The organism is Saccharothrix sp. ST-888 (genome assembly GCF_000955975.1).
In the GTDB taxonomy this organism is placed as follows: domain Bacteria; phylum Actinomycetota; class Actinomycetes; order Streptomycetales; family Streptomycetaceae; genus Kitasatospora.
Genome location: NZ_JYJF01000058.1, coordinates 1 through 42,534 on the forward strand (window position 1 = coordinate 1; position 42,534 = coordinate 42,534).

A 42,534-nucleotide genomic window follows, 5' to 3' on the forward strand; every position below is an offset into this window, starting at 1 on the left:
CGGGGATCGTCGCCGAGGCGATGGTCGCGCTGGTGCTGGCCGACGCGGTGAGTGAGAAGTTCGGCGGCGACAACGTCTCCGAGACCCGCCGCAACGTGCAGAACTACCTCGACCACCTGATCGTCCGATGACCGCGCCGCTGGTCGTGCTGGTGGGCCCGCCCGGGTCCGGCAAGAGCACGGTCGGCCGCCTGCTCGCCGAGCGGCTCGGGGTCGCCTTCCGCGACACCGACACCGACATCGAGCAGCTGGCGGGCAAGCCGATCCCGGAGATCTTCGTCGACGAGGGCGAGCCGCACTTCCGCGAGCTGGAGGTGCGGGCCGTCCGCGCGGCCGCCGAGACCCACGACGGCGTACTGGCGCTCGGCGGCGGCGCGGTGATGGCCCAGGCCACCCGCACGCTGCTGGCGCCGCTGCCGGTGGTCTTCCTGGAGGTCGCCCTGGGCGACGCCGTCAAGCGGGTCGGCCTGGATGCGCCGCGCCCGCTGCTCGCCGTCAACCCGCGCGCCCGCTGGCGCGAGCTGATGGAGGCCCGCCGCCCGCTGTACCTGGAGGTGGCCACCGCCGTGGTGGACACCGAGGGGCGCACCCCGGAGCAGGTCGCCGACGCCGTACTCGAAGCACTGGAGCTGAAGAAGCCATGACGGACACCGTCACCATCCACGTCGGTGGCAGCGCCGGCCACGACCCGTATGACGTGCTGATCGGGCACCAACTCCTCGGTGAGCTGGGCAAGTTGATCGGCAACCGGGCGAAGCGGGTGGCGATCATCCACCCGGAGGCGCTGGCCGCGACCGCCGACGTGATCCGTGAGGACCTGGCCGGCGAGGGCTACGAGGCGATCGCCCTCCAGGTGCCCAACGCCGAGGACGCCAAGAGCGCCGAGGTCGCCGCGTACTGCTGGTCGGTGCTCGGCCAGACCGGGTTCACCCGCAGCGATGTGGTCGTCGGCCTCGGCGGCGGTGCCACCACCGACCTGGCGGGCTTCGTCGCGGCCACCTGGCTGCGCGGGGTGCGCTGGATCTCGATGCCCACCACGCTGCTCGGCATGGTGGACGCGGCGGTCGGCGGCAAGACCGGCATCAACATCGCCGAGGGCAAGAACATGGTCGGCGCCTTCCACCCGCCGGTCGGCGTGCTGGCGGACCTGGCGACCCTGGAGACCGTCCCGAAGCACGACTACGTCAGCGGCCTGGCCGAGGTGATCAAGGCCGGGTTCATCGCCGACCCGGCGATCCTGGACCTGATCGAGTCCGACCCGCAGGGCGCCACCAGCCCCGCGGGCCCGCACACCCTGGAGCTGATCCGGCGGGCGATCCAGGTCAAGGCGGACGTGGTCTCCGGCGACCTCAAGGAGGCCGGCCGCCGGGAGATCCTCAACTACGGCCACACCCTCGGCCACGCCATCGAGCGCAACGAGCGCTACAAGTGGCGGCACGGCGCGGCGATCTCCATCGGTATGGTCTTCGCCGCCGAACTCGGCCGCCTGGCCGGGCGGTTGGACGACGAGACGGCCGACCGCCACCGTACGGTGCTGGCCTCGGTCGGCCTGCCGCTGACCTACCGGGCGGACGCCTGGCCGAAGCTGCTGGACGCCATGAAGATCGACAAGAAGTCGCGCGGCGACCTGCTGCGCTTCGTCGTCCTGGACGGCCTCGGCAAGACCTCCGTGCTGGAGGGCCCGGACCCGTCCCTGCTGGTCGCTGCCTATGCGGAGGTCTCGGGATGACCCGCGTGATCGTGCTCAACGGTCCCAACCTGGGACGTCTGGGCAGCCGGGAACCGGACGTCTACGGCGCGACCTCGTACTCCGGGCTGGTCGAGCGCTGCACGGCGCTCGGCAAGGAGTTCGGCTTCGAGATCGAGGTCCGCGAGACCAACTCCGAGCAGGTGATGGTCGAATGGCTGCACCAGGCGGCGGACGAGGGCACGCCGGTGGTGATCAACCCCGGTGCGTTCACGCACTACTCGTACGCGATGCGCGACGCCGCCGCCCAGCGGACCGCACCACTGATCGAGGTGCACATCTCCAACCCGTACGCGCGCGAGGAGTTCCGGCACACCTCGGTGATCGCCGCGGTCGCCTCCGGCACCATCGCGGGCTTCGGCCTCGGCTCGTACGAGCTGGCGCTGCGCGCCATCGCCGAGCAGCTCACCACCCGCTGACGCCCGATCAACGGCAGCTCGCGGACTGCTGATCCGCAGCTGACCTGCGGCTGACCGGCAGCTCACCGGCCCGGCGGCGGACTGTGCCCGCCGCCGGGCCGACGTGTAGTGTCGCCGCTTGGGAGGTGTCAGTGACGCAGTACGCAGGGGGAGGACAGGTGCCGCCACGGCCGCCGGCGCCGCCGAACGTCCACCCGAACCAGCCGGCGGGCGGGCAGCCGCCGTACCCTCCCCAGACCTCCGGACGAGGGGCCCCGCTCCAGCCTGCCGCGCACTCCCAGCAGCAGCCCCATGCCCAGTCCCACCCCCAGCCGTACACCTCGCAAGCGACGGTGCCGCTGGCCGTCGTGCCGCCGGGTGGGGCGACCGGCCACTTCATGCTGCCGCTGGGCGCGCCCGTGCAACTGCCGCCACCCCCGCCGCTGCACGCCGCCACCGGGCCGATCGCCGTGCTGCTGATCGGTCCGGCCGGGGCGGGCAAGACCACCGTGGCCAGGCACTGGGCGGAGCGCCGTCCGACACCGACCGCGCACATCAGCCTGGACGACGTCCGTGAGTGGGTGCAGTCCGGCTTCGCCAACCCGCAGTCCGGCTGGAACAACGCCTCCGAGGCCCAGTACCGGCTGGCCCGCCGCACCTGCGGCTTCGCCTGCCGCAACTACCTGGCCAACGGCATCTCCTGCATCATCGACGACGCCGTCTTCCCGGACCGGCCGGCCATCGGCCTGGGCGGCTGGCGGCGGCACATCGGGCCCGGCATGATCCCGGTCGTCCTGCTGCCCGGCCTCGACTCCGTGCTCGGGCGCAACGCCCGGCGCAGCGGCAACCGGCGGCTGAGCGACGACGAGGTGGCCCGGATCCACGGACGGATGGCCGGCTGGTACAACTCCGGCCTGCCGATCATCGACAACTCGCAGCTCGACGTCACCGCGACGGCAGCCGCCCTGGACCAGGTGATCGTCGCTCAGCTCTCCGGCCGCCCGGCCTGAGCACCACCGCCCCGGGCAACGGCCTCCAGGGGCGCGGGGAACCGCGCGAACGGCCACCCACGGCCCGGAGCGCCGGGGGGCTGCGCGAAGGGGCCGCGCTGCTCCCGGACGGTTGCGTGCGCATGCTCCCCGCGCCCCCTCCCGGGCGCTCCGCCGACCCGCTACCGAACGGCTGCCGCCGGGCGCCGCCAGGTCGCGACGGCCGCCGCGCCGATCCGGGCTGTCGGTGCGGGCTGCGATGATTGTCGGGTTGCAACGGATCGATCGGGGGAGCTGCCGCCCGTGCCAGAAGGCCACATCATCCACCGCCTCGCCATCGAGAACGCCAGGACCTTCGGTCTCCGCCCGGCCAGGGTCTCCAGCCCGCAGGGCCGCTTCGCCGACGGTGCGAAGCTGATCGACGGGCAGATCCTGGCGGAGGCGGAGGCACACGGCAAGCACCTGTTCCTCGGTTTCGAGGAGGGGGCCTGGCTCCACATCCACCTGGGCCTCTACGGCGGCTTCACCTTCGGCACGGGGCCGGCCCCCGACCCGGTCGGCCTGATCCGGCTGCGGCTGGAGAACGACGGCGCGTACGCGGACCTGCGCGGCCCCAACACCTGTGCGCTGCGCACATCCGCCGAGAAGGCCGCCGTGCACCAGCGGCTCGGCCCCGATCCGCTGCGCCAGGACGCCGACCCGGACGCCGCCTGGCGGCGGATCTCCCGCAGCGGTACGACGATAGCCGCGCTGCTGATGGACCAGAAGGTGCTGGCGGGCGTGGGCAACGTCTACCGCGCCGAGGTGCTGTTCCGGCTCGGTATCGCCCCGCACCGGCCCGGCCGCGAGCTCTCCCGCGCGGAGTGGGACGCCGTCTGGGCCGACCTGGTCGCACTGATGCGGGACGGCGTCGGGGCGGGCCGGATCGACACCGTACGGCCGGAGCACACGCCCGAGGCGATGGGGCGCCCGCCCCGGGTGGACGGCCACGGCGGTGAGGTCTACGTCTACCGCCGGGCCGCGATGTCCTGCCTGGTCTGCGGCACCGAGGTCCGCACCGAGACGCACGCAGCCCGCAACCTCTTCTGGTGCCCCACCTGCCAGCAGCGCTAGCGCCCCGGCTTCCCGCGCCCACAGGCCGCCCAGCGGCCGCCCGGCGTCCTAGCGGTCGACGATGACCCGCCTGAGCAGCTCGTTGAGCTGTTCGCGTTCGGCGGGGCTGAGCGGGGCGACGAGTTCGGCGTTGGCCTGTTCGCCGAGGGCCTCCGTGCGGTGCAGCAGTTCGCATCCGGCGGGGGAGAGGGTGATCAGGTTCCGCCGGGCGTCCTTGGGGTCGCGGGTCCGGGTGACGAGGTCGCGGGCCTGCAGGTCGTTGAGGACCGTGACCATGTCCTTGGGGTCGATCTTCACGGTGCGGGCCAGCTCGGCCTGGGCCACCGGCTGGTACTCGGCGACCGCGCACAGCACGGCGTGGTGCGGCAGGCGCAGCTCGGCCTCGGCGAGGTGATCCGCGACCAGGCGGTGGCCGAGGGCGGCGGCGCGGCCGAGCAGCCAGCTCGGCAGGGTCTGGAGGCGTCTGAGCGCGGGGTCGGTCATGACCGGAATCCTATCGCCAAAACGTTGGACATCCCCATGGAATTACACCTATCGTTGGGATCGCCAACGAAACGTTGGTGACTCCAACGAAAGGTGCCCCCATGCGCAAGGTCAGGATGCACGGCTACGACGGCCCCTCGGCGCTCCGCCTGGACGAGGTCCCCGCGCCGGTGGCCGGCCCCGGCGAACTGCTGATCCGTGTCGAGGCGGCCGGTCTCACCCTCCCGGTTCTCAAGGTGCTGAACGGCTTCGGCGAGGTCCCGCTGCCGCACACCCCGGGCGGTGACCTGGTCGGCCGGGTGGCGGCCGTCGGCGAAGGGGTGGACGGCTGCCGGGTCGGCGACCGGGTCGGCGGGGTGGTCTTCCAGGACCTGTACGCCGACCTGGTCCCGGTCCAGGCCGCGCTGGTCACGCCGGTGCCCGAGGAGGTCGCCGCGGCCGATGCCCTGGCGGTCGTCCGCAGCGGACTGGTCGCGCTCGCCGCGCTGCGCGCCGGACGGCTGGAGCGGGGCGACTCGGTCCTGATCACCGCCGCCGCGGGCGGGGTCGGCCACCTCGCCGTCCAGCTGGCCCGCGCGCTCGGTGCGAGCCGGGTGGTCGCGGCAGTCGGCTCGGCGGCCAAGGCGGAGTTCGTCCGCGGGCTCGGTGCGGACGAGGTGGTCCGCTACCAGGACGCCGACTGGGGTGCGCCGGTCGACCTGGTCGTCGACAGCGTCGGTGGAGCGGTGCTCCAGCGGGCGGCCGAGGCTCTCGTCCCGTTCGGCCGACTGGTCGTCAACAGCGGTGCGGGCGGAACGCTGGACGCGGGCGTACTGCTGCGCGGCATGCACACCGTCACCGGGCTGTCGATGGCCCGGCTCTCCCGGCTGCGGCCCGGCCTGATCGAAAGCCACCGCGCCGAGCTCTGGGCGCTGCTGGCGGACGGGGCGCTGCGCCCGGTCTCCGCGCGGTTCCCGCTGGAGCGGGCGGCGGAGGCCGCGGAGGTGCTGGCGGCGCGGGCCAACCTCGGCAAGGTGCTGCTCGACCTCTCCCTGAAGCCGACCGCCTGAAGCCGACGGCCTGATGTCGACCGATTGAAGCCGACCATCCACCCCGGCGGCGGCCGCACGCCGCACCCTTGACAGGTCCAGCTCACGGCCTGAAGGATGCCCGATGGCCCGCTCGCGACGACGGGCCGTCAGCATCCGTCGGCGGCCCCGGCGGTGAGAAACGAGGTCGAGGGCTTTGTCAGCGCACCCCGCACTCCGCCGGACGGTCCGGCTGCTGCTCGCCGCCCTGCTCGCCCTGGTCGCCACCCTGACGGCCGGAGCCCCGGCGCACGCCGACTTCGGCACCGACTACCACGACCCGTTCACCGTCACCCAGCCCCTGAAGCGGCCCACCACCGCGTCCTGCGCGGTCGAGGTGATGCACGAGCGGCAGTTCCGGAACGGGTACGGCAACCCGCCGGACACCCCGTACGTCGGACAGCTCACCCCGCCCACCGCCTGTGCGGGCCCGTGGTCGAAGGCGGTGCTCGACCTGCACGGGCAGGTGGCAGGGCGTCAGTTCGACCGGCTCTTCACCGTCCGGGTCGGCGGCGTCGAGGTGATGATGTCCTCCACCCCCGAGCCCTCCCAGGACGGCATCGAGTGGCGGGTCGAGCACGATCTCACCCGCTACGCGCCGCTGCTGAACACCCCTCAGCCCTTCGAGTTCGACCTGGCCAACGTCACCGACTCCACCTACACCGGCGTCTTCACCGTCTCGGCCACCGTCACCTACTACACCGCCGACGCCGCCTGGCCCGCGCCCGAACAGGCCGACCGGCTGCTCACCACCGGCGCGTTCAGCCTCACCCAGGCCGCGCCCTCGGCCGCCAGGGACCTGGTCTTCCCGGCCAATCTGGAGCGCCTCACCGCCGAGGTGTACGCCAGGGGCGGCGGCGCCTGTGAGGAGTTCGCCTACGCCTCCGCGCCGGACGACTTCGTCTCCCGGAACCCCGGGCTCGGCTACTGCGGCAAGGGCCCGTTCCGCGAGCTGCGGCTCGCCGTGGACGGCCGGGTCGCCGGGACGGTCTGGCCGTACCCGGTGATCTACACCGGCGGCTGGGAGCCGCTGCTGTGGCGACCGGTCCCCGGCATCTTCGCCTTCGACCTGCCCGCCTACCAGGTGGACCTCACCCCGTACGTCGGTCTGCTGCTCGACGGCCGTCCGCACTCCGTGTCGATCACGGTCAACCAGGCCGAGAAGCAGGGCAACGACGCCTGGACCGGCCAGGTCAACCTGTTCGCCGGGGTGGACCACGGCAGCGCCAGGACCACCGGTGCGCTGACCGACTACCGGGTCGCCCCCGAGGCCGCCGTCTCCACCACGCTGGACGACCAGGGCGGCGGGAGCGGCGCCTGGCAGGTCACGGCGGTCCGCCACGACCTCGCCCGGGGCTGGGTGCAGACCTCGCACGGCCGGGTCGCCACCGAGGTCCGCAGCGAGCTGAGCTTCCGCTCGGGGCAGCAGCTGCGGGACAAGGGCAACGACCTGGTGCTGCACAACGACGCCGACCTGACCCGGACCACCTCCAGCTGGGGCGGGGGTCCGCACCGGGTCCACACCGTGCACGAGGGCGAGCCGCTGGACGTGACCTACCGCAGCACCTCGGACTCCGCCGGGAACTCCGACCAGCGCACCGCCATGCGGCTCGGCTACCACCGCAGCGACACCACGGCCGCCGGTGCCAGGATCACCGCCCGCTCGACCGTCGACCACACCCTGAGTCCGAGCGCCCACCGCCAGAGCGGAGCCACCACCGTCCGCACCGCCGACTCCACCGAGAGCTACCGCGCCACCGGCCCCGACGGACCGTACGCACGCACCGTCACCACCCACGACGGCTGGCCGGTGAACGGCGGCTGAGGGGGCGTCCGACGGCGTGATCCGGCGGCCCCGGACGACCCCTGGCGGCCGTCCGGGGCCGCCGGCTGCTACTTCAGCGCCGCCAGGCAGAACTGCACCAGCCCGGCGTCGACATCCTTGATGATCCTCGCCATCTCGGCCCAGGGCGGCTGGAACTCGGTGCCCCACTCGACGGTGTAGCCGAAGATCTTGCCCTTCGCCGGATCGGCGAGGTGCCGGGAGAAGGCGTAGTCGTCGCTGGTTCCGCTGGTCGGGTAGAGGTCGTAGCCGGCCTTCGGCGTGTAGGCGGTGCCACGGACGCTCTGCAGCCCCTGGCAGAACTGCTGGGCGAGCAGGGTCGAGGTGTCGAAGTCGTCCTTGGCGATGAACTCGCCGTAGGCGTCGTGGGCGATGCCGCGCCTCCCGTCGAAGGCGGGGTTCAGGAAGGTCATGGTCTCGTCGGTGGACTGGTCGTCGTCGTCGCCCCAGACGTAGAGCATGTCCTCGGAGTAGCTGTGCACGTCGACGAACCACCGGGTGCGGGGGTAGGAGTCCAGCAGCGCGCGGACGTTGCGCGTCTCGGGTTCGGAGAACGCGCCGGGTCCGTGGAACACCTGGTAGTCGCAGGGGTCGGCGGAGACCTGGACCCCGGAGGCCGGGGCGAACGCGGTGGCGAAGTCGAACAGGAAGTCGTAGTTGCGGTTGATGTCCACCCCGACACAGGCGGCGCGGCCGCCCGAGTGCGCCGGGTTGCGGTTCTTGCGCCACATCGGGTCGACGGTCTGGCTGTAGTGGCGGCCGTCCGGGTTGACCAGCGGGAAGAGCACGAGGTCCATGCCCTCCACCACGGCGCGCACCTGCGCCGAGCTGAAGCTCGCGGCGCCGTAGCGCAGGCCGGTGCCGACGTGGTACGCCTCCAGCAGGTCGGCGGCGAGGTGGACGAGGATCTCGCAGCTGCCCCATTCGCGGGCGTGCACGCCACCGATCAGCACGGCGCAGTCCCGGGTGCCGGTCGGGGCGGTGCCGATCCGCAGGGCATGGCAGGTCGTGCCCTCGATCGAGGTCTCGGGCAGGGTGACGAGTTCACAGAGCGCCGGGTACGCGGTCGACAGCTTGGCCACCGCGGAGGCGACCTCGGCGGTGTTCAGGTACGACATCTCGACCTCCTGAGGTCAGTCCTGCACCTTGAGGCCCAGGCCGCGCGGAACCTGTTCCCCGGCGGCGTACCGGTTGCCCTGCCCGACCTCCGCCTGGCGGGCGCGTCCGGTGGCGGAGGCGTCCTCGATCACCTGGACCGTCACGCCCTCGCGCTGGAGCGCCTCGGCTTCGTCCGGGGAGACGTACGCCTCGACACTGATGCTCCCGCCCTCGCCGCGGCTGGGGCGTCCGCCGACGTCCGGCCGCTTCTCGCGGAGGAGAGCGTGCAGTGTGGCAGGGTCCGTGGCCGTGACGCGGACCCGGAGAATCGTGTCGCGAGTGGACATGGCGACCTCTTCCGGGCGCCGTCGGAGCGCTCATCGCAGAAGTCGACGACGGCGCGGCCTGTGTAGGGATATGTAGGGATATGGCCTATATGTACCTCGTATCCTCAGCCTGCTCTTCCGTCGTAGAACGCGTCAAGGGGGGCGTCGGGCACCCGGCTCAGCAGGCTGTCGAGCCCGTCCAGCAGTTCCTGCTGGTCGTCGTAGTCGGCGAGCAGCGGGACGAGTGCCCGCAGCCTCGGGTACTGGTCGGCGGCCAGCCGGTGCAGGCCCAGCCGCAGCATCGGGTCCGGTTCGTCGGGGTTGTCGATCACCTGGCGCTTGTCGACCAGCAGGCAGCCGAGGTTCCAGGCCACGAACATCCGGTAGACCATGAGCGAGGCGGCGTGGTCGAACCCGGCGCGGCCGAGCACGGCGAAGATGTGCTCGGTGAGCTGGAGCATCGGGGCGGGGCGGCGGGCGATCGGGACGCTCAGCGGGCGGGTGGCCACCAGCGGCAGGATCTCGGGGTGGGCGTGCGCCACCACGGCGAACGTCCGGGCGATGCGGCGCAGCTCCGCGCGCCAGGCCTGGCCGCCCTCGGCCGGTTCGGTGGCCTCGGCCGAGGTCCGCAGCACGGCGTTCACCTCGGCGAAGAAGGCTTCGACCAGGCCGTCCACCAGGGCTTCCTTGCCCGGGGTGTAGCGGTAGATGGCCATCGACTCCACCCCCAGCTCGGCGGCCAGGCGGCGCATGGTGAGCGCGGCCAGCCCCTCCCGGTCGACCAGTGCGACGGCTGCGGAGAGCACCAGGGGCCGGCTCAGGCGCCCTCGCTTCTCCGGAGTGCTCCGGTCGGGCTCCGCTGCCATGTCGGCCTCCCTCGCCTGCCTGCGGGGACGCACCCGGGCTGTTGTCGGGTGACACCAAAAGGATACAAGGTATGTATCAGGCATAAAGCGACATGAACCGAGATGCCTCGGACGGCTTGCGCGGCCGGGGTCAGTCCTGGCGGCCCAGCACCCCGTGGGCCAGGACTTCGGCGACGGCGGTGTCGACCAGCCGGTAGCGGATGATCCGCCCGTCGCGCTCGCCGCTGACCAGCCCGCCGGCGCGCAGCAGCCGCAGCGCCTGGGAGACGGCGGGGTCGCGCATTCCGGTGGCGACGGCGAGGTCGGTGACGGCGAGCGGTCCCGTCTCGTACAGGGCCAGCAGCAGCGAGAGCCGTCCGGGGTCGGCGAGCAGCGCGAAGCGCTCGGCCCAGGCCCGGACGTGCTCGGCGTCGCCGATCGCGGCGATGGCCTCGCAGACCCGGTGCCCGTCGATGGTCCTACGGTCGGCGCGGTCGGCGGGGACGAGATGCATGGCTCGCATTCTCGCAGCAGACCCTGTGATACCGGACACCTGCACAGCTGTGCAGGCTTGCAGTAGTAGCGCGCGGACCCCTACGGTTGTGCCGCCGTGGTGCTCGGGAAGACCGGTGACAGACCTTCAGGGGTCTCAGACCGGAGCGGCCCTCGCCACTGTGATCGGGAAGTACCGGCACCATCCCCGTCCCCGCCTGGGCCGGGCGGCCACTGGACGCAGCTGCGTCCGGGAAGGCCGGGCGCCGGTGTGTTCGACCCGTCAGCCAGGAGACCGGCCACGGCATCTCACGAAGTGATCCACGAGGTGCTGGAGCGTGACCCGCAGATGACCCTGCCCGGAATCGAGGCCGCCCCCGCGGCGGCCCCCGCCCTGCCGGCCTTCCGCTGGAAGCGCGAGGACACGGTGCGGACCGCCGGCCTGATGGCCGTGATCCTGGCCATGCACGTGCTGGCCTTCGGAACCCTGATCTTCCTGGTGGTGCCGGAGAAGTACGAGGTGGGCACCCAGGTCTACGGGGTCGGCCTCGGCATCACCGCCTACACCCTCGGTATGCGGCACGCCTTCGACGCCGACCACATCGCCGTCATCGACAACACCACCCGCAAGCTGATGGCCGACGGCAAGCGCCCGGTCTCGGTGGGCTTCTGGTTCGCGCTCGGGCACTCCTCGATGGTGGTGGTGATGGCCGCGCTGGTGGCCGGGGGCGCGGCGCTGGCCGGGACGCTGATGGACGATCAGTCGACCACCCACCAGGTGCTCGGCATGGTCGGCACCACCGCTTCCGGGGTCTTCCTCTACCTGATCGCGGCGCTCAACCTGGCCGCGCTGGTGGGCATAGCGAAGGTGTTCCGGGCGATGCGCGCGGGCCGGTACGACGAGAGCGAGCTGGAGGCGCACCTCAACTCGCGGGGCCTGATGAACCGCATCCTCTCCCGTGCCACCCGTTCGATCACCCGCCCCGGCCAGATGTTCCCGGTCGGCATGGTGCTCGGTCTCGGCTTCGACACCGCGACCGAGGTCACCCTGATGGTGATGGCGGGTTCGGGTGCGGCGGCCGGTCTGCCCTGGTACGCCATCGTCTGCCTGCCGCTGCTGTTCGCGGCGGGGATGAGCCTGTTCGACACCCTCGACGGCACCTTCATGAACTTCGCGTACCAGTGGGCGTTCTCCAACCCGGTCCGCAAGGTGTACTACAACCTGACCATCACCGGCCTGTCGATCGCGGTCGCCTTCATCATCGGCACCATCGAACTGGTCGGCGTGCTGCACGAGAAGCTCGACCTCACCGACCCGGTGACGGGCTGGATCGCCGGACTGAGCCTGGACAACGTCGGTTTCGTGATCGTCGGCCTGTTCTTCGTGGTCTGGGTGGCGGCGATCGGCTACTGGCGCTTCGCCAAGGTCGAGCAGCGCTGGACGACGGAGTAGACCGCAATCTCCGGGGCGAACTGCGGTCGGGGGCACCGGAAGCGGCCGTCCGCTGCGCGCGGTTCCGGTGCCGCTGACCGCAGTTCGCCTCCGGGGGTACGGCGGCCGTCGGGGCGGCGAAGCCGGCGCACAGTGGCCAGAGCAGGCCGGGCGCGGACTGGTAGAGCGCTCCGCCGAGCGGCGGCGCGAGCACGGTGCCGCTGGTCGAGGCCCCCGTGTAGAGGCTCTGGAAGCGGCCCTGGAACTCCTGCGGCGCGCTGTCCGCGACATAGGCGGTCGCCGGGGTCTTGTAGAGGATCTCGCCCGCCGTGACCAGCAGTATCAACACCACCGCGGTGCCCACCGAGGCCCCTGCGGCGAGCGCGGCGAAGCCCGCGCCGACCAGCAGCAGGCCGGTCCCGATGATCCGCAGCGGCGCCCGGTTGCGCAGCGCGACGCTGGCCGGCAGCTCCAGCAGCAGGATCGCCCCGCCGTTGACCGCCAGCACCAGGCCGTACACGCCGGTGCCGATCCCGTGGTCGGCCAGGAACACGGGCAGGGTCGAGTACTGCTGCCGGTAGACGGTGTCGACCACGACGATCGCGGGGAGCAGCACCAGCAGCGCGGGCCTGGCCCGCAGGGCCGCCCACAGTCCGCCCCGGACGGTGGCCCGCCGGCTTCCGGGCCGCCGGCCCGGATCCCCGAACTGCTGCTCCCGGGGGCCGACGGCGAACCGCGCGACCCGGTCGCGGCCGGCTGCGCCACCGTCCTGTACTGCTTCCCGGGGGTACCCGCCCGGCTGGTCGGCGGTGCCCGGCGCGCCCGGCTGCACCCTGGAGTCCCTGAGCTACCGTGACCGGCTCGCCGAGTTCACCGCCGCCGGTGCCGCCGTGCACGGCGTCTCCACCCAGCGGCCGGACGAGCAGCGCGCCTTCGCCGAGGCCGAACGCCTCGGCTTCCCGCTCCTCTCCGACCTCGGGCTCGACCTCACCGGCGCGCTCCGGCTGCCCACCCTGCGAGCCGCCGGGACCACCCGGCTGAAGCGGCTGACCCTGGTGGTCGACCGGGACCGGACGATCCGCGAGGTGCTCTACCCGCTCACCGACATCACCGCGAGCGTGGCGGCCGCGCTGCGGGCGGTCCGGGGCGTCCAGGCAGATCGGGCCGCCACCCGATCCGGTCATGCTGTCCGCCCGTCGGCCCGCTGAACGGGCGGTAGCCGGTCGGGCTCCGTAGGCTCGGGGCCATGTCTGATGCGTACGCGGCCCGGCGGGAGCGGCTGAGGGAGCACTGCAGTGCTTCGGGGGCCGACGCGGCGCTGATCACCCGCTCCGCGAACGTCCGCTACCTCACCGGCTGCCCGCCCTGCGGGGCGAGTCTGCTGCTGACCCGGGACCGGGTCCTGCTCGCCGTGCCCGACGACCTGCCGCCGGACGACGTCGGCGAGCACCCGATCGGCGAGGACATCCCCCGGCTCGCCGTCCCGGGGGAGAGCGACACCGCGCTGGCCGCCGCCGAGGCGGCGGGCCGGCTGCGGGTCCGGGACCTCGGGGTGGAGGAGCACGATCTCACCGTCAGCCGCCACCGCGGCGTGACCGAACAGCTGACAGGTGCACGGCTGACGGACCTCGGCCGGGCGGTCGAGCGCCTGCGGGTGGTCAAGGACGAGCACGAGATCGCCGACCTGCGGATCGCCGCCGAGATCGCCGACCAGGCGCTCGGCGAGCTGCTGGAGTCCATCCTGGTCGGCCGCACCGAGCGGCACCTGGCGATGGAGCTGGAGCGCCGCATGATCGACCACGGCGCCGACCGGTCCGCCTTCCCGGTCTCCGTCGGCACCGGCACCCACTCCGGCCAGGAGTCCCACCAGCCCACCGACCGCCGGGTGGAGGAGGGCGACTTCCTCACCGTCGTGCTCGGCGCGCAGTACCGGGGGTACGGGGTCTCCACCGCGCGCACCTTCGTGATCGGCGCGGCCCCCGCGCCCTGGCAGGTGGAGCTCCACCGGCTGGTCTTCCGGGCCCAGCGGGCCGGACGGGAGGCGCTCGGGCCCGGCGTCCCGCAGCATGTCCCGGACCAGGCGGCCCGGGAGATCCTGCAGGCGGCCGGCCACACCGAGCGCTCCGCGCGCCCGGTCGGACACGGAATCGGTCTGGAGATCAGGGAGGCGCCGCGCCTCGGTCCCGCCGACATGGGTAAACTGGACAACCGCGTGCCGGTCACCGTCGGCCCTGGGGTGCACATCCCGGGCAAGGGCGGGGTCCGGATCGAGGACACGCTCGTCGTACGCCCCCTCGAAGAGGGCGGGCCCGAGCTGCTCACCATCACAACCAAGGAGCTCCTCGCCCTGTAGGCCACGGCTTCGCCGTCGCGGCCCGGGACGCCACCCCCCTTGGTTCCTTGACAGCTATATCAGGAGTAAGTGCGCCCGTGGCTTCCACGAACGATCTCAAGAACGGCATGGTCCTCAAGCTGGAGGGCGGCAAGCTCTGGTCCGTCGTCGAGTTCCAGCACGTCAAGCCCGGCAAGGGCCCGGCCTTCGTGCGCACCAAGCTCAAGGAGGTCCTGACCGGCAAGGTCGTCGACAAGACCTTCAACGCCGGCACCAAGGTCGAGACCGCCAACGTCGACAAGCGCGGCATGCAGTTCTCCTACAAGGACGGCGAGCAGTTCGTGTTCATGGACACGGACACCTACGACCAGGTCCACATCGACCCCGCCGTCGTCGGTGACGCCGCCAAGTACCTGCTGGAGGGCTTCGACGCCCTGGTCGCCATGTACGAGGGCTCGCCGCTCTACATCGAGCTCCCGGCCTCCGTCGAGCTGGTCATCTCGCACACCGAGCCGGGCGTCCAGGGCGACCGCTCCACCGGTGGCTCCAAGCCGGCCACGCTGGAGACCGGCGCCGAGATCGCCGTCCCGCTCTTCATCGTCACCGGCGAGAAGATCAAGGTCGACACCCGTGACGGCAGCTACCTCGGTCGGGTCAAGTAACCGTGACAGCTGCACGCAGCAAGGCCCGCACCCGGGCCTTCCAGATCCTCTTCGAGGCCGACCACCGTGGTGTCGACCCGCAGCGGGTGCTCGCCGACTGGGTCGCCCGCGCGCGCGAGCCCAAGCCGGACGAGGGCACCCCGCAGGTCGGCGAGTACACCATGGAACTCGTCGAGGGGTACGTCCAGCACGCCCGCCGGATCGACGAGCTGATCTCGCAGTACGCCGTGGGCTGGACCCTCGACCGGATGCCGATCGTGGACCGCAACGTCCTGCGGCTCGGCGCGTACGAGCTGATCTGGGAGGACAGCGTCCCGGATGCGGTCGTCCTGGACGAGGCGGTCGAGATCGCCAAGGAGTACTCCACGGATGACTCCCCGGCGTTCGTCAACGGCCTGCTCGCGCGGTTCATGGAGCTCAAGCCGACGATCCGCCGCAGCTGACCGCTTCGGATCATCGCTCTGCGAAGGCCCGCCGGATCTTGTGTCCGGCGGGCCTTCGCATGCCCCGGGATGGTGGCGTATGTTGGCTACCGACCGGTAACTTTGCAGCAGCGAAGGGCGAGCCACCCATGACCACCGCGATCCGAAGCGAGTTCGACCGGGGCATCGCCCTGACCCCGCGCCCGGGGGAGCCGGGCCACTACGACGGTGAGTTCGACGCGGGCTGGCAGATCGGCGGCGGCATCAACGGCGGCCTGCAGCTCGCGGTGGCCGGACACGCACTCTCGCTCCTGCACGGTGACCCGGCTCCGAACGGGGAAGGGGGTGTACACGCCGACCCGATCTCGATCAGCGGCTACTACCTCTCCGCCGCCACCCCGGGACCGGTCGAGGTCCGGACCGAGACGGTCCGCCGCGGGCGCAGCCTCTCCACCCGTACCGCCTCGCTCAGCCAGGGCGGCAAGGAGCGGCTGAGAGTCTTGGCCAGCTACGGCGACCTGGCCACCGCCGAGGGCGAGGTGCACACCACCGCCACCCCGCCGCAGCTCCCGCCGCCCGAGCGATGCATCAGCGTCGCCGAGGCGCCCAAGGCGATGATCTCGCAGGCCGCGCTGCTGGAGCGGTTCGACCTGCGGCTGGACCCGGCGACCGTCGGCTGGGCCGTCGGGCAGCCCTCCAAGGCCGGTCGCATCCAGGGCTGGTTCAAGCTGGCCGACGGCCGCGAACCCGACCCGCTGATGCTCCTGCTGGTCGCCGACGCCCTGCCGCCGGTCACCTTCGACCTCGGCATGCCCGGCTGGGCGCCGACCGTCGAACTGACGGTCCACCTGCGGGCCAGGCCGGTCCCTGGCTGGTTGCGGGTCGTGCACTCCACCCGCAACCTGGCCGGCGGCTACTTCGAGGAGGACGCCGAGGTCTGGGACGAGTCCGGCCGCCTGGTCGCCCAGTCCCGCCAGCTCGCCCGGGCCCCGCGCCCGCAGTAGCGGCGCTCGGGGGAACCGCCCGACGGGCCCGCAGGGTCCGGCGCGCGGTTCCCCGCCGCCCATCGCGGTTCCGGGCGGCCCCTCGCGGCGTGGAAGGCTCACGGCTGGTTACTGAGCTGTGACACGCCGTACGTGTGCGACTCGCGGGGATGGGGAGGAAGAGGACCAAGCGGCATCCCGCCGCCACCCCGGTCACAGGAGCACCAGATGTCGCGGAACAGTCACACCCCCCGGACCTTCCGCTGCACCGTCGGTACGTCCGGCCGGGACCGGATCCAGGCCCAGTCCCGCCACCGCAGCGAGCAGACCTTCGTCACCGGCATCCTCACCTGCCACGCCGACTTCGAGCGCGCCCGCCCCTGGGGGCTGACCGACGCCGCCGACTTCGACAGCTACCTGCTGGACACCGCCGTGCTGCTGGCCGAGGCGCAGCAGGCGTACGGCAGCGTCCAGGCCAGGATGTTCCACCCCGGCGACTTCGCCGACTTCTGTCTGCTCCAGCACCTCGACCCGGCCGAGACCGCCGCCCGCGACCGCTACCTGCTCAACCCCGCGCTCCGCACGCAGTTGCTGCCCTACCAGGGCGAGGAGCTCTCCGGTGACTTCATTCCCCGACTGGTCCGCGCCAGGGAGAACGGCCTGACGCTGCGCCATATCGACCTGTTGCTGGACGGGAGCCTGTACAGCAGTCCCAAGGGCGCGCAGGAGGCGCCGGACCCGAGGGTGCGGTCGGCCTTCGAGCAGGGCGGCGAGCTGTTCCGGCGGATGCTGGTCGGCGCGGGCTGCGGTGCGTACCAGTTCCGCTGCGCGGTGGAGGCACCCGGCGGACGGCTCACGGCGGATGCCCGGATCCTGCACTGGGAGGACGGCGTGGTCAGGCTCAACGACGAGGATCTCGACCTGGTCCGCGCGGTGTTCTGCGCCGGCCTCGCGCTCGAACTGCCGGGCGTGGCGGCGCTGTACGGCTCACAGGGCGGGGCGGGCAGCTGCGGCGAGTACCGGCAGGTGGCATGGGCCTGGCAGAGCACCGGCTTCGGCTGGGCCCCGGCGCGGCTGAACCTGGGGGAGGTCGTGGCGGAGCCGGGCTTCACGCTCGGCTCGGTCTGCTAGGCGGGCCTCCGGGCGCCCGGGCGGTCGGGGACCGTCCGGGAGCGGGGGCGGCTGAAAGACGTCACGGCGAGGTCCACCGACCCCGCCGTGACGTTTCTGCACAACCGACCGCAGATCAGACGGTGTCGTCCTCGCGGACCGCGCGCCGCGCGTCCGGGTTGAGCACGCCCCAGCTGATCAGCTGCTCGGTGAGGATCGACGGCGACTGGTCGTAGATCACGGCCAGGGTGCGCAGGTCGTCCTGGCGGATCGAGAGCACCTTGCCGTTGTAGTCACCGCGCTGGCTCTGGATGGTGGCGGCGTAGCGCTGCAGCGGGCCGGCCTTCTCGGACGGCACCTGGGTCAGTCTCTCCAGGTCGAGCACCAGGCGCGGCGGCGGCTCGGCCGCACCGCCCGGGGTGCCGCCGGGCAGCAGCTCCTGCACCGGGACGCCGTAGAACTCGGCCAGCTCGGCGAGGCGCTGTACCGTCACCGCACGGTCGCCGCGCTCGTACGAGCCGACCACGACCGCCTTCCAGCGCCCCTGGGACTTCTCCTCGACGCCGTGCAGGGAGAGCCCCTGCTGAGTGCGGATCGCTCGGAGCTTGGCCCCGAGTTGCTTCGCGTAGTCGCTGGACATTGGTCTCCCCGGACGAGATTGCTTCGCGTTGAGTGGTGAGCCACGAGGATCGCGGGTGGGTGACCGCTCACCCGACCACTCCACCGGTGGGTGCGTCGGTCGTCTCGTAACTCACTGTGAGGTTACGTAGAGTGAGGTAGTTGCGTCAAGCCGAATGGGGCAGTCGTGCGAATAGCGCGGGCGGCTGCTGTCAACCGCATGCGTCCGACCGGGTTGACCTGGGGGTGGTGGGCGGGCGACCGTGCGTCGGGCGCGAGTGAACCGGACTGTTAGGATGGCTGGAAGCTCTGGGTGCGCCCCGGGCCACCCCCCAGACATCCTTTAAAGCCCGTCCTGTGAGGCGGGGAAGGAGGTCGGCTTCGGCATGACCACACGCATTGACTCCACGCGTCCGCCGCACCAGGTGCTGGACGCCACCGACATCGCCCGGGTAATCACCCGGATCGCCCACGAGATCGTGGAGCGCGCCAAGGGCGCCGAGGATGTCGTGCTGCTCGGCATCCACACCCGAGGGGTCCACCTGGCCCGGCGGCTCGGCGCCAAGCTGACCCAGATCACCGGCCGCGAGATCCCGCTCGGCACCCTGGACATCACCATGTACCGGGACGACCTCCAGCTGAAGCCGGCCCGCGCCGCCGAGCACACCGAGGTCCCGGCCGACGGCGTCGAGGGCAAGCTGGTCGTCCTGGTCGACGACGTGCTCTTCTCCGGTCGCACCATCCGCGCCGCGCTCGACGCGCTCAGCGACATCGGCCGCCCGCGCGCCGTCCAGCTCGCCGTCCTGGTCGACCGGGGCCACCGCGAGCTGCCGATCCGGGCCGACTACGTGGGCAAGAACCTGCCGACCTCACTGCGCGAAGCCGTCCAGGTCCGGCTCTCGGAGGTCGACGGCCGGGACGCCGTCCTGGTCGGCGACCGCGACTACACCGCGCGCTCCACCCAGGCCATCGCCGGGGAGTGACGGGTGAAGCGCCCCACCCGCACCCGCCCCACCCGCAGCAACCCCGCCGTCGCCGAACCACCCCGCACCAACTTCCCGGAGGCCGCTCTGTGAGCAGCTATCTCATTCGCAACGCCAAGATCCTCGGCGGCCCCCCGCAGGACGTCCTCGTCGCGGACGGAGTCATCCAGCAGATCGGCACCGGTCTGTCGGCCGAGGCCGACATCGACATCGACGCGCACGGGCTGATCCTGCTGCCCGGCCTGGTGGACCTGCACACCCACCTGCGCCAGCCCGGCAAGGAGGAGGCCGAGACCGTCCTCACCGGGAGCCAGGCCGCCGCGATGGGCGGCTACACCGCCGTGCACGCGATGGCCAACACCAGCCCGGTCGCCGACACCGCCGCCGTGGTCGAGCAGGTCTGGCAGCTCGGCAAGGAGTCCGGCTACTGCGACGTGCAGCCGGTCGGCGCCGTCACCGTCGGCCTGGACGGCAAGGAGCTGGCCGAGCTCGCGGGCATGCACGACTCCGCGGCCGGGGTCCGGGTCTTCTCCGACGACGGCAAGTGCGTGGACGACGCCGCGCTGATGCGCCGGGCGCTGGAGTACGTCAAGACCATCGACGGCGTGGTCGCCCAGCACGCCCAGGAGCCCCGGCTCACCGAGGGCGCCCAGATGAACGAGGGCGCCGTCTCCGCCGAGCTCGGACTGCCCGGCTGGCCGGCCGTCGCCGAGGAGGCGATCATCGCCCGCGACGTGCTGCTCGCCGCGCACACCGGCGCCCGGCTGCACGTCTGCCACCTGTCCACCGCGGGGTCGGTGGAGATCGTCCGCTGGGCCAAGGACCAGGGCTGGGACGTCACCGCCGAGGTGACGCCGCACCACCTGCTGCTCACCGACGAGCTGGTCCGCTCCGGCGACCCGGTGTACAAGGTGAACCCGCCGCTGCGGACCGCCGCCGACGTGCACGCGCTGCGCGCCGCGCTCGCGGACGGCACCATCGACGCGGTCGCCACCGACCACGCGCCGCACCCGTCGGCCGACAAGGACTGCGCCTGGGCCCACGCCGCGATGGGCATGGTCGGCCTGGAGACCGCGCTGTCGGTGGTCCAGCAGACCATGGTCGAGACCGGCATGCTGAACTGGGAGGGCGTCGCCGACCGGATGTCGCACCGCCCGGCCCGGATCGGCCGGCTGAGCGGCCACGGCCGCCCCGTCTCGGTCGGCGAGCCTGCCAACCTGGTGCTCTTCGATCCCGCGTACCGTGGGACCGTGAACGCCGAGACCTTCGCCACCCGCAGCCGCAACACCCCCTACCGCGGGCTCGAGCTGCCGGGACGGGTGCACGCGACCTTCCTGCGCGGCGTCGCCACGGTGCTGGCCGGCGAGCTGGCCGAGCAGGGTGACCTGGCATGATCACCCTCGCCGAGCAGCAGGCCAAGGTGACCAACTGGCCCGGTTACATCGGCTGGGCGGTCGGTCTGCTGATCCTGATCGCGCTGGTGTACTGGCTGATGCGGCAGGGCTGGAACTGGCGCCGCACCCTGCAGTCCGATCTGCCGCCGCTGCCCGCCGTACCGGAGGACCCCGGACCGGCGATCCGCCAGGCGGCCGGCCGCTACCACGGCAGCACCACCGCCGGGAACTGGCTGGACCGGGTGGTCGCGCACGGTCTCGGCACCCGCAGCCTGGCCGAACTCACCCTGACCGAACGCGGTCTGCTGGTCCGCCGCCCGGGCGACGCCGATCTGTGGATCCCGGCCGAGCAGCTGACCGGAGCCCGGACCGACTCCGGTATCGCGGGCAAGGTCGTCCCGGCCGGCCTGCTGGTCGTCACCTGGTCGCTCCAGGGCACCGCGCTGGACTCCGGTTTCCGGGCCGACCACCCCGATGAGCACGCCGCCTGGATCGAGGCGGTCGAAGCTCTTGTGACACGTACGAAGACGAAGAAGACGGAAGAGGCCGCCTCATGACCGCACCTGCCCCCACCACTCAGCGCCAAAGGCGGGAGCGAGTGCCTGCCGTGCTCGTCCTGGAGGACGGCCGGACCTTCCGCGGCCAGGCCTACGGCGCGGTCGGCGAGACCTTCGGCGAGGCGGTCTTCAACACCGGCATGTCCGGTTACCAGGAGACCCTCACCGACCCCTCGTACCACCGCCAGGTGGTCGTGATGACGGCCCCGCAGATCGGCAACACCGGCGTCAACGACGAGGACCCGGAGTCGGCACGGATCTGGGTCGCCGGGTACGTGGTCCGCGACCCCGCCCGGATCCCGTCGAACTGGCGCTCGCGCCGCTCGCTGGACGAGGAGCTCACCACCCAGGGCGTCGTCGGCATCAGCGGGATCGACACCCGTGCGCTCACCCGCCACCTGCGCGAGCGCGGTGCGATGCGGGTCGGCATCTTCTCCGGCGAGGCGCTGGCCGACCAGGCGGTCCTGCTGGCCAAGGTGCAGGCGTCGCCCGAGATGAAGGGCGCCGACCTGTGCGCCGAGGTCGCCACCACCGAGAAGTACGTCGTCCCGGCGGTCGGTACGAAGAAGTTCACGGTCGCCGCCCTCGACCTCGGCATCAAGGCGATGACCCCGCAGCGGATGGCCGAGCGCGGCATCGAGGTGCACGTCTTCCCGGCCAACTCCACGCTGGAGGAGCTCTACTCGGTCGAGCCCGACGGTGTCTTCTTCTCCAACGGTCCGGGTGACCCGGCCACCGCCGACCACCAGGTCGCCGTGGCGCGGGGCGTGCTGGAGCGCCGGACCCCGTTCTTCGGGATCTGCTTCGGCAACCAGATCCTCGGCCGCGCGCTCGGCTTCGGCACCTACAAGCTGAAGTACGGCCACCGGGGTATCAACCAGCCCGTGCAGGACCGCACCACCGGCAAGGTCGAGGTCACCGCGCACAACCACGGCTTCGCCGTGCAGGCGCCGCTGGACAAGGTGAGCGACACCCCGTACGGCCGGGCCGAGGTCTCCCACGTCTGCCTGAACGACGACGTGGTCGAGGGCCTGCACTGCCTGGACACTCCCGCATTCAGCGTGCAGTACCACCCCGAAGCGGCGGCCGGCCCCCACGACGCGGCCTACCTCTTCGATCGCTTCGTAAGCCTGATGGCCGGTGCCCCGGCCCGCACCACCGCAGGGAGCTGACCGTGCCGAAGCGCACTGACATCAAGTCCGTCCTGGTCATCGGGTCCGGCCCGATCGTGATCGGCCAGGCGGCGGAGTTCGACTACTCGGGCACCCAGGCCTGTCGCGTGCTGCGCGCCGAGGGCCTGCGGGTCGTCCTGGTGAACTCCAACCCGGCCACGATCATGACCGACCCGGAGATCGCCGACGCCACCTACGTCGAGCCGATCACGCCGGAGTTCGTCGAGAAGATCATCGCCAAGGAGCGCCCCGACGTGCTCCTGCCGACCCTCGGCGGGCAGACCGCGCTCAACACCGCGATCTCGCTGCACGAGAACGGCACCCTCGCCAAGTACGGCGTCGAGCTGATCGGCGCCAACGTCGAGGCCATCCACAAGGGCGAGGACCGCCAGCTCTTCAAGGGCGTGGTCGAGGCCGTCAACGCCAGGATCGGCCACGGCGAGTCCGCCCGCTCGGTGATCTGCCACTCCATGGACGACGTCCTCAAGGGCGTCGAGACGCTCGGCGGCTACCCCGTCGTGGTCCGCCCCTCCTTCACCATGGGCGGCGCCGGCTCCGGTTTCGCCCACGACGAGGAGGACCTGCGCCGCATCGCCGGGCAGGGCCTGGCCCTCTCGCCGACCACCGAGGTGCTCCTGGAGGAGTCCATCCTCGGCTGGAAGGAGTACGAGCTGGAGCTGATGCGCGACAAGAACGACAACGTCGTGGTCGTCTGCTCGATCGAGAACTTCGACCCGATGGGCGTGCACACCGGCGACTCCATCACCGTCGCCCCGGCGATGACGCTGACGGACCGCGAGTACCAGACGCTCCGCGACATCGGCATCGCGATCATCCGCGAGGTCGGCGTCGACACCGGGGGCTGCAACATCCAGTTCGCGATCAACCCGGTCGACGGCCGGGTCATCGTGATCGAGATGAACCCGCGCGTCTCGCGCTCCTCCGCGCTGGCCTCCAAGGCCACCGGCTTCCCGATCGCCAAGATCGCCGCCAAGCTGGCCGTCGGCTACACGCTGGACGAGATCCCGAACGACATCACCGAGCAGACCCCGGCGTCGTTCGAGCCCACCCTCGACTACGTCGTGGTGAAGGTCCCGCGCTTCGCGTTCGAGAAGTTCCCGAGCGCCGACGCCACGCTGACCACCACCATGAAGTCGGTCGGCGAGGCCATGGCCATGGGCCGCAACTTCCCCGAGGCGCTCAACAAGGCGCTGCGCTCGCTGGAGAAGAAGGGCAGCCAGTTCTCCTGGGTCGGTGAGCCCGGTGACAAGGCCGAGCTGCTGACGAAGGCCCAGGTCCCCACCGACGGCCGGATCAACACCGTCATGCAGGCCATCCGGGCCGGTGCCACCCAGGAGGAGGTGTTCGAGGCCACCAGGATCGACCCGTGGTTCGTCGACCAGCTCTTCCTGCTCGACGAGATCGCCACCGAACTGGCCGAGGCCGAGAAGCTCGACCCCGAGCTGCTCCGGTACGCCAAGCGGCACGGCTTCTCCGACCAGCAGATCGGCGAGATCCGCGGCCTGAAGCCGGACGTGGTCCGCGAGGTGCGGCATGCGCTCGGCATCCGCCCGGTCTTCAAGACCGTGGACACCTGCGCCGCCGAGTTCGCCGCCAGGACCCCGTACTTCTACTCGTCCTACGACGAGGAGACCGAGGTCGCGCCGCGCACCAAGCCCGCGGTGATCATCCTCGGCTCGGGCCCGAACCGCATCGGCCAGGGCATCGAGTTCGACTACTCCTGCGTGCACGCCTCCTTCGCGCTCGCCGACGCCGGGTACGAGACCGTCATGGTCAACTGCAACCCGGAGACCGTCTCCACCGACTACGACACCTCCGACCGGCTCTACTTCGAGCCGCTCACCCTGGAGGACGTGCTGGAGATCGTCCACGCCGAGCAGCAGGCCGGCCCGCTGGCCGGTGTGATCGTCCAGCTCGGCGGCCAGACCCCGCTGGGCCTGGCCCAGGCGCTCAAGGACAACGGCGTGCCGATCGTCGGCACCCAGCCCGAGGCCATCGACCTGGCCGAGGAGCGCGGCGCCTTCGGCCGGGTGCTGCGCGACGCGGGCCTGCCCGCGCCCAAGCACGGCACCGCCTTCTCCTTCGAGGAGGCCAAGGCGATCGCCGACGAGATCGGCTACCCGGTCCTGGCCCGCCCGTCCTACGTGCTCGGCGGCCGCGGCATGGAGATCGTCTACGACGAGGCGTCGCTGGCCTCCTACCTGGAGCGGCACGCCGGTCTGATCTCCGAGCACCCGGTGCTGATCGACCGCTTCCTGGACGACGCGGTCGAGATCGACGTCGACGCGCTCTACGACGGCACCGAGCTCTACCTCGGCGGCGTCATGGAGCACATCGAGGAGGCCGGCATCCACTCCGGCGACTCGGCCTGCGCCCTGCCCCCGATCACCCTCGGCGGCTACGACATCAAGCGGCTGCGCACCTCCACCGAGGCGATCGCGCGCGGTGTGGGCGTCCGCGGCCTGATCAACATCCAGTTCGCGCTGGCCGGGGACATCCTGTACGTCCTGGAGGCCAACCCGCGCGCCTCGCGGACCGTGCCGTTCACCTCCAAGGCCACCGCCGTCCCGCTGGCCAAGGCCGCCGCCCGGATCTCGCTGGGCGCGACCATCGCCGAGCTGCGCACCGAGGGCCTGCTCCCGGCCGAGGGCGACGGCGGCACGCTGCCGGCCGACTGCCCGATCTCGGTCAAGGAGGCCGTGATGCCGTGGAGCCGCTTCCGCGACATCCACGGGCGCGGCGTCGACACCGTGCTCGGCCCGGAGATGCGCTCGACCGGCGAGGTCATGGGCATCGACAAGGTCTTCGGCACCGCGTACGCCAAGGCCCAGTCCGGCGCGTACGGCGCGCTGCCGACCAAGGGCAAGGTCTTCGTCTCGGTCGCCAACCGGGACAAGCGCAACCTGGTCTTCCCGGCCCGCGCGCTGGTCGACCAGGGCTTCGAGGTGCTGGCCACCGCCGGTACCGCCGAGGTGCTGCAGCGCGGCGGCATCCCGTCCACGCTGGTGCGCAAGCACAGCGAGGGCGAGGGCCCGAACGGCGAGAAGACCATCATCCAGCTGATCCACGAGGGTGCGGTCGACCTGATCATCAACACCCCGTACGGCACCGGCGGCCGTCTCGACGGGTACGAGATCCGCACCGCCGCCGTCTCGCGCGGCGTGCCGTGCCTGACCACCGTCCAGGCGATGGGCGCGGCGGTCCAGGGCATCGACGCGCTGCTGCGCGGCGAGGTCGGGGTGATGTCGCTGCAGGAGCACGCGGCGCTGATCAACGCCGGCCGTCAGTAGTCCGATCCCAGTGGGGGGCGCCCGTGCCGGCGCCCCCCACACCCATGCTCAGGAAGGGCTCAGCGCCGTGTACAAGCTCCTGTTCAACCTGGTCTTCAAGAAGATGGACCCGGAGAAGGCCCACCACCTCGCCTTCTTCTGGATCCGGCTGGCCGCCTCGGTGCCCGGCCTGCGTTCGCTGGTCCGCCTGGTGCTCGCCCCGCGCGACCCGCGCCTGCGCACCACCGCGCTCGGACTCGACCTGCCGGGCCCGTTCGGGCTCGGGGCCGGCTTCGACAAGAACGGCATCGGCATCGACGGACTGTCCATGCTGGGCTTCGACTTCGTCGAGATCGGCACCATCACCGGTGAGGCGCAGTCCGGCAACCCGGCACCGCGCCTGTTCCGCCTGGTCGAGGACCGGGCGCTGATCAACCGGATGGGCTTCAACAACCAGGGCTCCGCCCGGGTCGCCGCCCGCCTCGCGGCCCGCCCGCACACCAGCTCCACCCCGGTGATCGGCGTCAACATCGGCAAGACCAAGGTGGTCGACGAGGCCGACGCCACCGCCGACTACCTGAAGAGCACCGAGCGGCTCGCCCGGCACGCCGACTACCTGGTGGTGAACGTCAGTTCGCCGAACACCCCCGGACTGCGCAACCTGCAGGCCGTCAAGGTCCTCGGCCCGCTGCTCTGGGACGTCCGCAAGAAGGCCGACGAGGTCACCTCGCGCCATGTGCCGCTGCTGGTGAAGATCGCCCCCGACCTGGCCGACGAGGACATCGACGAGATCGCGGACATGGCCCTGCACCTGGGCCTGGACGGCATCATCTGCAACAACACCACCATCGGCCGGGGCGGCCTGCACGAGTCGGCCGCCCGGATCGAGGAGATCGGCGCGGGCGGGCTGTCCGGGGCCCCGCTCAAGGAGCGCTCGCTGGAGGTGCTGCAGCGGCTGCGCGCCCGTACCGAGGGACGGCTGGTGCTGATCGCCGTCGGCGGCATCGAGACCGCCGAGGACGCCTGGCAGCGGATCGTGCACGGTGCGGACCTGGTGCAGGGCTACAGCGCCTTCATCTACGAGGGGCCGTTCTGGATGCGCCGCGTGCACAAGGGCCTCTCGGCCCGGCTGCGCGCGAGCGGTCACGCCACCATCGCCGACGCGGTGGGTACCGCGAAGGCGGAGTGAACCGGGGCACGGGGTAGCTCCGCAGGGGCGCGGACAGTGCAACGTCCTGCATGGTGGACTCGGCGTCCGTCGGGGTGGGCCGGGCGCGCAGTTCCCCGCGCCCCTGGGGCGGTGCCCGGTTGCCCACATATCCGGGCGAAGTGACAGGGTGCGGGGTGGTTTGGGAGAGTTCGGAGCGTCACGTGCGCACAGGCCAGCCGGAAGGTGAACCACACATGGCCCACCCCGTCCAGACCCGAGCCGAGGTACTCTCCCGGACCGCCGAGGGCTCCTACCACCGCCTGGTGCTGCGGGCACCCCAGGCCGCGCCACGGGTCAGACCGGGCCACTTCGCGACCCTGGCCTGCGCCGACTCGGGCCGGCTGCTGCGGCGGGCCTTCACCATCCACCGGGCCGACCCCGAGGCCGGGACGATCGAGCTGGTCATCGCCGAACGCGGCGAGGGCACAAGGGAGTTGGCCCGCACCCGGGTCGGCGACCGGCTCGATCTGATCGCCCCGCTCGGAACGCCGTTCCCGCTCCCGGACGGCCCGGTGTCCGCGCTGCTGGTGGCGGGCGGCTACGGCGGTGCGCCGATGGTCGCGCTCGGCGAGGAGATCCGGCGCCGGGGCGGCCAGGTCGGCTTCATCCTCGGCGCGGCGAGCGCCGACCGCCTGTACGGGGTCGAGCAGGCCCGTGCGATCACCCAGGACGTCCTGGTGGTCACCGAGGACGGCTCGGCCGGGCTGACCGGCCGGGTCACCGATCCGCTGGCACAGGCGATCAAGGCGATCGACGCCACCGTGGTGCACGCCTGCGGTCCGATGCCCGTGCTGCGCGCCGTCACCGCCACCGCCCTCGACCTCGGTGCCCGCTGCCACACCGCCGTGGAGGAGGCGATGGCCTGCGGCGTCGGCATCTGTATGACCTGTGTGCTGCCGGTGGTCGGGGCGGACGGCGTGAGCCGCTTCGTCCGCTCCTGCACGGACGGGCCGGTCTTCGACGGCGCCCGGGTCCGCTGGGGCGACATCGGCACCGTACCGCCGGACCTGGAGGGCGCCGCCGCGATGGGAGGGCAGAGCTGATGGACCCTCAGGACGTCGACCTCACCGTGCAGTTCGGCCCACTGACGTTGCCGAACCCGCTCACCACCGCCTCCGGCTGCGCCGGATACGGGCGGGAACTGGCCAAGTTCGTCCCGCTGGACGAGCTGGGCTCGGTCACCGCCAAGACGATCATGCCGTTGCCGCGTTCCGGACTGGCCACCCCGCGGATGGCCGAGACCCCGTCCGGGATGCTCAACTCGATCGGGCTGCAGGGTTCGGGCATCGACGCCTTCGTCCGCGGCGAGCTGCCGTGGCTGGCCGAGCGCGGCGCCCGGGTGCTGGTCTCGATCGCGGGGGAGCGCCTGGAGGAGTTCGCCGAGCTGGCCGCCCGGCTCAACGGACAGCCCGGGGTGATCGGCCTGGAACTCAACATCTCCTGCCCCAACATCGCCGACCGCGGCCTGCTCTTCGCCGCCAACCCGGCCACCAGCTACGACGTCGTGCGGGCCGTCCGCGAGGTCGCCGACGCCGAACTGCCCGTCTACGCCAAGCTCTCGCCGGACGTCACCTCGATCACCGAGATCGCCGCCGCCTGCGTCCAGGCCGGCGCCGACGGCCTGTCGATGGTCAACACCGCCCTCGGGCTGGCCATCGACCTGGACACCCTGCGGCCCGCGCTGGCCGGCGGCACCGGCGGCCTGTCCGGACCGGCGATCCGGCCGATCGCGGTGCGCTGCGTCCACCAGGTGCACGCCGCGATGCTGGCCGGCCGGATCCCGCCGGTGCCGATCATCGGCATGGGCGGGATCCGGACCGGCCGGGACGCCCTGGAGTTCGCGCTCGCCGGGGCCGGCCGGCTGGCCGTCGGCACCGCCCTGTTCAACGACCCCACGGCCCCGCTGCGCATCCTCGACGAGCTGCGCACCGAGCTGGCCCGACGAGGCTTCGCCAAGTTCACCGATGCGGTGGGATACGCCCACCGCCCAGTCACCGCTGAAAGGCTCCCATGACTCTCGCTCCCTTCGGCGCCCGCCTGCGCCAGGCCCTCGACACCCGTGGCCAGCTCTGCGTCGGCATCGACCCGCACGCCTCCCTGCTGGCCGCCTGGGGGCTCGGCGACGACATCGCCGGGCTGGAGAAGTTCAGCCGCACCGTGGTCGAGGCGCTGGCCGAGCAGGTCGCCGTGCTCAAGCCGCAGGCCGCCTTCTTCGAGCGCTTCGGCAGCCGCGGCATCGCCGTCCTGGAGCGCACCGTCGCCGAGGCCCGCGAGGCCGGTGCGCTGGTGCTGATGGACGCCAAGCGCGGTGACATCGGCTCGACCATGGCCGCCTACGCCGAGACCTTCCTGTCGCCCGCCAGCCCGCTCTTCTCGGACGCCGTCACGGTCAGCCCGTACCTCGGCTTCGGCTCGCTGCAGCCCGCGCTCGACCTGGCCCGCGCCAACGGCGCGGGGGTCTTCGCGCTGGCGCTCACCTCCAACCCCGAGGGCCACGAGGTGCAGCGCGCGGTGGCCGCCGACGGCGCGAGCGTCGCCCAGAACGTGCTGCGCCGCCTGGCGGCCGAGAACGCGGGTGCCGAGCCGATGGGCTCCTTCGGTGCCGTGGTCGGCGCGACCCTGGCCGAGGCCGGGGTGGATCTGGACATCAACGGCCCGCTGCTCGCCCCCGGCGTCGGCGCCCAGGGTGCGACCGCCGCCGATCTGCCCCGGGTCTTCGGCGGTGCGGTGCGCGACGTGGTGCCCAGTGTGAGCCGCGACATCCTCAAGCACGGACCGTCGGTGACGGCGCTGCGGGATGCCTCGGCGCGCTTTGTCGAGGAAATCGGCGCCGTACTGGGAAAGTGAGCAGCATCACATCTGTTAGCAAAACCTGCTTTCCGACAGGTTGATTTGTCCGGAAAAGTCCTGGTCGGCCTCGGCTGACCAGGACTTTTCGTGTTCTTTTCCTGACGCGCGGGCTCAAGTTGGGTAGTGTCCGGCGATAGGTCACCAAAGGGCTTCGCGAAGCGTTGCTCTTGCAGGTCAGAGCCATTAGGTTCCACTGCAACCGGTGTCCTTGGCACCAAACAGTCATAGCTCATCCCTTCCTTCCACATCCCGAGGTGAACGGCGTGGCTCTTCCGCCCCTTACCCCCGAACAGCGCGCCGCTGCGCTCGCCAAGGCCGCCGATGCTCGCCGGCAGCGCGCTGAGGTCAAGAACAAGCTGAAGCACTCCAACGCCTTGCTGCGTGACGTGATCAAGGCGGGCAAGTCCGATGACGAGGTCATCGGCAAGATGAAGGTCTCCGCCCTGCTCGAAAGCCTTCCGGGCGTCGGCAAGGTGCGGGCCAAGCAGATCATGGAGCGTCTCGGGATCAGCGAGAGCCGCCGAGTGCGTGGTCTCGGATCGAACCAGATCGCGTCGCTGGAGCGGGAGTTCGGCAATACGGCCTCCTGACTCCGGCCCCCGGACTGACCCGTCCGGGCCCCGTGGTCCCCGGAACGTCCGCGATCCGGGATAATCGGTACATGAGTGAACGTCCGCGGCTGACCGTGCTCTCCGGCCCTTCGGGGGTCGGCAAGAGCACGGTCGTCGCTCATATGAGGCAGCAGCACCCCGAGGTCTGGCTCTCGGTGTCGGCGACCACCCGGCACCCGAGGCCGGGCGAGCAGCACGGGGTCCAGTACCACTTCGTCGACAACGACGAGTTCGACAAGCTGGTCGCCAACGGCGAGCTGCTGGAGTGGGCCGTCTTCGCCGGCAACCGCTACGGCACGCCCCGCCAGGCCGTCCAGGAGAGGCTCGACCGCGGCGAGCCGGTGCTGCTGGAGATCGACCTGCAGGGCGCCCGCCAGGTCCGCGAGTCGATGCCCGAGGCGCAGCTGGTCTTCCTGGCTCCGCCGAGCTGGGAGGAGCTGGTCCGCCGGCTCACCGGCCGGGGCACCGAGTCGCAGCACGTGATCGACGAGCGGCTGGCCGCGGCCAAGGTGGAGCTGGCCGCCGAGACCGAGTTCGACACCACGCTGGTCAATACCTCCGTCGAGCAGGTGGCGGCCGAGCTGCTAGCCTTGCTGGGTGTAGCCTGACCAGATCGTTGCCGTTATGGCAGCACCGCTGATCTGATCGGCATTTCTGTTTTTTAGCCACCGTTTCGGAAGGTTTTCGCGTGTCCTCTTCCATGACCGCGCCCGAGGGCATCATCAACCCGCCGATCGACGAGCTGCTTGAGGCCACCGACTCCAAGTACAGCCTGGTGATCTACGCGGCCAAGCGTGCGCGTCAGATCAACGCGTACTACTCGCAGCTCGGTGAGGGCCTGCTGGAGTACGTCGGCCCGCTGGTGGACACCCACGTGCACGAGAAGCCGCTGTCGATCGCTCTTCGCGAGATCAACGCGGGCATGCTCACGGCCGAGGCCATCGAGGCTGCCTGAGCCCGTCGTCGAAGGGGCCCGTCGGACTGTCGTCCGGCGGGCCCCTTCGCTGTGCCGCGGCCGCTTTCCCGCCGTGCCGCGGCCCCTTCGCTGTGCTGTGGGACACGGTCCGGTGCAGTCGGCTTCTGATGCGCCGTAGGGTGGGCGTGACCCCACCCGGAGGAGAGAGACCCCGTCATGAACGCTCGCCCGGAGCAGCCCGACGCCCCCCGTGTCGTCCTCGGCGTCAGCGGCGGCATCGCCGCGTACAAGGCCTGTGAGCTGCTGCGGCGGTTCACCGAGTCCGGGCACCAGGTGACCGTGGTGCCGACCGCGGCCGCGCTGCACTTCGTCGGCGAGGCCACCTGGGCCGCGCTCTCCGGCCGCCCGGCCGCCACCGAGACCTGGGACCGGGTGCACGAGGTCCCGCACGTGCGGATCGGCCGGGAGGCCGACCTGGTGGTGGTCGCCCCGACCACCGCCGACATGCTCGCCAAGGCCGCCCACGGCCTGGCCGACGACCTGCTCACCAACACCCTGCTCACCGCGGGCTGTCCGGTGGTCCTCGCCCCCGCCATGCACACCGAGATGTGGGAGCATCCGGCCACCCAGGAGAACGTCGCCACCCTGCGCCGCCGGGGTGTGATCGTGCTGGAGCCCGCCGTCGGACGCCTGACCGGTGCGGACACCGGCAAGGGCCGGCTGCCGGAACCGGAGCAGATCTTCGAGGCCTGCCGCCGGGTGCTCGCCAGGGGCCGCCTGGAGCAGGACCTGGCGGGACGCCACGTGGTGATCTCGGCGGGCGGCACCCGTGAGCCGCTCGACCCGGTCCGCTTCCTCGGCAACCACTCCTCCGGCAAGCAGGGCTACGCGCTGGCCACCACGGCCGCCGCCCGCGGCGCGCGGGTCACCCTGCTGTCGGCGAACGCCACCCTGCCCGACCCGGCCGGGGTGGACGTGGTGCACGTCTCCACGGCACTCCAGCTGCGCGAGGCCGCGCTGAAGGCCGTACTGGACGCCGACGCGGTGGTGATGGCCGCCGCCGTGGCCGACTTCCGTCCGGCCGAGTACGCCACCGGCAAGATCAAGAAGGTGGACGGGGTGGACCAGCCGCCGATCGTGCTGGTCCGCAACCCGGACATCCTCGCCGAGCTCTCCGCCCACCGGGCCAGGCCCGGCCAGCTGGTGGTCGGCTTCGCCGCCGAGACCGACGACGTGCTCGCCAACGGCCGGGCCAAGCTCGCCCGCAAGCGCTGCGACCTGCTGGTGGTCAACGAGGTCGGCGGCGGCAAGGCGTTCGGACAGGACACCAACGCCGCGGTGCTGCTCGGCGCGGACGGCGCAGAGATCACCGTTCCCGACGGGCCCAAGGAGGCGCTGGCGGATAGGGTCTGGGACGAGGTCGCCGCTCGCCTCGGGTGATCCCGTGCCGGGGGTCGCGAGGAGTCCGGGTGGACGACCGGAGATGAGTGAGGAGATGAGTGATCGGTCTCAAGATTTCGATGTGAGTGCCGTCGGCCGGTAGCTGACCGTTACACTCCAGGAATCAAGTCTTTCCGGATGCCTCCGGACCCCCGGAGGCGTTCAGTCAGCAGCCGCTGCAACCCCAGGGAGCGCTGTGTCTCGCCGCCTGTTCACCTCGGAATCCGTGACCGAGGGACACCCCGACAAGATCGCTGACCAGATCAGCGACACCATCCTGGACGCCCTCCTCAAGGAAGACCCGACCTCCCGGGTCGCCGTGGAGACGCTGATCACCACCGGCCTGGTGCACATCGCCGGTGAGGTCACCACCAAGGCGTACGCGCCGATCGCGCAGCTGGTCCGGGAGAAGATCCTGGAGATCGGCTACGACAGCTCGAAGAAGGGCTTCGACGGCGCGTCCTGCGGCGTCTCGGTCTCGATCGGTGCGCAGTCCCCGGACATCGCCCAGGGTGTCGACACCGCGCACGAGCACCGCGTCGAGGGCGACGACGACGAGCTCGACCGCCAGGGCGCCGGCGACCAGGGCCTGATGTTCGGCTACGCCTGCGACGACACGCCCGAGCTGATGCCGCTGCCGATCACCCTCGCGCACCGCCTCTCGCGCCGCCTGACCGAGGTCCGCAAGAACGGCACCATCCCGTACCTGCGCCCGGACGGCAAGACCCAGGTCACCATCGAGTACGACGGCGACAAGGCCGTCCGCCTCGACACCGTCGTGGTCTCCACCCAGCACGCCAGTGACATCGACCTGGACTCGCTGCTCACCCCGGACATCCGCGAGTTCGTCGTGGAGCCGGAGCTCAAGGCGCTCGCCGACCAGGGCATCAAGCTGGTCACCGAGGGCTACCGCCTGCTGGTGAACCCGACCGGCCGCTTCGAGATCGGCGGCCCGATGGGCGACGCCGGGCTCACCGGCCGCAAGATCATCATCGACACCTACGGCGGCATGGCCCGCCACGGCGGCGGCGCCTTCTCCGGCAAGGACCCGTCCAAGGTCGACCGCTCCGCCGCGTACGCGATGCGCTGGGTCGCCAAGAACATCGTCGCGGCCGGCCTGGCGCAGCGCGCCGAGGTCCAGGTCGCGTACGCGATCGGCAAGGCCGAGCCGGTGGGTCTGTTCGTGGAGACCTTCGGCACCGAGACCGTTCCGGTGCTGAAGATCCAGGAAGCCGTCACCCAGGTCTTCGACCTGCGTCCGGCCGCGATCATCCGCGACCTGGACCTGCTGCGCCCGATCTACTCCCTGACCGCCGCGTACGGCCACTTCGGCCGTGAGCTGCCGGAGTTCACCTGGGAGCGGACCGACCGCGCCGAGGCGCTGAAGAAGGCCGTCAGCGCCTGACCCACACCACCGCGTGCCGCAGGCGGCGGTCACCCTTCACGGGGGTGGCCGCCGCCTGCGGCTGTGCGTCGGGGAGGCGCCTTGCGGAGAGGGACCTTTTCGGGGCAGGGGCGGACCCTTCAGGGGTGCGGGGAACTGCGCGGGGCGGAAGGTGCCGGGCTGGGCCGGTCTTCGGCGGGTGGGTTGCGCCTCCTTGCCCCGGCGAGGTGCGGCCCTGCCGTAAGGGCTGCCGATGGGCCCGTTCTGCGACGTTGTCGGTGCCGGGGGCTATGTTGGGCAGGCCCGGGGTGGCGGGTCGCATGGAGGGCGGATGAGCAGCACAGACGGAGCCGGTGAGCAGCTGGCCTTCATCCGGGAGACGGTCCGCAAGGCCAAGCCCCGGACGTGGCGCGGCGCCCAGCTGGCGGACGACCTGCCGGTGGCGCGGGTGCTGGTCGACAAGGGGCTGCTCCATCTCGACCAGTACTTCGACTACGCCGTCCCCGCCACCATGGCCGAGGAGGCGCAGCCCGGTGTCCGGGTGCGGGTCCGCTTCGGCGCCAGGATCGTCGCACCGGGCCGCCGTGAGGGCGGCGAGCTGCACAGCGGCTTCATCGTCGAGCGCCGGGCCGACTCCGACTACGCGGGCCCGCTGGCCCCGCTCGCCCAGGTCCTCTCGCCGGAGCGGGTGCTCACCCCCGCCCTGCTGCGGCTCTGCCGTACGGTCGCGGACCGGTACGCGGGTTCGCTCGCCGATGTGCTCCAGCTGGCGATCCCGCCCCGGCACGCCAAGGCCGAGGCTGAGCCGTCGGCTCCGCTGCTGCCTCCGCCGGCCCGGCCCGAGCCCGGGAGCTGGGCCCGCTACCCGCAGGGCGCGGACTTCGTGGCGGCGTTGGCCGAGGGGCGTTCGCCGCGTGCGGTGTGGACGGCACTGCCCGGGCCGACCTGGCCGGAGGAGATCGCCCGCGCCGTCGCCGCGACGCTGGCCGGCGGCCGGGGCGCGCTGGTCGTCCTGCCGGACGGCCGGGCGGTGGCCCGGGTGGACGAGGCGCTCACCGCGCTGCTCGGCGAGGGCCGGCACGCCGTACTGGCCGCCGATCTCGGGCCGAAGGAGCGCTACCGGCGCTGGCTGTCGGTCAGCCGGGGCGCGGTGCGGGCCGCGGTCGGGGCCCGGGCGGCGGTCTTCGCCCCGGTCCGTGACCTGGGCCTGGTGGTGGTCTGGTCGGACGGCGACAGCAGCCACAGCGACCCGCGGGCCCCGCACCCGCACGTCCGCGAGGTCGCGTTGCTGCGGGCCACCGAGGAGAACGCGGGCGTCCTGCTCGGCGGGCTGTCGGTGACGGTGGAGGCCGCGCAGCTGCTGCGCACGGGCTGGGCGCGCCCGCTGGCCGCCGAGCGGGAGACGGTCCGGGCGGTGGCCCCCCGGGTGCGGACGGTCACCGACCAGGACCAGGCGCGGGACGCCGCGGCCCAGGCGGCCCGGCTGCCGTGGCTGGCCTGGGAGGTCGCGCACGAGGCGCTGAAGCTGGGCCCGGTGCTGATCCAGGTTCCCCGGCGGGGCTACGTGCCGAGGCTGGCGTGCGGGCGGTGCCGTACACCGGCCCGGTGCCGGCACTGCCTGGGACCGCTGGAGGCGGGCTCGGCCGACGCGCCGCTGGAGTGCGGCTGGTGCGGGCAGCCGGAGGCGGCGTGGCACTGTCCCGAGTGCGGCTCGTTCCGGCTGCGGGCGCAGGTGGTCGGGGCGCGGCGGACGGCCGAGGAGCTGGGCAAGGCGTTCCCCCGGGTGCCGGTCCGCACCTCGGGTCGCGACGCGGTGCTCACCGGTGTCTCCGGGGAGCCGGCGTTGGTGATCTCCACGCCGGGCGCGGAGCCGGTCGCGGAGGGTGCCGGGTACGCGGCCGCGCTGCTGCTGGACGGCTGGGCGCTGCTGGGGCGTCCGGATCTGCGGGCGGGGGAGGAGGCGCTGCGGATGTGGACGGCTGCCGCCGGGCTGGTGCGGCCCGCCGAGCAGGGCGGCACGGTGGTGGTGGTCGCCGAGGCGACGGCCCGGCCGGTGCAGGCGCTGGTGCGGTGGGATCCGGCCGGGCACGCGGCGCTGGAGCTGGAGGAGCGGGCGGCGCTGCACTTCCCGCCGGTCTCCCGGATGGCCTCGGTGACGGGCGCGCCGCACGCGGTCGCGGACCTGCTCTCGCTGGTCCGGCTGCCGGAGGGGACGGATGTGCTCGGCCCGATCGAGGTGCCCGGCGGGCGGGGCGAGGAGCTGGAGCGTGCGCTGCTGCGGGTCGCGCCGGGGCAGGGGGCGGCGCTCGCGGCGGCGCTGAAGGCGGCGCAGATCGCCCGCGTGGCGCTGCGGACGGCGGATCCGGTGAAGGTGCGGATCGATCCGCCGGACATTGGCTGAGCACTTTCCGGGGTGTGGGGAACTGCGGATGGCGGTGAACTGTACCGAGTGCCGATGGGTGGGGTGCACCGCCCCTGCGGGGTCACGCGGTGCACCCTGCTCCCTCGGGAGATGTGCGGCACAGATCTCTTCCGATTCGCGCAGTTCCCCGCGCCCCTGTGTGCTTCAGCCGCGCAGCGGGATGCTCGGGCGCTCCAGGCCGCCCTGGCGTGCGGCGGGGACGGTGCGGGCCAGCGGCTGGGCGCCGGCGGGCAGCTCCTCGCTGCGGTCGGGGCGGGACGGTCCGGGGACGCCCGGTGCCGGCACGGCCGCCGCCAGCAGTTCGCTGCTCGGGCGGCGCATGCCGTACCGCCGGTGCACCGCCTGCTTGGTGACGCCCAGTGCGGATCCGACGGAGTCCCAGGAGAAGCCCAGTGCCCGGTCGAACTCGACGGCCGCCGCGACCAGCGTCTCCACGCTCTCGCGCAGCTCCTGGGCGAGCCGGACGGTGGGGGCGGGCGCACGCCCGTACACCACGAATCCGGCGGAGGTACTGGGCCGACGCGGTCGGTAGACGTTGCCCAGCTGGGCGGTGAGGGTGCGCAGGGAGTCCACCTGTCGCCGCACCCGCTCGATGTCCCGCACCAGCAGGTGCAGGCTGGCCCGCGCCCGCGCGTCGTGGTTGATCTGCTCGGCCATGGCCCTTTGTGCCACCTCTCCGTACGGTGAATCCGGTCGGGACGCGCTCGCGCCCCGGTCAATCCCACTTGACCAACGCCGGACGGGCGCCGGGGTCACGCGCTGCGACCAGACGGGATATGCCAGAAGCTGGGCCGAACGGGCGTCCCGGATTGCATAGACTTCCCCGTGGCCTCCGCAGATGCCCGTACCGAACCCGCGCCGAACCCGTACCGACAGGAGCTCCCAGCCATGGCGATCCAGCCGATCCGGATATTCGGTGACCCCGTGCTCCGCACCACCGCGCGGCCGGTGACCACCTTCGACAAGGAGCTGCGCGGGCTGGTCAAGGACCTCACCGACACCATGCTGGACGCCCCGGGCGCGGGCCTGGCGGCGCCTCAACTCGGCGTATCCCTGCGGGTGTTCACCTACAACGTGGACGGTGTGGTCGGCCACCTGATCAACCCCGACCTCAGCCTCACCGACGAGGAGCAGGACGGCCCCGAGGGCTGCCTGTCGCTGCCGGGGCTGCGCTTCGACACCAAGCGCGCGTTCGGCGTGGTCGCCAAGGGCTTCAACATGTACGGCGACCCGGTGAGCATCGAGGGCACCCAGCTGCTGGCCCGCTGCATCCAGCACGAGACCGACCACCTGGACGGGATCATCTTCATCGACCGCCTGGACCGCGAGCAGCGCAAGGCCGCGCTCAAGGCGATCCGCGAGGCGGACTGGGGCGACGGCCCGGCGCCGACCGTCAAGATCTCCCCGCACAGCACCTTCGGCTCCGCCCGCTGACCTCCGCAAGCCCCCCAGAAAGGCACCCATGCGCCTCGTCTTCGCCGGCACCCCCGAGGTCGCCGTTCCCGCCCTGGACGCCCTGCTGGCCTCCGACCGGCACGAGGTCGTCGCGGTGATCACCCGCCCCGACGCCCCCGCCGGGCGCGGCCGCCGACTGGTCGCCAGCCCCGTCGCCCAGCGCGCCGAGGAGGCCGGGATCGAGATCCTCAAGCCGGCCAAGCCGAGCGATGCCGACTTCCAGGCCAGGCTCACCGAGATCGCCCCGGACTGCTGCCCGGTGGTCGCCTACGGCGCGCTGCTGCGCCCCGGCACCCTGGAGATCCCCGAGCACGGCTGGGTCAACCTGCACTTCTCGCTGCTCCCGGCCTGGCGCGGGGCCGCTCCCGTCCAGCACGCGGTGCTCGCGGGCGACGAGGTGACCGGCGCCTCCACCTTCCGGATCGAGCAGGGCCTGGACTCCGGCCCGGTCTTCGGACTGCTCACCGAGGAGATCCGCCCGACCGACACCAGCGGGGTCCTGCTGGACCGCCTCGCGCACGCGGGCGCCCGCCTGCTGGTCGCGACCATGGACGGCATCGAGGACGGCACCCTGCAGGCCGTCCCGCAGCCCGCCGAGGGCATCACCCTCGCCCCCAAGATCACCGTCGAGGACGCCAGGATCGACTGGTCCCACCCCGCCCTGCGGATCGACCGCGTGGTGCGCGGCTGCGCCCCCGCCCCCGGCGCCTGGACCACCTTCCGCGGCGAGCGGCTCAAGCTCTCCGGCCCGGTCAGGCTGCTGACGGAGGCCGCCGGGCTCGCCCCCGGCGAGCTCGCGGTCGCCAAGAACAGCGTGCGGGTCGGTACCGGGAGCCACGAGGTCGAACTGGGCGAGGTCCAGCCGCAGGGCAAGAAGCCGATGCGCGCGGCAGACTGGGCCCGAGGCGTCCGGATCGAGTCCGGCGAGCTGCTCGGGCTCTGAGCCGCCGCCGTATCCGCCGCCGACCACCTAACCAACGCAGCACTTTTCGAGGCATCAAGTGAGCACTCCCAGCGCCAAGCGCGCCCCCCGTCCGCACCGCCGTCCCAAGAAGGACCCGGCCAGGATCGTCGCCTTCCGCGCCCTGCGGGCGGTGGACGAGCGCGACGCGTACGCCAACCTGATCCTGCCGTCGCTGCTGCGCGAGGCCGAGCAGAAGGGCATGGACCGCCGCGACGCCGCGCTGGCCACCGAGCTGGTCTACGGCACCCTGCGGCTTCAGGGCACCTACGACGCGGTCATCGCCGCCTGCATCGACCGCCCGCTGCGGGAGGTGGACCCGCCGGTCCTGGACGTGCTCTCGCTCGGCGCGCACCAGCTGCTCACCACCCGGATCCCCACCCACGCGGCGGTCTCCGCCACCGTCGAACTGGCCCGTGCGGTGCTCGGTGAGGGGCGCGCCAAGTTCGTCAACGCCGTCCTGCGCAAGATCAGCGCCCAGGACCTGGACGCCTGGGTGCAGCAGGTCGCCCCGCCGTACGAGCAGGACGCCGAGGACCATCTCGCGGTCGTCCACTCGCACCCGCGCTGGGTGGTCTCCGCGCTCTGGGACGCGCTCGGCCGCTGGCAGCCGGACGCCTCCGGCCGGACCGCGATCGAGGAGCTGCTGCGGGCCGACAACGACCGCCCCGAGGTGGCCCTGGTCGCCCGCCCCGGCCGTGCCACCGTCGGCGAACTGCGCGAGGCGCTGCCCGAGGCGCAGCCCGGACGCTGGTCCCCGTACGCGGTGCGGCTCGCCGAGGGCGGCGAGCCGGGCGGTATCGAGGCGGTTCGGGAGAACCGGGTCGGTGTCCAGGACGAGGGCAGCCAGCTGGTCGCACTCGCCCTGGCCAACGCGCCGGTGGAGGGCGCGGACCGGCTCTGGCTGGACGGCTGCGCGGGCCCCGGCGGCAAGGCCGCGCTGCTCGGTGCCCTCGCCGCCGAGCGCGGCGCCGCGCTGGTCGCCTCCGAGAAGCAGCCGCACCGCGCCCGCCTGGTCGCCCGTGCGCTGAACGGCAATCCGGGGCCGTACACGGTGATCGCCGCCGACGGCACGCGTCCCGCCTGGCGGGCGGGCGCCTTCGACCGGGTGCTGGTGGACGTGCCGTGCTCCGGGCTCGGTGCGCTGCGGCGTCGGCCGGAGGCCCGCTGGCGCCGCCGCCAGGACGACATCCCCGGCTTCGGGCCGCTCCAGCGGGACCTGCTGCGCGCGGCGGTCCGGGCCACCCGGATCGGCGGAGTGGTCGGCTACGCGACCTGCTCGCCGCACCTCGCCGAGACCCGTGCGGTGGTGGACGACGTGCTGCGCGCGGAGCCCGGCCTGGAGTGGATCGACGCGCGCCCGCTGCTGCCCGGCGTGCCCGCGCTCGGGGAGGGACCGGACGTCCAGCTCTGGCCGCACCTGCACGGTACCGACGCGATGTACCTGGCGCTGCTGCGGCGTACTGCCTAGCCGCACTTCGGGCGCAGGCGGCGGCAGGGTTTCGGCCGGGTCGGCAGGGGTCGGCAGGCAGGGGCGCGGGCCTCTGGCTGCCGACCGCGCCCCGCGGTTGACCGAGCGGCGGCCCATGCCCCCGGTGTGCTGCCCCCTGGGAGGTCAGGTTTCGCAGATGGCCGTCAGGATGCGCTGCAGCAGGCGGTCGAAGACGGCGTCCGGGGCGCTCGGGGCCGACCCCTCGGCGAGTACCTGGGTGAGCCTCGGGCACCGACCGCTCATGGCGACGCCCTGGAGGTAGCTCACCATCTCGGCGATCCAGCGCGGGCTGTTGCCGGTCGACGAGCGGTCCCATTCGGCGAACTGGCAGAGGAACCCGTTGAGTTGGGAGAGCGCCTCCATCTTGACCGGGCCGGGCCGGTCAGTTCGGTGCGAGCCGACGCGGTGAGATCGGCCTCGCCACTCGCCGGAGGGCTCGGTGGGCAGCTCGAACTCGCCCGCGACCTGGGCGACCATCAGGTCGAAGAGGTGTTCCTTCGGGAGTTCGGCACCCCCGCCCGCTTCGAGGCCGCGATCGGCACCCGGATCGAGGTCACCGTCACGGACGCGGCGCAACTCGGCACGGCCGCAGCCGTGTTGGCCCACCTCGCGGCCGGCGAGCCGGCGATCCGGTTGCCGAAGCGGTCGAACGGCGAGTCGTGGTCACCTCCGGCGCCGGCCGCAGCATCGCCCTGCCGCAGCTCGGACTGCCGGTGCTGTTCCGGTACAGCACCCGGTCACTGCGACCCTGCTCTGGTCGGGGCTGCTGCCGGTGGTGTTCGCCCCGCTGGCGGTCCGCAAATTCGCCTCGCACGGACGGTAGTTCGCAGACCGGACCGAGACTGCACCGAACCGTGGCGGACCGGGACCGATCGGGGCGCGGCTCGCGGTCGCCGGACGCCGGATGCTGGACAAACGGGCTGGTGCGGGCGGAGGGTGACGGCATGAAGTTCACCCATCTCGGCCGTACCGGCCTCACCGTCTCCCGTCTCTGCCTGGGCACCATGAACTTCGGCCCGCACACCGAGGAGGCCGAGGCGCACACCATCATGGACACCGCCCACGATCTGGGCATCAACTTCTTCGACACCGCCAACGTCTACGGCTGGGGTGAGAACAAGGGCCGCACCGAGACCATCATCGGCAACTGGTTCGCCAGGGGCGGCGGCCGGCGTGAGAAGACCGTGATCGCCACCAAGCTCTACGGCGACATGGGGGAGTGGCCCAACGAGGGCAAGCTGTCCGCCCTCAACATCCGGCGCGCGGTGGACGCCAGCCTGCGGCGGCTGCAGACCGACCACATCGACCTCTACCAGATGCACCACATCGACCGGGCCACGCCCTGGGAGGAGATCTGGCAGGCCATGGAGGTCCTGGTGGCCCAGGGCAAGATCATCTATGTCGGCTCCAGCAACTTCGCCGGCTGGCACATCGCCCAGGCCCAGGAGGCCGCCAGGGCCCGCCACTTCCTCGGCCTGACCAGCGAGCAGTCGCTCTACAACCTGATGGAGCGCAGCGTGGAGCTGGAGGTCATCCCGGCCGCCGAGCACTACGGGCTCGGTCTGATCCCCTGGTCCCCGCTGCACGGCGGACTGCTCGGCGGCGTCCTGCGCAAGGAGCGCGAGGGCGTCCGGCGGCTCAACGACCACGCGGTGGGCCGCCTGGAGGACAAGCGCGAGCAGCTCGCGGCCTACGAGGACTACGCCGCCGAACTCGGCCACGAGCCCGGCGACATCGCTCTCGCCTGGCTGCTCTCCCGCCCCGCCGTCACCGCCCCCATCGTCGGACCGCGCACCCTGGAGCAGCTGCACGCCGCCGTCCGGGCAATCGACCTGACGCTGGATCAGAAGGTTCTCGACCGCCTGGACGAGATCTTCCCGGGCCGCCGCCCGGCTCCCGAGGCGTACGCCTGGTGACGTACTCCCGGTAGGGGTGATCCTCGGGCGTGAACGGCAGCGCACGCTCGGTGGTGGACGCTCCGTATGCGGGCGGGTACTGCCCGTGTTCACGGCGTGCTCGCCGTCCCGCCGTGGGGCGGCGAGCGCGTCCGTGCGCCACAATCGGAAGGGTGAAGTCGATCATCCACCAGGTGCCCTACTACTCCCAGTGGGAGTCCCCGGACCTCGCCCCGGACATCCTCGACGGGACGCTGCTCGCCTCCAGCGACCCGCTCTGGGAGCGCTCGGGCGCCCAGAGTCCGGAGGAGTACGAGTACTGGTCCTGGCGGCTGTGCGGGATGGCCTGTCTGCGGATGGCGCTCGACTTCTGGTGGGGTGTCAGTCCGGCCCCCGTGGCCCTGGCGCAGGAGTGCCTGGCAGCGGGGGCCTACATCCGGCACCCGGACGGCAGGCTCGACGGGCTGATCCACGCGCCCTTCGCGACCTACGCGCACCAGCGGTGGGGCCTGGCGGCGGAGGCCCGGTCGCCGCTGGACGCCG

At 72.2% G+C, this 42,534-nt stretch carries 42 protein-coding genes, 2 pseudogenes and 1 riboswitch; of the genes and pseudogenes, 35 read left to right on the top strand and 9 right to left on the bottom strand.

Annotation, left to right across the window (positions count from 1 at the left end):
• The 6 genes and pseudogenes from UK12_RS39815 to UK12_RS19040 form a co-directional block, all read left to right on the top strand.
• Positions 1-131 (top strand): annotated as a pseudogene (locus tag UK12_RS39815) (chorismate synthase); the annotation flags it as partial.
• On the top strand, positions 128-643 hold the full coding sequence (locus tag UK12_RS19020) for a shikimate kinase (RefSeq protein ID WP_045304236.1): 516 nt from the start codon (positions 128-130) through the stop codon (positions 641-643). The pseudogene UK12_RS39815 and the gene UK12_RS19020, both read left to right, overlap by 4 nt.
• Positions 640-1,728, top strand: coding sequence for a 3-dehydroquinate synthase (gene aroB / locus UK12_RS19025; RefSeq protein ID WP_045304237.1), 1,089 nt, complete (start codon positions 640-642; stop codon positions 1,726-1,728). Before UK12_RS19020 ends, aroB begins: the two co-directional genes overlap by 4 nt.
• On the top strand, positions 1,725-2,165 hold the full coding sequence (gene aroQ / locus UK12_RS19030) for a type II 3-dehydroquinate dehydratase (protein ID WP_045304238.1): 441 nt from the start codon (positions 1,725-1,727) through the stop codon (positions 2,163-2,165). The genes aroB and aroQ overlap by 4 nt, the downstream gene beginning before the upstream one ends.
• Positions 2,166-2,323: 158 nt before the next feature.
• Positions 2,324-3,154, top strand: a complete 831-nt coding sequence (locus tag UK12_RS19035; RefSeq protein ID WP_231591289.1) for an AAA family ATPase — start codon at positions 2,324-2,326, stop codon at positions 3,152-3,154.
• A 282-nt stretch (positions 3,155-3,436) separates the two neighbouring features.
• On the top strand, positions 3,437-4,246 hold the full coding sequence (locus tag UK12_RS19040) for an Fpg/Nei family DNA glycosylase (RefSeq protein ID WP_045304239.1): 810 nt from the start codon (positions 3,437-3,439) through the stop codon (positions 4,244-4,246).
• A 48-nt stretch (positions 4,247-4,294) separates the two neighbouring features.
• Here UK12_RS19040 and UK12_RS19045 read toward each other — a convergent pair whose 3' ends face one another.
• Positions 4,295-4,729 (bottom strand): MarR family winged helix-turn-helix transcriptional regulator, encoded by a 435-nt coding sequence (locus tag UK12_RS19045; protein ID WP_045304240.1) that lies wholly within the window; start codon positions 4,727-4,729, stop codon positions 4,295-4,297.
• A 101-nt stretch (positions 4,730-4,830) separates the two neighbouring features.
• Here UK12_RS19045 and UK12_RS19050 point away from each other — a divergent pair, with 101 nt between their 5' ends.
• The gene (locus UK12_RS19050; RefSeq protein WP_045304241.1) at positions 4,831-5,778 is read left to right on the top strand and encodes a quinone oxidoreductase family protein; all 948 of its coding nucleotides are present in this window, start codon (positions 4,831-4,833) and stop codon (positions 5,776-5,778) included.
• Positions 5,779-5,953: 175 nt separating this feature from the next.
• Complete coding sequence (locus tag UK12_RS19055; protein ID WP_052681995.1) at positions 5,954-7,621, top strand: peptide-N4-asparagine amidase; 1,668 nt, start codon at positions 5,954-5,956, stop codon at positions 7,619-7,621.
• Positions 7,622-7,689: 68 nt separating this feature from the next.
• On the opposite strand, the gene UK12_RS19060 is transcribed toward UK12_RS19055, so the two are convergent.
• The 4 genes from UK12_RS19060 to UK12_RS19075 form a co-directional block, all read right to left on the bottom strand.
• Entirely contained in the window at positions 7,690-8,757 is a 1,068-nt protein-coding gene (locus UK12_RS19060; RefSeq protein ID WP_045304242.1) for a M14 family metallopeptidase, read from the bottom strand.
• A 15-nt stretch (positions 8,758-8,772) separates the two neighbouring features.
• Positions 8,773-9,084: a hypothetical protein gene (locus UK12_RS19065; RefSeq protein ID WP_052681996.1), complete on the bottom strand. Its 312-nt coding sequence runs from the start codon at positions 9,082-9,084 to the stop codon at positions 8,773-8,775.
• 104 nt (positions 9,085-9,188) lie between these two features.
• A complete protein-coding gene (locus UK12_RS19070) occupies positions 9,189-9,929 on the bottom strand; it encodes a TetR/AcrR family transcriptional regulator (protein ID WP_045304243.1) in 741 nt (246 codons plus the stop codon).
• Positions 9,930-10,059: 130 nt separating this feature from the next.
• The gene (locus UK12_RS19075) at positions 10,060-10,422 is read right to left on the bottom strand and encodes an ArsR/SmtB family transcription factor (protein WP_045304244.1); all 363 of its coding nucleotides are present in this window, start codon (positions 10,420-10,422) and stop codon (positions 10,060-10,062) included.
• A gap of 80 nt (positions 10,423-10,502) precedes the next feature.
• Positions 10,503-10,718: riboswitch (cobalamin riboswitch) on the top strand.
• Positions 10,719-10,845: 127 nt separating this feature from the next.
• Here UK12_RS19075 and UK12_RS19080 point away from each other — a divergent pair.
• Positions 10,846-11,853, top strand: a complete 1,008-nt coding sequence (locus UK12_RS19080; RefSeq protein WP_442973824.1) for a HoxN/HupN/NixA family nickel/cobalt transporter — start codon at positions 10,846-10,848, stop codon at positions 11,851-11,853.
• A gap of 112 nt (positions 11,854-11,965) precedes the next feature.
• On the opposite strand, the pseudogene UK12_RS43395 reads toward UK12_RS19080, so the two are convergent.
• Positions 11,966-12,664: pseudogene (locus UK12_RS43395) on the bottom strand (MFS transporter); the annotation flags it as partial.
• On the opposite strand from UK12_RS43395, the gene UK12_RS41435 reads away from it, so the two are divergent.
• The 6 genes from UK12_RS41435 to UK12_RS19115 all read left to right on the top strand — a co-directional run bounded on the left by UK12_RS41435 (position 12,642) and on the right by UK12_RS19115 (position 17,362).
• Positions 12,642-13,040, top strand: a complete 399-nt coding sequence (locus tag UK12_RS41435) for a peroxiredoxin (protein WP_197084987.1) — start codon at positions 12,642-12,644, stop codon at positions 13,038-13,040. The pseudogene UK12_RS43395 and the gene UK12_RS41435 overlap by 23 nt on opposite strands.
• Before the next feature lie 38 nt (positions 13,041-13,078).
• Complete coding sequence (locus tag UK12_RS19095; RefSeq protein ID WP_045304246.1) at positions 13,079-14,185, top strand: M24 family metallopeptidase; 1,107 nt, start codon at positions 13,079-13,081, stop codon at positions 14,183-14,185.
• A 77-nt stretch (positions 14,186-14,262) separates the two neighbouring features.
• On the top strand, positions 14,263-14,826 hold the full coding sequence (efp, locus tag UK12_RS19100; protein WP_045304247.1) for an elongation factor P: 564 nt from the start codon (positions 14,263-14,265) through the stop codon (positions 14,824-14,826).
• A 2-nt stretch (positions 14,827-14,828) separates the two neighbouring features.
• Positions 14,829-15,269 (top strand): transcription antitermination factor NusB, encoded by a 441-nt coding sequence (gene nusB / locus UK12_RS19105; RefSeq protein ID WP_045304248.1) that lies wholly within the window; start codon positions 14,829-14,831, stop codon positions 15,267-15,269.
• A gap of 128 nt (positions 15,270-15,397) precedes the next feature.
• Positions 15,398-16,252 (top strand): acyl-CoA thioesterase, encoded by an 855-nt coding sequence (locus tag UK12_RS19110; protein ID WP_045304249.1) that lies wholly within the window; start codon positions 15,398-15,400, stop codon positions 16,250-16,252.
• A 207-nt stretch (positions 16,253-16,459) separates the two neighbouring features.
• Positions 16,460-17,362, top strand: coding sequence for a hypothetical protein (locus UK12_RS19115; RefSeq protein ID WP_045304250.1), 903 nt, complete (start codon positions 16,460-16,462; stop codon positions 17,360-17,362).
• Positions 17,363-17,477: 115 nt separating this feature from the next.
• Here UK12_RS19115 and bldD read toward each other — a convergent pair whose 3' ends face one another.
• Positions 17,478-17,981 (bottom strand): transcriptional regulator BldD, encoded by a 504-nt coding sequence (gene bldD, locus UK12_RS19120; protein WP_045304251.1) that lies wholly within the window; start codon positions 17,979-17,981, stop codon positions 17,478-17,480.
• 364 nt (positions 17,982-18,345) lie between these two features.
• Between bldD and pyrR the strand changes: the two genes are divergently transcribed.
• The 15 genes from pyrR to UK12_RS19195 all read left to right on the top strand — a co-directional run bounded on the left by pyrR (position 18,346) and on the right by UK12_RS19195 (position 36,167).
• On the top strand, positions 18,346-18,942 hold the full coding sequence (pyrR, locus tag UK12_RS19125; RefSeq protein ID WP_045304252.1) for a bifunctional pyr operon transcriptional regulator/uracil phosphoribosyltransferase PyrR: 597 nt from the start codon (positions 18,346-18,348) through the stop codon (positions 18,940-18,942).
• Between the two features lie 89 nt (positions 18,943-19,031).
• Positions 19,032-20,336 (top strand): dihydroorotase, encoded by a 1,305-nt coding sequence (locus UK12_RS19130; protein WP_045304253.1) that lies wholly within the window; start codon positions 19,032-19,034, stop codon positions 20,334-20,336.
• Entirely contained in the window at positions 20,333-20,893 is a 561-nt protein-coding gene (locus UK12_RS19135) for a PH-like domain-containing protein (RefSeq protein WP_045304254.1), read from the top strand. Before UK12_RS19130 ends, UK12_RS19135 begins: the two co-directional genes overlap by 4 nt.
• Positions 20,890-22,065 carry a glutamine-hydrolyzing carbamoyl-phosphate synthase small subunit gene (carA, locus tag UK12_RS19140; RefSeq protein WP_045304255.1) on the top strand — a complete coding sequence of 392 codons (1,176 nt, stop codon included), beginning with the start codon at positions 20,890-20,892 and terminating at the stop codon, positions 22,063-22,065. Before UK12_RS19135 ends, carA begins: the two co-directional genes overlap by 4 nt.
• A 2-nt stretch (positions 22,066-22,067) precedes the next feature.
• Positions 22,068-25,376: a carbamoyl-phosphate synthase large subunit gene (gene carB / locus UK12_RS19145; RefSeq protein WP_045304256.1), complete on the top strand. Its 3,309-nt coding sequence runs from the start codon at positions 22,068-22,070 to the stop codon at positions 25,374-25,376.
• 67 nt (positions 25,377-25,443) lie between these two features.
• On the top strand, positions 25,444-26,544 hold the full coding sequence (locus UK12_RS19150; protein ID WP_045304257.1) for a quinone-dependent dihydroorotate dehydrogenase: 1,101 nt from the start codon (positions 25,444-25,446) through the stop codon (positions 26,542-26,544).
• A gap of 215 nt (positions 26,545-26,759) precedes the next feature.
• Positions 26,760-27,608, top strand: a complete 849-nt coding sequence (locus UK12_RS19155; protein WP_045304258.1) for a dihydroorotate dehydrogenase electron transfer subunit — start codon at positions 26,760-26,762, stop codon at positions 27,606-27,608.
• Entirely contained in the window at positions 27,608-28,579 is a 972-nt protein-coding gene (locus UK12_RS19160) for a dihydroorotate dehydrogenase (RefSeq protein WP_045304259.1), read from the top strand. Before UK12_RS19155 ends, UK12_RS19160 begins: the two co-directional genes overlap by 1 nt.
• Entirely contained in the window at positions 28,576-29,412 is an 837-nt protein-coding gene (pyrF, locus tag UK12_RS19165) for an orotidine-5'-phosphate decarboxylase (protein WP_045304260.1), read from the top strand. The genes UK12_RS19160 and pyrF overlap by 4 nt, the downstream gene beginning before the upstream one ends.
• 266 nt (positions 29,413-29,678) lie before the next feature.
• A complete protein-coding gene (mihF, locus tag UK12_RS19170; protein WP_045304261.1) occupies positions 29,679-30,005 on the top strand; it encodes an integration host factor, actinobacterial type in 327 nt (108 codons plus the stop codon).
• Between the two features lie 71 nt (positions 30,006-30,076).
• The gene (gmk, locus tag UK12_RS19175; RefSeq protein ID WP_045304262.1) at positions 30,077-30,634 is read left to right on the top strand and encodes a guanylate kinase; all 558 of its coding nucleotides are present in this window, start codon (positions 30,077-30,079) and stop codon (positions 30,632-30,634) included.
• A gap of 92 nt (positions 30,635-30,726) precedes the next feature.
• Positions 30,727-30,981: a DNA-directed RNA polymerase subunit omega gene (rpoZ, locus tag UK12_RS19180; RefSeq protein WP_197084990.1), complete on the top strand. Its 255-nt coding sequence runs from the start codon at positions 30,727-30,729 to the stop codon at positions 30,979-30,981.
• A 177-nt stretch (positions 30,982-31,158) separates the two neighbouring features.
• On the top strand, positions 31,159-32,382 hold the full coding sequence (gene coaBC, locus UK12_RS19185; protein ID WP_045304263.1) for a bifunctional phosphopantothenoylcysteine decarboxylase/phosphopantothenate--cysteine ligase CoaBC: 1,224 nt from the start codon (positions 31,159-31,161) through the stop codon (positions 32,380-32,382).
• 208 nt (positions 32,383-32,590) lie between these two features.
• Positions 32,591-33,787 (top strand): methionine adenosyltransferase, encoded by a 1,197-nt coding sequence (metK, locus tag UK12_RS19190; protein ID WP_269432032.1) that lies wholly within the window; start codon positions 32,591-32,593, stop codon positions 33,785-33,787.
• Positions 33,788-34,097: 310 nt separating this feature from the next.
• Entirely contained in the window at positions 34,098-36,167 is a 2,070-nt protein-coding gene (locus tag UK12_RS19195; protein ID WP_045304265.1) for a primosomal protein N', read from the top strand.
• 165 nt (positions 36,168-36,332) lie between these two features.
• Here the strand turns inward: UK12_RS19195 and UK12_RS19200 are convergent, their stop codons facing one another.
• Complete coding sequence (locus tag UK12_RS19200) at positions 36,333-36,845, bottom strand: hypothetical protein (RefSeq protein ID WP_045304266.1); 513 nt, start codon at positions 36,843-36,845, stop codon at positions 36,333-36,335.
• Positions 36,846-37,076: 231 nt separating this feature from the next.
• On the opposite strand from UK12_RS19200, the gene def reads away from it, so the two are divergent.
• Genes def through UK12_RS19215 form a run of 3 tightly spaced genes read left to right on the top strand, consistent with a single transcriptional unit; the run spans position 37,077 to position 40,075 of the window.
• Entirely contained in the window at positions 37,077-37,622 is a 546-nt protein-coding gene (def, locus tag UK12_RS19205) for a peptide deformylase (RefSeq protein WP_045304267.1), read from the top strand.
• Positions 37,623-37,650: 28 nt separating this feature from the next.
• The gene (fmt, locus tag UK12_RS19210; RefSeq protein WP_045304268.1) at positions 37,651-38,586 is read left to right on the top strand and encodes a methionyl-tRNA formyltransferase; all 936 of its coding nucleotides are present in this window, start codon (positions 37,651-37,653) and stop codon (positions 38,584-38,586) included.
• Between the two features lie 58 nt (positions 38,587-38,644).
• Entirely contained in the window at positions 38,645-40,075 is a 1,431-nt protein-coding gene (locus UK12_RS19215) for an RsmB/NOP family class I SAM-dependent RNA methyltransferase (protein WP_045304269.1), read from the top strand.
• Between the two features lie 144 nt (positions 40,076-40,219).
• Here the strand turns inward: UK12_RS19215 and UK12_RS19220 are convergent, their stop codons facing one another.
• Positions 40,220-40,672 (bottom strand): hypothetical protein, encoded by a 453-nt coding sequence (locus UK12_RS19220; RefSeq protein ID WP_156178808.1) that lies wholly within the window; start codon positions 40,670-40,672, stop codon positions 40,220-40,222.
• A 368-nt stretch (positions 40,673-41,040) separates the two neighbouring features.
• Here UK12_RS19220 and UK12_RS19225 point away from each other — a divergent pair, with 368 nt between their 5' ends.
• Both UK12_RS19225 and UK12_RS19230 read left to right on the top strand, forming a co-directional pair.
• Positions 41,041-42,012 (top strand): aldo/keto reductase, encoded by a 972-nt coding sequence (locus UK12_RS19225; protein WP_045304271.1) that lies wholly within the window; start codon positions 41,041-41,043, stop codon positions 42,010-42,012.
• A 152-nt stretch (positions 42,013-42,164) separates the two neighbouring features.
• A partial coding sequence (locus UK12_RS19230) for a C39 family peptidase (RefSeq protein WP_197084988.1) occupies positions 42,165-42,534 on the top strand: 370 nt, incomplete at its 3' end.

Coding starts and splice junctions, on each gene's coding strand:
- UK12_RS19080 (WP_442973824.1), top strand. CDS start 10,846: ATGGCCGTGATCCTGGCCATGCACGTGCTGGCCTTCGGAACCCTGATC.
- UK12_RS19155 (WP_045304258.1), top strand. CDS start 26,760: ATGGCCCACCCCGTCCAGACCCGAGCCGAGGTACTCTCCCGGACCGCC.
- pyrF (WP_045304260.1), top strand. CDS start 28,576: ATGACTCTCGCTCCCTTCGGCGCCCGCCTGCGCCAGGCCCTCGACACC.
- aroB (WP_045304237.1), top strand. CDS start 640: ATGACGGACACCGTCACCATCCACGTCGGTGGCAGCGCCGGCCACGAC.
- UK12_RS19045 (WP_045304240.1), bottom strand. CDS start 4,729: ATGACCGACCCCGCGCTCAGACGCCTCCAGACCCTGCCGAGCTGGCTG.
- UK12_RS19070 (WP_045304243.1), bottom strand. CDS start 9,929: ATGGCAGCGGAGCCCGACCGGAGCACTCCGGAGAAGCGAGGGCGCCTG.
- UK12_RS19075 (WP_045304244.1), bottom strand. CDS start 10,422: ATGCATCTCGTCCCCGCCGACCGCGCCGACCGTAGGACCATCGACGGG.
- UK12_RS19050 (WP_045304241.1), top strand. CDS start 4,831: ATGCGCAAGGTCAGGATGCACGGCTACGACGGCCCCTCGGCGCTCCGC.
- fmt (WP_045304268.1), top strand. CDS start 37,651: ATGCGCCTCGTCTTCGCCGGCACCCCCGAGGTCGCCGTTCCCGCCCTG.
- def (WP_045304267.1), top strand. CDS start 37,077: ATGGCGATCCAGCCGATCCGGATATTCGGTGACCCCGTGCTCCGCACC.
- carA (WP_045304255.1), top strand. CDS start 20,890: ATGACCGCACCTGCCCCCACCACTCAGCGCCAAAGGCGGGAGCGAGTG.
- UK12_RS19115 (WP_045304250.1), top strand. CDS start 16,460: ATGTCGCGGAACAGTCACACCCCCCGGACCTTCCGCTGCACCGTCGGT.
- UK12_RS19195 (WP_045304265.1), top strand. CDS start 34,098: ATGAGCAGCACAGACGGAGCCGGTGAGCAGCTGGCCTTCATCCGGGAG.
- UK12_RS19225 (WP_045304271.1), top strand. CDS start 41,041: ATGAAGTTCACCCATCTCGGCCGTACCGGCCTCACCGTCTCCCGTCTC.
- UK12_RS19110 (WP_045304249.1), top strand. CDS start 15,398: ATGACCACCGCGATCCGAAGCGAGTTCGACCGGGGCATCGCCCTGACC.
- pyrR (WP_045304252.1), top strand. CDS start 18,346: ATGACCACACGCATTGACTCCACGCGTCCGCCGCACCAGGTGCTGGAC.
- UK12_RS19020 (WP_045304236.1), top strand. CDS start 128: ATGACCGCGCCGCTGGTCGTGCTGGTGGGCCCGCCCGGGTCCGGCAAG.
- UK12_RS19200 (WP_045304266.1), bottom strand. CDS start 36,845: ATGGCCGAGCAGATCAACCACGACGCGCGGGCGCGGGCCAGCCTGCAC.
- coaBC (WP_045304263.1), top strand. CDS start 31,159: ATGAACGCTCGCCCGGAGCAGCCCGACGCCCCCCGTGTCGTCCTCGGC.
- UK12_RS19135 (WP_045304254.1), top strand. CDS start 20,333: ATGATCACCCTCGCCGAGCAGCAGGCCAAGGTGACCAACTGGCCCGGT.
- aroQ (WP_045304238.1), top strand. CDS start 1,725: ATGACCCGCGTGATCGTGCTCAACGGTCCCAACCTGGGACGTCTGGGC.
- bldD (WP_045304251.1), bottom strand. CDS start 17,981: ATGTCCAGCGACTACGCGAAGCAACTCGGGGCCAAGCTCCGAGCGATC.
- rpoZ (WP_197084990.1), top strand. CDS start 30,727: ATGACCGCGCCCGAGGGCATCATCAACCCGCCGATCGACGAGCTGCTT.
- UK12_RS19095 (WP_045304246.1), top strand. CDS start 13,079: ATGTCTGATGCGTACGCGGCCCGGCGGGAGCGGCTGAGGGAGCACTGC.
- UK12_RS19160 (WP_045304259.1), top strand. CDS start 27,608: ATGGACCCTCAGGACGTCGACCTCACCGTGCAGTTCGGCCCACTGACG.
- gmk (WP_045304262.1), top strand. CDS start 30,077: ATGAGTGAACGTCCGCGGCTGACCGTGCTCTCCGGCCCTTCGGGGGTC.
- UK12_RS19060 (WP_045304242.1), bottom strand. CDS start 8,757: ATGTCGTACCTGAACACCGCCGAGGTCGCCTCCGCGGTGGCCAAGCTG.
- UK12_RS19065 (WP_052681996.1), bottom strand. CDS start 9,084: ATGTCCACTCGCGACACGATTCTCCGGGTCCGCGTCACGGCCACGGAC.